Source organism: Cellulosimicrobium sp. XJ-DQ-B-000 (genome assembly GCF_031119065.1).
GTDB lineage: Bacteria > Actinomycetota > Actinomycetes > Actinomycetales > Cellulomonadaceae > Cellulosimicrobium > Cellulosimicrobium funkei.
In genome coordinates, this window is the sequence record NZ_JAVHYN010000006.1 from 114,261 (window position 1) to 167,392 (window position 53,132).

Annotated in this window: 45 protein-coding genes (1 of these 45 only partly in view); 26 read left to right on the forward strand and 19 right to left on the reverse strand. The window is 75.0% G+C overall.

Features of this window, described 5'->3' with window-relative positions:
• Positions 1-927, reverse strand: the 5' end (the start) of a protein-coding gene (locus RDI86_RS11365; protein ID WP_076405922.1) for a SpoIID/LytB domain-containing protein. 1,101 nt of this gene lie to the left of the window's left edge; 927 of the gene's 2,028 nt are visible here — the first part of the coding sequence; its start codon is at positions 925-927; its stop codon lies off the left edge, out of view.
• 87 nt (positions 928-1,014) lie between these two features.
• Here RDI86_RS11365 and RDI86_RS11370 point away from each other — a divergent pair, with 87 nt between their 5' ends.
• Genes RDI86_RS11370 through RDI86_RS11380 form a run of 3 tightly spaced genes read left to right on the forward strand, consistent with a single transcriptional unit; the run spans position 1,015 to position 3,577 of the window.
• Positions 1,015-2,157 carry a DegT/DnrJ/EryC1/StrS aminotransferase family protein gene (locus RDI86_RS11370; protein WP_061267492.1) on the forward strand — a complete coding sequence of 381 codons (1,143 nt, stop codon included), beginning with the start codon at positions 1,015-1,017 and terminating at the stop codon, positions 2,155-2,157.
• 44 nt (positions 2,158-2,201) lie between these two features.
• A complete protein-coding gene (locus tag RDI86_RS11375; RefSeq protein ID WP_061267493.1) occupies positions 2,202-3,134 on the forward strand; it encodes an NAD-dependent epimerase/dehydratase family protein in 933 nt (310 codons plus the stop codon).
• 2 nt (positions 3,135-3,136) lie between these two features.
• The gene (locus RDI86_RS11380; protein WP_308821427.1) at positions 3,137-3,577 is read left to right on the forward strand and encodes an acyltransferase; all 441 of its coding nucleotides are present in this window, start codon (positions 3,137-3,139) and stop codon (positions 3,575-3,577) included.
• 80 nt (positions 3,578-3,657) lie between these two features.
• On the opposite strand, the gene RDI86_RS11385 is transcribed toward RDI86_RS11380, so the two are convergent.
• Both RDI86_RS11385 and RDI86_RS11390 read right to left on the reverse strand, forming a co-directional pair.
• A complete protein-coding gene (locus tag RDI86_RS11385) occupies positions 3,658-4,644 on the reverse strand; it encodes a Gfo/Idh/MocA family protein (RefSeq protein WP_061267495.1) in 987 nt (328 codons plus the stop codon).
• On the reverse strand, positions 4,644-5,744 hold the full coding sequence (locus RDI86_RS11390; RefSeq protein WP_061267496.1) for a DegT/DnrJ/EryC1/StrS aminotransferase family protein: 1,101 nt from the start codon (positions 5,742-5,744) through the stop codon (positions 4,644-4,646). Before RDI86_RS11390 ends, RDI86_RS11385 begins: the two co-directional genes overlap by 1 nt.
• A 250-nt stretch (positions 5,745-5,994) precedes the next feature.
• On the opposite strand from RDI86_RS11390, the gene RDI86_RS11395 reads away from it, so the two are divergent.
• The 4 genes from RDI86_RS11395 to lhgO all read left to right on the forward strand — a co-directional run bounded on the left by RDI86_RS11395 (position 5,995) and on the right by lhgO (position 11,739).
• Positions 5,995-6,762 carry a DapH/DapD/GlmU-related protein gene (locus RDI86_RS11395; RefSeq protein WP_308821428.1) on the forward strand — a complete coding sequence of 256 codons (768 nt, stop codon included), beginning with the start codon at positions 5,995-5,997 and terminating at the stop codon, positions 6,760-6,762.
• Positions 6,762-7,826, forward strand: coding sequence for a lysylphosphatidylglycerol synthase transmembrane domain-containing protein (locus tag RDI86_RS11400; protein ID WP_082774385.1), 1,065 nt, complete (start codon positions 6,762-6,764; stop codon positions 7,824-7,826). The genes RDI86_RS11395 and RDI86_RS11400 overlap by 1 nt, the downstream gene beginning before the upstream one ends.
• 91 nt (positions 7,827-7,917) lie before the next feature.
• Entirely contained in the window at positions 7,918-10,497 is a 2,580-nt protein-coding gene (locus tag RDI86_RS11405) for an N-acetylmuramoyl-L-alanine amidase (protein WP_308821429.1), read from the forward strand.
• 54 nt (positions 10,498-10,551) lie between these two features.
• Complete coding sequence (gene lhgO, locus RDI86_RS11410; RefSeq protein ID WP_061267499.1) at positions 10,552-11,739, forward strand: L-2-hydroxyglutarate oxidase; 1,188 nt, start codon at positions 10,552-10,554, stop codon at positions 11,737-11,739.
• Here lhgO and RDI86_RS11415 read toward each other — a convergent pair.
• Both RDI86_RS11415 and RDI86_RS11420 read right to left on the reverse strand, forming a co-directional pair.
• Positions 11,703-13,949, reverse strand: a complete 2,247-nt coding sequence (locus tag RDI86_RS11415; RefSeq protein WP_168945119.1) for a hypothetical protein — start codon at positions 13,947-13,949, stop codon at positions 11,703-11,705. The genes lhgO and RDI86_RS11415 overlap by 37 nt on opposite strands.
• Positions 13,950-13,963: 14 nt before the next feature.
• Positions 13,964-14,794, reverse strand: coding sequence for a TIGR03089 family protein (locus RDI86_RS11420; RefSeq protein ID WP_308821430.1), 831 nt, complete (start codon positions 14,792-14,794; stop codon positions 13,964-13,966).
• Positions 14,795-14,972: 178 nt separating this feature from the next.
• Here RDI86_RS11420 and RDI86_RS11425 point away from each other — a divergent pair, with 178 nt between their 5' ends.
• From RDI86_RS11425 to RDI86_RS11435, 3 genes are all read left to right on the forward strand, one after another.
• Positions 14,973-15,302 (forward strand): WhiB family transcriptional regulator, encoded by a 330-nt coding sequence (locus tag RDI86_RS11425; RefSeq protein ID WP_021482334.1) that lies wholly within the window; start codon positions 14,973-14,975, stop codon positions 15,300-15,302.
• 132 nt (positions 15,303-15,434) lie between these two features.
• The gene (locus RDI86_RS11430) at positions 15,435-18,800 is read left to right on the forward strand and encodes a glycosyltransferase (protein ID WP_308821431.1); all 3,366 of its coding nucleotides are present in this window, start codon (positions 15,435-15,437) and stop codon (positions 18,798-18,800) included.
• A 5-nt stretch (positions 18,801-18,805) separates the two neighbouring features.
• Complete coding sequence (locus RDI86_RS11435; RefSeq protein ID WP_168945121.1) at positions 18,806-20,551, forward strand: DUF5719 family protein; 1,746 nt, start codon at positions 18,806-18,808, stop codon at positions 20,549-20,551.
• 7 nt (positions 20,552-20,558) lie between these two features.
• Here the strand turns inward: RDI86_RS11435 and RDI86_RS11440 are convergent, their stop codons facing one another.
• Entirely contained in the window at positions 20,559-21,137 is a 579-nt protein-coding gene (locus RDI86_RS11440) for a metallopeptidase family protein (RefSeq protein ID WP_083711936.1), read from the reverse strand.
• Positions 21,138-21,219: 82 nt separating this feature from the next.
• Between RDI86_RS11440 and RDI86_RS11445 the strand changes: the two genes are divergently transcribed.
• Positions 21,220-21,573, forward strand: a complete 354-nt coding sequence (locus tag RDI86_RS11445; RefSeq protein ID WP_009863301.1) for a DUF3499 domain-containing protein — start codon at positions 21,220-21,222, stop codon at positions 21,571-21,573.
• A gap of 1 nt (position 21,574) precedes the next feature.
• On the opposite strand, the gene RDI86_RS11450 is transcribed toward RDI86_RS11445, so the two are convergent.
• The gene (locus RDI86_RS11450) at positions 21,575-22,192 is read right to left on the reverse strand and encodes a dTDP-4-dehydrorhamnose 3,5-epimerase family protein (RefSeq protein ID WP_076405935.1); all 618 of its coding nucleotides are present in this window, start codon (positions 22,190-22,192) and stop codon (positions 21,575-21,577) included.
• 38 nt (positions 22,193-22,230) lie between these two features.
• On the opposite strand from RDI86_RS11450, the gene rfbD reads away from it, so the two are divergent.
• A complete protein-coding gene (gene rfbD, locus RDI86_RS11455) occupies positions 22,231-23,130 on the forward strand; it encodes a dTDP-4-dehydrorhamnose reductase (RefSeq protein WP_308821445.1) in 900 nt (299 codons plus the stop codon).
• Here rfbD and rfbA read toward each other — a convergent pair.
• Positions 23,103-23,966: a glucose-1-phosphate thymidylyltransferase RfbA gene (rfbA, locus tag RDI86_RS11460; protein WP_061267504.1), complete on the reverse strand. Its 864-nt coding sequence runs from the start codon at positions 23,964-23,966 to the stop codon at positions 23,103-23,105. The genes rfbD and rfbA overlap by 28 nt on opposite strands.
• Positions 23,967-24,087: 121 nt before the next feature.
• On the opposite strand from rfbA, the gene rfbB reads away from it, so the two are divergent.
• From rfbB to RDI86_RS11475, 3 genes are read left to right on the forward strand one after another with little or no spacing between them, the layout of a single operon-like run.
• The gene (gene rfbB / locus RDI86_RS11465) at positions 24,088-25,083 is read left to right on the forward strand and encodes a dTDP-glucose 4,6-dehydratase (RefSeq protein ID WP_061267505.1); all 996 of its coding nucleotides are present in this window, start codon (positions 24,088-24,090) and stop codon (positions 25,081-25,083) included.
• Between the two features lie 56 nt (positions 25,084-25,139).
• The gene (locus RDI86_RS11470) at positions 25,140-26,597 is read left to right on the forward strand and encodes a phosphomannomutase/phosphoglucomutase (RefSeq protein ID WP_061267531.1); all 1,458 of its coding nucleotides are present in this window, start codon (positions 25,140-25,142) and stop codon (positions 26,595-26,597) included.
• Positions 26,594-26,782 (forward strand): Trm112 family protein, encoded by a 189-nt coding sequence (locus RDI86_RS11475; protein ID WP_021479800.1) that lies wholly within the window; start codon positions 26,594-26,596, stop codon positions 26,780-26,782. The genes RDI86_RS11470 and RDI86_RS11475 overlap by 4 nt, the downstream gene beginning before the upstream one ends.
• A gap of 173 nt (positions 26,783-26,955) precedes the next feature.
• Here the strand turns inward: RDI86_RS11475 and RDI86_RS11480 are convergent, their stop codons facing one another.
• The 3 genes from RDI86_RS11480 to RDI86_RS11490 form a co-directional block, all read right to left on the reverse strand.
• Entirely contained in the window at positions 26,956-27,891 is a 936-nt protein-coding gene (locus RDI86_RS11480; protein ID WP_061267507.1) for a glycine betaine ABC transporter substrate-binding protein, read from the reverse strand.
• Positions 27,892-27,988: 97 nt separating this feature from the next.
• Positions 27,989-28,858 carry a proline/glycine betaine ABC transporter permease gene (locus RDI86_RS11485; RefSeq protein ID WP_061267508.1) on the reverse strand — a complete coding sequence of 290 codons (870 nt, stop codon included), beginning with the start codon at positions 28,856-28,858 and terminating at the stop codon, positions 27,989-27,991.
• Complete coding sequence (locus RDI86_RS11490) at positions 28,855-30,216, reverse strand: glycine betaine/L-proline ABC transporter ATP-binding protein (RefSeq protein ID WP_308821432.1); 1,362 nt, start codon at positions 30,214-30,216, stop codon at positions 28,855-28,857. Before RDI86_RS11490 ends, RDI86_RS11485 begins: the two co-directional genes overlap by 4 nt.
• Positions 30,217-30,802: 586 nt before the next feature.
• Here RDI86_RS11490 and ahcY point away from each other — a divergent pair.
• From ahcY to RDI86_RS11515, 5 genes are all read left to right on the forward strand, one after another.
• Positions 30,803-32,356 carry an adenosylhomocysteinase gene (ahcY, locus tag RDI86_RS11495; RefSeq protein WP_083711938.1) on the forward strand — a complete coding sequence of 518 codons (1,554 nt, stop codon included), beginning with the start codon at positions 30,803-30,805 and terminating at the stop codon, positions 32,354-32,356.
• 40 nt (positions 32,357-32,396) lie between these two features.
• Entirely contained in the window at positions 32,397-33,005 is a 609-nt protein-coding gene (locus RDI86_RS11500) for a hypothetical protein (RefSeq protein WP_308821433.1), read from the forward strand.
• A gap of 82 nt (positions 33,006-33,087) precedes the next feature.
• The gene (locus tag RDI86_RS11505) at positions 33,088-34,623 is read left to right on the forward strand and encodes a sensor domain-containing protein (protein ID WP_308821434.1); all 1,536 of its coding nucleotides are present in this window, start codon (positions 33,088-33,090) and stop codon (positions 34,621-34,623) included.
• Positions 34,624-34,738: 115 nt separating this feature from the next.
• Positions 34,739-35,398 (forward strand): response regulator transcription factor, encoded by a 660-nt coding sequence (locus RDI86_RS11510; protein WP_034651737.1) that lies wholly within the window; start codon positions 34,739-34,741, stop codon positions 35,396-35,398.
• Positions 35,399-35,580: 182 nt separating this feature from the next.
• A complete protein-coding gene (locus RDI86_RS11515; RefSeq protein ID WP_308821435.1) occupies positions 35,581-36,933 on the forward strand; it encodes an acyltransferase in 1,353 nt (450 codons plus the stop codon).
• Here RDI86_RS11515 and RDI86_RS11520 read toward each other — a convergent pair.
• A complete protein-coding gene (locus RDI86_RS11520) occupies positions 36,906-37,724 on the reverse strand; it encodes an RDD family protein (protein ID WP_034654446.1) in 819 nt (272 codons plus the stop codon). The two genes, RDI86_RS11515 and RDI86_RS11520, sit on opposite strands and share 28 nt — an antisense overlap.
• A gap of 86 nt (positions 37,725-37,810) precedes the next feature.
• Between RDI86_RS11520 and RDI86_RS11525 the strand changes: the two genes are divergently transcribed.
• Complete coding sequence (locus tag RDI86_RS11525) at positions 37,811-38,800, forward strand: stage II sporulation protein M (protein WP_168945123.1); 990 nt, start codon at positions 37,811-37,813, stop codon at positions 38,798-38,800.
• An 11-nt stretch (positions 38,801-38,811) separates the two neighbouring features.
• On the opposite strand, the gene RDI86_RS11530 is transcribed toward RDI86_RS11525, so the two are convergent.
• The 7 genes from RDI86_RS11530 to RDI86_RS11560 all read right to left on the reverse strand — a co-directional run bounded on the left by RDI86_RS11530 (position 38,812) and on the right by RDI86_RS11560 (position 46,508).
• Positions 38,812-40,122, reverse strand: a complete 1,311-nt coding sequence (locus RDI86_RS11530; protein ID WP_308821436.1) for a winged helix DNA-binding domain-containing protein — start codon at positions 40,120-40,122, stop codon at positions 38,812-38,814.
• Between the two features lie 7 nt (positions 40,123-40,129).
• Positions 40,130-40,252: a hypothetical protein gene (locus tag RDI86_RS11535; protein ID WP_255179365.1), complete on the reverse strand. Its 123-nt coding sequence runs from the start codon at positions 40,250-40,252 to the stop codon at positions 40,130-40,132.
• Between the two features lie 483 nt (positions 40,253-40,735).
• Complete coding sequence (locus RDI86_RS11540; RefSeq protein ID WP_308821437.1) at positions 40,736-42,028, reverse strand: DUF58 domain-containing protein; 1,293 nt, start codon at positions 42,026-42,028, stop codon at positions 40,736-40,738.
• 10 nt (positions 42,029-42,038) lie between these two features.
• Positions 42,039-43,013: a MoxR family ATPase gene (locus tag RDI86_RS11545; RefSeq protein WP_034656053.1), complete on the reverse strand. Its 975-nt coding sequence runs from the start codon at positions 43,011-43,013 to the stop codon at positions 42,039-42,041.
• Positions 43,014-43,210: 197 nt separating this feature from the next.
• A complete protein-coding gene (locus RDI86_RS11550; RefSeq protein WP_244550488.1) occupies positions 43,211-44,467 on the reverse strand; it encodes a DUF4350 domain-containing protein in 1,257 nt (418 codons plus the stop codon).
• Positions 44,464-45,126: a DUF4129 domain-containing protein gene (locus tag RDI86_RS11555; RefSeq protein ID WP_308821438.1), complete on the reverse strand. Its 663-nt coding sequence runs from the start codon at positions 45,124-45,126 to the stop codon at positions 44,464-44,466. Before RDI86_RS11555 ends, RDI86_RS11550 begins: the two co-directional genes overlap by 4 nt.
• On the reverse strand, positions 45,123-46,508 hold the full coding sequence (locus tag RDI86_RS11560; protein WP_308821439.1) for a hypothetical protein: 1,386 nt from the start codon (positions 46,506-46,508) through the stop codon (positions 45,123-45,125). The genes RDI86_RS11555 and RDI86_RS11560 overlap by 4 nt, the downstream gene beginning before the upstream one ends.
• 204 nt (positions 46,509-46,712) lie before the next feature.
• Between RDI86_RS11560 and mtrA the strand changes: the two genes are divergently transcribed.
• The 5 genes from mtrA to hpf all read left to right on the forward strand — a co-directional run bounded on the left by mtrA (position 46,713) and on the right by hpf (position 52,957).
• Positions 46,713-47,396 (forward strand): MtrAB system response regulator MtrA, encoded by a 684-nt coding sequence (gene mtrA, locus RDI86_RS11565; protein ID WP_308821440.1) that lies wholly within the window; start codon positions 46,713-46,715, stop codon positions 47,394-47,396.
• Positions 47,393-49,234: an MtrAB system histidine kinase MtrB gene (gene mtrB, locus RDI86_RS11570; protein ID WP_308821441.1), complete on the forward strand. Its 1,842-nt coding sequence runs from the start codon at positions 47,393-47,395 to the stop codon at positions 49,232-49,234. The genes mtrA and mtrB overlap by 4 nt, the downstream gene beginning before the upstream one ends.
• Complete coding sequence (locus tag RDI86_RS11575) at positions 49,231-50,991, forward strand: LpqB family beta-propeller domain-containing protein (RefSeq protein WP_308821442.1); 1,761 nt, start codon at positions 49,231-49,233, stop codon at positions 50,989-50,991. The genes mtrB and RDI86_RS11575 overlap by 4 nt, the downstream gene beginning before the upstream one ends.
• 145 nt (positions 50,992-51,136) lie before the next feature.
• Positions 51,137-52,033, forward strand: coding sequence for a ComF family protein (locus RDI86_RS11580; RefSeq protein WP_308821443.1), 897 nt, complete (start codon positions 51,137-51,139; stop codon positions 52,031-52,033).
• Between the two features lie 270 nt (positions 52,034-52,303).
• A complete protein-coding gene (gene hpf / locus RDI86_RS11585; RefSeq protein WP_076405955.1) occupies positions 52,304-52,957 on the forward strand; it encodes a ribosome hibernation-promoting factor, HPF/YfiA family in 654 nt (217 codons plus the stop codon).
• Positions 52,958-53,132 lie beyond the last annotated feature (175 nt).

Consider the following 53,132-nt stretch of genomic DNA (forward strand, 5'->3'; position numbering starts at 1 on the left):
GAACTGCGTGAAGGCGTAGCTGCGAGGACCCCCGGTGATGAGCACGTTGCCCGACGTCGCCGCGATGGCGGCGGTCGTCGCGGCGGCCTCGTGCGTCGTCGTCAAGGTGCCGTTCATCGTGTACGACGCCCTGCCGGAGTAGACCTGGCACGCCGTGGTGTCGCACGTGTCGATCTGGCCCCCGGCGTTCTGACGCTGGTGGCTCGCGTAGGTCCTGGCGGCCACCGCCTGCGCCCCGAGCGCCGCGGCCGGCCAGCTCGACGGCATCTCGGCAGGGACGACCGACAGGAGGTAGCTCTCCAGGGGGACGATGTTGACGGTGACGAGCGCCCCCTTGTCGACGGTGGCACCGACCCCGCCGCGGTACTCGCGCCGGTCGTACGACGGCCGGACGAGCCGCACGGCGCCGTCCGCCGCGTAGAAGGTGCCCCAAACGCCCGGGACCAGGCTGTACCGCTCCCACGTCGCGCGGGATGCGTCGACGTAGTCGAGCACGAGGTCCGAGGAGCCCTGGCGGACCAGGCGCCAGCTGAGCACGGCGCTGCCCCGGGGAGACACCGTCGGGAGCGGGAGGTCGCCTCCGCCCCAGCGCAGCACCAGCCCTGGTTCGCCGTCGACGACGACCTCCCCGGACCTGCCGGTCGACAGCCGGACCACGATCGGCTCGTCCGGCTGCCCCGTGAGAATCGTCCCCGGGTAGTAGAACCCGAGGATCTGCGCCGACGACTGCCCGAGCGAGGCGGCGCCGCGCGCGCCCCACTGGGACAGCCCTCGGCCGTGGCCGTAACCGTGCCCCCACAGCTCGAAGTTCCCACCGGCGTCGGGCACCGCGGTCTCGTCCGCCGCGGCCGGTCCGGAGAGGGGGAGGAGCAACGCGATGCTGGCGACGAGCACGACGAGCGCCCTCGTCAGACGACCCACGACCATGAGCAACCTTCCTTGACACGCCCTGGCGCCGTCGCGGGCCGCTGCGCGGCGTGGGCGTTGGTAGACTTCGACGGACCTAGGAGGAACATGACACGGAACGTCGCACTCGGCCAGCCCACCGTCGGAGAGGAGGAGCTTGCCGCGGTCGCAGGCGTCTTCGAGTCCGGATGGCTCTCAGGAGCCGGGCCCGCCTGCCTCGGGCTCGAGGCGGACTTCGCCCAGGTCGCCGGGGTGCCCCACGTCCTCGCGACGTCGAACTGCGGGTCGGCCCTCCACCTCGCGCTCCTCGCCCTCGGGGCCGGGCCGGGTGACGAGGTCATCGTCGGCGACTACACCTTCCCCGCGACCGGGCACTCGGTCATGTGGACCGGCGCCAAGCCGGTCTTCGCGGACGTTCGTCCGGACATCTGGTCGATGGACCCCGCAGCCGTCGAGGCGGCGATCACGCCGCGCACGGTCGGGATCGTCGCGGTCGACGTCTTCGGGCAGCCGGCCGACTACGACGAGCTCCGTGCGATCGCCGACAAGCACGGCCTGTGGCTCGTCGAGGACGCGGCGTGCGCCGCGGGCGCGACGTACAAGGGCCGCCCGGCCGGGAGCCTCGCCGACGTCGCCGCCTTCAGCTTCCACGGCCGCAAGGGCATCACGGCGGGGGAGGGCGGCGCGCTCGTGAGCGCCCGCGCCGACCTCGTCGACCACGCGCGCAAGCTCCACACCTACGGGATCGCGCCGGCGATCGTGCGCGACGCCTCGACCGAGCTCCCGGTGCCGTCCTTCGACGAGCTCGGCTACAACTACCGCCTGTCCGACATCAGCGCGGCCATCATGCGCGTGCAGGTCCGACGCCTGCCCCAGCTGCTCGAGAACCGGACGAAGGCGGCCGCGGGCTACGCCACGCTGCTCGGTGACCTGGAGCAGGTGACCCTGCCGGTGGAGCTCGAGGACCGGACCCACCCGTGGCAGTCGTACGTGCTCACGCTCGACCCGGGGCTGGACCGGGGTGCCGTCGCGCTCGCGCTGCGCTCGCGTGGTGTGGGCTGCAACTTCGGCACCTATGCGAGCCACGTCCAGCCGCTCTACGGCGCCACGGAGGCGTGCCCTGTGTCGGCCGACCTGTTCGCCCGGCACATCGCCATCCCGATGCACGCCAACCTCACGGACGACGACGTCGAGTACGTCGCGCAGGTCGTCCGCGAGGTCGTCTCGACGGCCGCGACGACTCGTCGCTGACCAGAAGCCCACCGAACCACCGCCACTGAGGGAGCTCTTCATCCATGTCTGAAAACCGCACGGCCTTCGTCACCGGCGGTGCCGGGTTCATCGGCCTGCACGTCGTCTCGCAGCTTCTCGACAAGGGCTACGACGTGCGCATCTTCGACAACATGTTCCGCGGCGACCGCGACGCGGTCGCGCGTCTCGCCGAGCGGGGCAACGTCGAGCTCATCGACCAGGACATCCGCTACGGCGGGGCGGTCCACGCGGCGATGAAGGGTGCGAGCCACGTGGTGCACCTCGCCGCCGTCTCGATCAACAAGAGCCAGGCCGACCCGTACGAGTCGATGGAGATCAACACCATCGGCGAGCACAACGTCTTCGCCGCGGCGGCCGACCACGGCGTGAAGCGGCTCGTCTTCGCGTCGAGCGCGTCGGTCTACGGCGACCCCGAGAAGCTCCCCATGCACGAGGACGACACGCTCTCGCCGCTCACGCCCTACTGCATCTCGAAGCGCACCGGTGAGGACCTGCTCGGGTACTACCAGCGCCGCGCGGGGCTGTCGTGGATCGCGCTCCGGTTCTTCAACGTCTACGGACCGGGCCAGAAGACCACCGCCTACTACACGTCGGTGATCAACCACTTCGTCAACCGCATCCGCAACGGCGAGCCGCCCGTCATCGACGGCAAGGGCGAGCAGTCGATGGACTTCATCCACGTCCACGACATCGCGCGGTCCGTGGTGCTCGCCATGGAGGCGGAGAAGGACAACGTGCCGGTGAACGTCGGGACGGGCATCGACACGTCCATCGCGGACCTCGCCCGCATCCTGATCGACGCTGTCGGCGCCGACGTGGAGCCGATCTTCAACCCGCGCGACGTCCTCGTGAGCCGCCGTGCCGCAGACACCACGCGCGCGAAGGACGTGCTCGGCTTCGAGCCGACCATCAACGTCAAGGACGGCATGACCGAGCTCATCCGCATCGGGGGCTGACCTTGGCCGAGGACCGGGGCGGCCTGCCCGCCAACCCGTACAACCCGCTCGCGTGGATCGTCGGGGAGCCGACCATCGGCCAGGGCACGTGGATCGGCGCGTTCACGGTGATCGACGGCTCCGGTGGGCTCACCATCGGGGAGGGCTGCGACATCTCGTCGGGCGTCCAGATCTACACCCACTCGTCGGCACGGCGCTGCGTCAGCGGACGTCGCCACCCGACCGTGGACCGGGCGCCCGTGACGATCGGGGACCGCGTCTTCGTCGGCGCGGGGGCGGTCATCAACATGGGAGTCACGATCGGGGACGAGGCGGTGATCGGCGCGGGAGCGGTGGTCACCAAGGACGTCCCTGCCCGGACCGTGGTCGCGGGCGTCCCGGCGCGTCGCGTCGCCTCGGTCGCGTTCGGCCCTGACGGCGTCCCGGAGTTCACGCAGGGCTGACGCGACACGGGCCTGCGTACACGAGAGGGGCGCACTCACACCGCGTGTGAGTGCGCCCCTCTCGCGCGTCAGGAGACCGGTCAGGCCTGAAGTGCCGCCTCGGTGGCGGCGTCCGCCTTCGCCTGCAGCGCCCGGGAGACGATCCGGTGCGAGGGCAGGATCGAGCGGCGCTCCTCCTCGGCGTCGGCCGTGCCCTCGACGAGGTCGAGGAAACGGTTGAGCTGGGTGACCAGGGGCTCGGCACCGACGATCTCCGGCACCTCCATCTCCGTCGCCTGACGGAACCCGGGGCCGCCGTCCCGCGCCTCCTCGATCGTGGTGTGGCGGTACGCGGTGACTCCGCGCCGCAGCAGGTCGACCTCGATCATGCGGTCGAGCTCCTGGATGACGAGCGTCCGGACCTTGCGCTGGCCGATCCGGCTCGCGGAGACCGTCGCGATCCCGCCGCCGTCGAACCGCATGGACGTCTCGATCACGTCCTCCGCACCCGGCGCCGACTGCGGGCTGAAGTGGCCCACCTCGACCGAGAGGGACCGAGGATCGGCGTTCCCGAAGAACCGCGACACCAGGTCGACGTCGTGCACGAGGAGGTCCCACGCCACACCGGTCTTGATCCGGGGCGCGTACGGCGAGTGCCGCTCGGCGCGGATCAGGTGCGGCTGCTCGACCATCGACAGCGCGACCATCACGGCGGCGTTGTACCGCTCGAGGAGGCCGCACATCAGGGGGACGTCGGCCGCGAGGGAGGCCGCGAGGATCTCCTCGGTCTGCTCCAGCGAGGGGCAGACGGGCTTCTCCACGAGGAGCGGGCGGCCCGCCTCGATGACGTTCTTGGCGATGTCGTAGTGGTACTCCGTCGAGGCGGCGACCACCACCGCGTCCACGCCGGCGAGGCCGTCGGTGTCCGGCGCCCAGCGGGCCCCGAAGCGCTCCGCGACGGCGCGGCCCGTCTGCTCGTGCGGGTCGACCACCAGCGCGAGCTCGGCACGCGGAGAGGCGGCGATCACGCGGGCGTGGTTCTGCCCCATCGAGCCCGCGCCCACGAGGGCGAGCTTCGGCGCCGCCATCAGGCGAGGACCTTCCGGAGCGAGTCGGCGATCGTCTCGACGTCCTCCGAGGAGAGGTACGCGTGCACCGGGATCGAGAGACAACGACGGACGACGGCGTCCGCCACGGGGGCGTCACCGATGACGACGTCCTCGCGGTCGCGGTAGCAGTCGTAGTCGTAGACCGTCTTCGGGTAGTACACGCCGCTGCCCACGCCGTGCTCGTCGCGCAGGCGCTCGATGATGCTCTCGCGGTGCTCCGCGCGCTCCTCGGGGAGCAGGACGGTGTACTGGTGCCACACGTGCTCGCGCCCCGGGAGCTGCTGGGGCAGGACGAGCCCGTCGACGTCGCCGAGCAGCTCGGTGAGCCGTGCCGCGTTCGCCCGCCGCTTGGTGAGGTTGTCGCCGTAGGAGTCGAGCTGCGGCAGGACGAGCGCCGCCTGCAGGTCGGTCATGCGGTAGTTGTGGCCGGCGACCTCGTACTGGTAGCGCTGGCGCATCCCCTGGTTGCGCAGGACCCGCAGCCGGTCGGCGAGGTCCGCGTCGTTCGTCGTGATCATCCCGCCCTCACCGGTGGTGAGGTTCTTGGTGGCGTAGAACGAGAAGCTGCCCAGGCCGAACGTCCCGGCCCCGCGGCCCTCGAACGTCGCGCCGTGCGCCTGCGCCGCGTCCTCCACGATGCGCAGCCCGCGCTCCTCGGCGAGCGCGCCCAGACCGGTCATGTCCGCCGTCTGGCCGTACAGGTGCACCGGCATGAGGACCTTGGTGCGGTCCGTCACCGCGGCGCGCGCCGACTCGGGGGTCAGGTTGAAGTCGTCCGTGGAGATGTCGCCGAACCGCGCCGTCGCCCCGGCCTCGAGGATCGCGTTGAGCGTCGCGACGAAGGTGAACGGGCTCGTGACGACCTCGTCCCCCGGCTGCAGGTCGAGGACCTGCAGCGAGGCCACGAGCGAGGTCGTCCCGTTGTTCACGGCGACGGCGTGCTCAGCCCCGACGAGCTCGGCGAAGCGCCGCTCGAACTCGGCGACCTTGGGGCCCTGGGCGATCGTGCCCGAGCGGATGACGTCGACGGCGAGCTCCTCTGCCTGGGGGCTGAGCCGCACGACGGAAATCGGAATCATCGATCATGCCTACTTTCCACGGTCCTCTACGGGCGTCGACGCTCAGACGTCACCGGGTGCGCGATGCGTGAGGCGCCTACGTCGGTGCCCCCCGGCTCCTGGGTAGAATCACCCGGGTCAGTTGCCGTCCGCCCCATCCTAGTCACCCGTACGACGCTGCTGGGGACGGACCAACGGCCCCTCGACGCAGTGCACGAGTCCTGAGGCGCCAGGGGGATTCTCGTCGGCGACCTCGTTCTGAAGGAGTACCGTGACCACCCACCAGGGACATCCCCGCATCCATCCGACGGCGTACGTCGGACCAGGCGTGGAGCTCGGCGCCGACGTGGCGCTCGGCCCGTACGTCACGCTGTTCGGCCCGCTGCGCGTGGGCGACAGGGTGTGGATCGGGGCGGGGGCGAGCGTGGGTGCGCCGCCGGAGATCGCGTCCCTGCGACAGAACACCGCCTGGACGGGCGACCTCGAGCACCAGGGTGTCGAGATCGGTGCGGACTCGGTCCTGCGCGAGCGCGTCGTGATCCACCAGGGCAGCGCGCGGCGCACGGTCGTCGGCGCCCGGTGCTGGCTCCTCAACGGCGCGTACCTCGCCCACGACGTCCAGCTCGGCGACGACGTGACCGTCTCCGCGGGCGTGAGCGTGGGTGGTCACTGCACGATCGGGTCCCGCGCGACCCTGGGGATGAACGCGGTCGTGCACCAGCGCCGCGTGATCGGCCCCGGTGCGATGGTCGGCATGGGCACGGCGCTGACGGGGGACGTCCCCCCGTGGACGAAGGTGTTCGGCGTGCCGCCGCGCCTGCACGGGGTGAACGCCGTCGGCCTGAGCAGGGCTGGAGCCGCGCCCGAGGTGGCGGACCTCCTCGCGTCGCGCTACGCGGACGGCGACCTCCTGCTGGACGACGCGGCAGGCCTCGACGCGATCGCCGCGGACCGCGCGGCATGGCGCGCGGCGGCGCCGACCCGGCCGGTGCGGTCGTCGCTCGAGCGGGCGGCCCACGAGATTCGGGAGGCGGTCTGATGGAGGACGCCCTGGACCGCGAGCACGTGTCCGAGCTCGCGCCGGAGAACCCGTCGACGGAGCCGGCCCCGCCGGCCGCACCCGCGCAGGACGGCGCGCCCGCCGCCGAGCCGCGGGCGCGCGACAAGATCCTCAACGTCGCGCGGTACGTGCTCCTGGCGACGGTGGTCGGGGCGGCCGTCTTCTACCTGTGGACCAACTGGGACGAGGTGCTGCCGTACCTGCGCGACATCTCTCCCTGGTCCATCGTCCTCTCGCTGGTCGCTGTCGTCGCGTCGATCGGGTGCGCGACGATGAGCTGGCAGGTCCTCGTCGACGACCTGGGCAAGCCGATCGGACCCGGGCGCGGCGCTCAGGTCTTCCTCGTGGGGCAGCTCGGCAAGTACCTGCCGGGATCCGTCTGGGCCTACGTGCTCCAGCTCGAGCTGGGCCGCAAGGCCGGGCTGGCGCGGGCGCGCGTCTTCGCGGGGACGCTCTTCTCGATCGCCGTGACGATCGTGGCGGCCCTGCTCGCGGGAGCCCTCGCCGTCCCGGAGATCGTGCGCGAGAACGGCGACCTCTCCTGGCTCTACTGGCTGTACCTCATGCTGCCGGTCGCGCTGATCTGCCTGCACCCGCGCATCCTCACGGCCGCCGCGCGCTTCGGGTTCAAGATCCTGCGCCGCCCGCGCCCCGACCACCCGGTCTCCTACCGCACCGTGCTGGCCTCCCTGGCCTGGGCTCTCGGCTCGTACCTGTGCAGCGGTGCCCACCTCTGGCTCCTGGCGCGCTCGAGCGCCGAGGTGGGTCCGTCGGTGTGGTTGCTGTGCGCCGGCGTGATGGCGCTCGCGATGCTCGCCGGCCTGTTCGCGTTCATCCTGCCCTCCGGTGCCGGCGTCAGGGAGCTGGTCATCGTGGCCGCGCTGGCACCCCTCGTCGGGACGCCCGCCGCGGTGGCCTACGCGACGGTCTCCCGGCTGCTCTTCACCGTGGCCGACCTGATGACCGCCGGGGGTGCGGCCGGCCTCGCGGTCGTCGCCAAGCGTCGTCTCGGCCACTACCACGGGGATCCGGGCATCGACTGACCGGCACCGCTCCCGACCTGCGGAGACGCGGGGCGCTGCCTAGACTGCCGAGGGGCAGGACACGGCGTCCGCCGAAGGGGCAGGTAACGGAATGCTGGCAGCAAGGACGGCAGGGGCGGTGCTGTGCGCCGCGTTGTGCGTACCCACGACGGCTGGCGCCGCGTCGGCGGCGCCGACGGCGCAGGGCCCGGCACCGAACGTCACCGTGGCCGTCCCGGGTGACGTGACGCACCCCGCGGTCGACGCGCAGCAGGACGCGAGCACCGACGTCGCGGCGTTCGACCTCGGCGACGCGCCGGTCGTGCCGGCCGACGAGCCTGCCGCACCGGACGCGCAGGTCTCGGCCGAGGTGGCCGCGGCACAGGACGCACCGGTGCTCGGAGCGGTCCCCGCACGGGCGGTCGACGTCGACGGCGCGACCATCGTCGGGGTGACGTGGAAGGGCACCGTGTCGCCGGACCGGGTCGAGGTCCGGGCCCAGGGTGCGGACGACGAGTGGTCGGAGTGGACGGCGCTGGAGCCGGAGCAGGACCCCGACGGCGACGGCGGCGGCACCGACCCGTGGTTCACCGGCGGGGCCGCTCGCGTCGAGGTGCGCGCTTGGGGGCCTGACGGCCCGATGGCGGAAGGCCTCGACGTCGCGGCGATCTCGACCGACGTCACCGACGTCGACGAGCAGCTCGGTGCCCAGGCTCCCGGCGTGCAGCTGGTCGGGTCCCGGGGGAGCAGCGCAGGCCGCTCGGCCGCCCTGGCAGGCCCGCTGCGGACGGGGACCGCGCCTGCGCCCCCGACCGTGATCTCGCGGGCCCAGTGGGGCGCCGACCCGGCACTCATGACGTGGACCCCCCAGTACGCGCAGACGACGGTGGCCGCCGTCCTGCACCACACCGCCGGGTCCAACAGCTACACCCCTGCCCAGTCGCCGGGGATCGTGCGCGGGATCTACGCCTACCACGCCCAGTCGCGAGGCTGGGGCGACATCGGCTACAACGTGCTCGTCGACCAGTACGGGCAGATCTTCGAGGGCCGCTTCGGCGGACTGACGATGGCGACGGTCGCCGCGCACGCGGGCGGGTTCAACTCCGGCACGTTCGGCGTCTCGATGATGGGCGACTACTCCTCCGTCGCGCCGTCGGCTGCGCTGCGCGAGTCGGTCGCCCGGATCATCGCGTGGCGGCTGGGCGGGTCCTACCTGTTCGACCCGTGGGAGGTCTCGACCTACGTGACCCCGGGGCACTCCACCTCCCGCTTCTCACCGGGTACGGGGGTGCGGATCTACCGGATCCTGGCGCACCGGGACGTCGCGTACACGTCCTGCCCGGGCAACGCCGGGTACTCGATCCTCCCGTGGCTCCGGAATCGGGTCGGCGAGCTGACCGGCGCGGCCAAGACGCAGATCTGGAGCAACTGGCAGGCGCTCGGCCGCACGTGGGGCGACGTGGGCCAGCTCGAGTCCGACGTCGGTACGGGGTCGGCCGCGTACTTCACGAACGGGTTCAGCGCGACGTACGAGCCCGGCGTGGGGGTGCACTCGATCTCGCCGCGCATCCGACCGGGCTGGCTCGCCGGGTCGGGGTTCACCGGCATGGGGTTCCCGCGGAGCTTCGAGTTCGACGTCGGCGACCGGCGCGGGCGCGCGCAGGAGTTCAGCGCCGACGCGAGCGTCGTCTGGAGCCCGCAGACCGGGAGCCAGGCCATCGGCGGTGACCTCCGCCGGGGCTGGTGGCGCGAGGGCGGCGCGACGGGCTGGCTCGGCTACCCCACGACCTCCCAGCGGTTCGTCGGGGACGGCCGCGGAGTCTTCATCGAGTTCGAGAGCACCGGCTCGCTCCTGTCGACGCCGACCACGGGCACCGCCGCGATCTCGGGGGCGCTCCGCTCGGAGTGGTGGCGGACGGGCGGTGCGACGGGAACCCTCGGGTACCCGAACCGGACGCAGTCCCCGGTCGGGGACGGCAGAGGTCTCTTCGTGGAGTTCGAGAAGGGGGGCTCCGTCCTGTGGACCCCGACCACCGGGGCCAGGACGCTGACCGGCGGTGTCCGCGCCGCGTGGTGGCGCAGCGGGGGAGCCACGGGTCTCCTCGGCTACCCCACGCGGTCCGAGGGACCGGTGGGGGACGGCGTCGGGACGTTCGCCGAGTTCGAGGGCGGCGGCACCATCCTCGCCACGGCGTCGACCGGTGCGCACGTGATCCACGGCCCGGTACGGCACTACTGGTACGGGCGCGGCGGCGTGAACGGCCTCGGCTACCCCACCACGGACCAGAAGCGGACCGCGGACGGCAGCGGGTGGGAGATCGACCTGGCCGCCGGCGTGACGACGGTCTCCGCCCCGTCGGGCGCGACCTACACCGTGTGGGGGGCGATCCGTGACCGGTGGCGTGCTGCCGGAGGGACCCGCGGGCCGGGCTACCCGGTCTCCGAGCCGGTCAACTACGCCGGGCGCGCCGGTGGGTACAGCTCGTTCTCGTCAGGTGCGCAGGTCGCGTGGACGCCGACGACGGGCGCTCTCCTCGTGCCGGCGGCGGTCGCTCGCGGCTGGTCGGACCGGGGAGGCTACGCGGGTCGTCTCGGAGTTCCGGTCGCCGAGGCCGTGACGACCGGCGGGACGACGACCCAGCGGTTCGAAGGGGGTACCCTGACCGTGCGCGACGGAGTTGTCACGGGCTGACGGAACTCCGTCCCGCCCCCGTCGCCGCGTCAGTCACGTCGGTGAAGGGTCGTCATGTCGCGAGTCGTAGTGGTAGGTGCGGGAATCGTCGGTCTTGCCGTCGCCGAGAGGCTCTCGCGGCGTGGGGACGAGGTCGTCGTCCTCGAGAAGGAGGAGCGGCCCGCGGCGCACCAGACCGGGCGCAACTCCGGCGTGATCCACTCCGGTCTCTACTACACGCCGGGCTCGCACAAGGCGCGGATGTCGGTGGCGGGCGCGAAGTCCATGACGGCCTTCGCGCGCGAGCACGGGGTGACGGTCGACATCTGCGGCAAGCTCGTCGTCGCGACCTCGGACGACCAGGTCGCCCAGCTCGATCGTCTGGCCGCGCGGGCGGTGGAGAACGGCGTCCCCGCTCGCGTGGTCTCGGCCGAGGAGGCACGCGAGTACGAGCCGTACGTCCGCGCGGTGCGCGCCCTCCGGGTCGAGAGCACCGGGATCGTGGACTACGTCGGCGTGTGCCGGGCGATGCTCGACCTCGTCCTCGAGCGGGGCGGCGAGATCCGCTACGGCGCGGAGTTCGTCTCCGCGCGGACGGAGCCGAACGGCGTCGTGGTCGAGACGACCCGGGGCGAGGTCCGCGCAGACTCGCTCGTCGCGTGCGCGGGCCTCTACAGCGACCGTGTCGCGGCGGCCTCCGGGCTCGAGCCCGAGGCGCGCATCGTCCCGTTCCGAGGCGAGTACTTCGAGCTCGTCCCCGAGCGTCGCTACCTCGTCAACGGACTCATCTACCCGGTGCCCGACCCGGCGTTCCCGTTCCTCGGCGTGCACCTGACGAAGATGGTCGACGGGTCCGTGCACGCGGGCCCGAACGCGGTCTTCGCGCTCGCGCGCGAGGGATACCGCTGGCGTGACGTGGACGTCAAGGAGCTTGCCGGGTCCCTCGCGTGGCCGGGACTGTGGAGGCTCGCGGCGCGCAACGTCGCCGCCGGCGTGAAGGAGGGTCTGCGGTCCGTCTCGGGGCGCGCCTTCGCGCGCAGCCTCTCCGAGCTCGTCCCTGGCATCGGTGTCGACGACCTGAGCCCGGCGGAGGCCGGGGTCCGCGCGCAGGCGCTGCGCCGGGACGGCACGATGGTCGACGACTTCCTCGTCCAGGGCACGTCGCGCCAGGTGCACGTGCTGAACGCCCCGTCACCCGCCGCGACGTGCGCCCTCGAGATCGCCGGTCACATCGTCGACGAGCTGGACTCGGTCACCGCCTGAGGGGGCACGACCCGGTCGTCCTCGGGCGGGAAGGGGCGGGCCCGGCGTCGGCCGCCCAGCACGTGGACGACGGCCAGCACGAGAGCCGCCAGGAGCCCGCCGGCGGCGATCGCCGCTCCGGTCGTCAGCCCGGGACTGCGGAACGACAGGGTGACGTCCGTGGTCCCGGCGGGGACGCTCACCTCGAGGAGTCCGTACGGCCCCTCGCGGACGGCGAGCGCACGACCCTCGCCGTCCTGAGCGCCGTACCCCGGCCACGCGAGCCGGTCGAGGAGCACCGTCCCGTCTCTGTCGGCGACGACGCGCACGTGCACGGAGCCGTCCTCCGCCGTCGTCGCCTCGGCCGAGACGACTTCCTCCGACGGGGTGGCCGTGACGTCGGGTGCGGGCGTGGGACGGACGAAGGCGACACGGTCGGCGTCGTCCACGACCTCGCGCCAGCCGCTGGGCCGCACGATCTCCTCCGGCTCGAACGAGGCCTTGCTGTAGACGAGCGTGTCCACGCCGAGCGCATCGAGCAGCGTGGCATCGTAGCCGCCCTCGACCGGGTCCTGCAGGCGCTCCGCGAGGCTCGCGCAGCCCGTGCCGCCGCGGTAGTCCATGCACAGCGGCGACGTGAAGGACGGGAAGTCGATGCCGGTGTAGCGGCCGAGCGTCTCCAGTCCCGCCGCCGCGCCCTGATGACCGAACACGAGGTGGCCCTCCCGCACGGCGCTGGAACCGGGCTCCAGCGCCTCGATCGAGCCGAGCTGCAGCACCGCTCCTCGGTAGGGCGCGGTCGCGGCACGCAGCTCGGTGAGGTCGTGCGCCGCCCCGCGGTCGGCGGCGACGCCGAGCTGCTGGTGGCTCCACCCGAACAGCGACGCCTGCGCCGGCGCCACGACGAGGCACCCTGCGACGAGGGGCACCACGACCCAGCGCGCCCCGAAGCGGCGTGCGACCAGCACGGCAGCCGCGACGAGCGCGAGCACCGTGCCGGCGAACGCGAGGTGCACGGTCCAGTCCTGCGGCGTGACGGCCCAGGCGTTGAAGAAACCGAAGGCGACCACGGTCGCGCTGAGCGCGGCGCGGAGACCCCGGTGGGAGCGCGCGAGACCGAGGGAGAGCAGCGCTGCGAAGAGCACGCAGACCCCGACGTACGTGTACTCGACCAACCGGATGGGCCACCGGAAGAGCCAGATCTGGGCGGGTCCGACGGTGAGGAGGAGCATGAGCGAGGTGAAGACGAGCGGTCCTACGAGACGCTTGCCGAGTGCTCGCGCCGCTCCCCAGCGGAGCCAGGGGAGGAGCGGGAGGACGAACCACGCGAGGTACGTCGAGGGCACGTAGTCCGAGCGGGAGTACCACGCCAGCATGGACGGCAGGTAGGAGGGGCTGCTCATGCCCGCGAGGTCCTGGAGGTCGGGGACCATGTACCCGTCGTTGGAGACGGCCTCGGGAGCCTGACGCACGGTCACCCCGAGCGTCCCCACCAGGGGCAGGTACACGACGGCGGCAAGCGCCCCGACGCTCGCTCCGAGGACCACCAGACGCCCGAGCGTCGACCACCGCCGCCGCACGACGAGGTCCGCCGCCAGGGCCGCCAGGACCACGAGGATGCCGAGGATCGCGTAGGGGTTGCCGACCGTCACGGCCAGCCCGCCGAACGCGAACGCGACGAGCGGGTTCAGGGTGCCGCGGGAGTACCGGTGCGCGGCCCACCAGAACCACACCACCCAGGTCGTGGCCATGAGGCCGGACGCCCAGTTGCCGGCACCGTAGAACAGCGTGAAGCCGGCGAGCGGCATGGCCAGACCGACGCTCACCGCCGGGCCCCGCGCCGCACCGTAGGACCGCGCGAGCAGGTAGGTGGCGACGCCCAGGAGCGCGAGGAACTCCGTCATGACGACGAAGATCCCTCGAGCGAGGTCGTCGAAGCCGGACAGCAGGACGAAGTTGGCGAGGCTCACGGGGTTGAGCACGCCGTAGGCCGCCTCGGCGACGTAGTTGCCCCCGGCCCAGCCGGCGGGGTCCATCGGCAGCCAGCGGCCGGCGCGGAGCTCCGTCCCGAGGTGGTGCCACAGGGGGGCGAACGACTCTGCGTTGTCCCCCCAGAACCCGAACATCCGGTCGAACGCCTTGACGAGGACGGCGGCGACGACGACGCCGACGGCGACACCGAGACTGGTGAGGAGTTCGGCAGCCCGAGGGCCGATCCGACGGACGGGCATGATGCTCCCCTGCTTCAGGTCGAGGTCGTCGGGGACCGGGGTCGGTCCGGCTGGGGGGCGTCCCTGTCGACGTGCGCTTCGGCGTCGATCCGTTCGCCCGTGGCGAGGCGCCGCGCCGCGTCCTCGTCCGTGCAGAGCCGTCGCGCGTACCTCGGGGAGACCAGGACGACCGACCCGTCGTCGGCCAGGACCGCGAGGCACGCCCCCAGGGTAGCGGAGCCCGCGCCCGGAGCGACCAGCGTCCGCGCCCCGGGCGCGGTCCCGGTGCGCGGCACGAGCTCCTCGTGCGCCGCGCTGCCGGCGCCGGAGACCCACGCCGGTGCTGCGGGCTCGACCTGCGGGACCCACCCGACCTGGTCGCCGTACGTCATCACCGCCGACGCAGCGTCGATCGCACCGGCCGGGAGCGTGCCGTCGAACGCACGGGCGAGGGCAGGAAGCGCGACGGCGACGAGCTCCGCGCCGGACGCCGTCCACCGGTCCGGGCGGTCGGTGACGACCACGTCGGCGTGCGGGGTGCTCGCACCGGTGGCATTCTCGTCCGTCAGGACCACGGTCGCTCCCACGCGCCATGCAGCGAACGCCCAGACGACGGTCCGCCAATGCACGGGAAGATCGAGAACGACCTGCGTTCGAGGACCGGCGTCGAATTCCTCGACGAGCAGGTTCGTCGTCTTGTTCACCCAGTTCTCGAGCACTGCGCCGGAGAGCTCGACGCGCTCGCCGTCGTCCCCGTACCACGTGAGCCGGGGCCGACCAGGGTCGCGCGTGACGAGTCGGAGCAGGTCAGCGACGTGGGTGGGGCGGTCGCCGCGAGGGGCGGGGGCGTGGGGAGCGGACACCATGGACACCACCCTAGGGTGCCGATATCGACACCCGAGATGTGATGGTTTCACCCGCCGCCTCCGCGGGGCTATCACATTTCGGCTTGACGCCCGCGGATGACACGCGTGTAATTTCTTCAATGCAGTTTCCTGCCTGGTTCTCGCTCGAGGCCCGGCGAACGGCATGAAGGGGCGAGCAATGTGGAACATGCTGGACGGGACGGGCGGGGTCTTCCCCTCCGACGCTGAGCGAGAGGTGGAGCGCGTGGCACCGGTGCTGCCGCTCTTCGGTGAGCCGGTCGACGACTCGCTCATGGGGTGGCAGGAGCGCGCGCTGTGCGCCCAGACGGACCCCGAGGCCTTCTTCCCGGAGAAGGGCGGGTCCACGCGCGAGGCAAAGAAGGTCTGCACGGGCTGCGAGGTCCGGGCCGAGTGCCTGGAGTACGCGCTCGAGCACGACGAGCGCTTCGGCATCTGGGGCGGGCTCTCCGAGCGGGAGCGCCGCAAGCTCAAGCGCCGCGTCGTCTGACGACCGGGCCCCGGCCCGGAGGGTTCGTCGGCGTCGCCGACGAGCAGCGTCGTGACGGGTGGCCGACACCCGCCACACCGGGGCGCGCAAATGCCGCGCCTGGAGCCGTGTCCGTCGCATGATCGACGGGACATGACTTCCTCCGACCTCACCACGTCCGCGCGCAGCGCCCGTCCCGGCGACGTCACGCCGGGGGCCGCCGCGCGCGCCGCCGCCGTGCCGGGCGTCGTCGCGGCACCCGGGATCGTCGCCGCCGTGACCGGCGCGCTCCCCGTCGTGACCACGGTCACGGCGGTCGTCGTGACGCGCGGCCGCACCCCGTTCCTCGCCCACACGCTGGAGGCGCTGCGCGCCCAGACGACGAGCCCGCACGAGGTCGTCGTCGTCGACGCCGCGATCGGCGACGCCAGCAGCGAGCACCAGGGCCTGCAGCTCGGGGACGCACGTTTCGTCGCGGCCCCGCGCGCCCGCTCGTTCGGCGACGCGGTCGACGCGGCGCTCGCGAACGTCGAGCCGGGCACGTGGCTCTGGCTCCTGCACGACGACTCCGCGCCCGCGCCCGACGCGCTCGCCGAGCTGCTGCGGGCCGTCGAGCACTCGAGCGCTGTCGCGGTGGCCGGCCCCAAGCAGGAGCGCTGGGTGCCCGGCACCGACGCGCAGGTGGCGGCGCCGTTCGAGCCGGGTACGGTCAGCCGCCTCGTCGAGGTGGGCGTGACCACGACGCCGCTCGGGCGCCGCCTGACCGGCATCGACGAGGACGAGGTCGACCAGGGGCAGCACGACGTGCGCGAGGACGTGCTCGCCGTCGGGCTCGCCGGGGCGCTCGTGCGGCGGGCCGTGTGGCAGGAGCTCGGCGGCACGGACCCCGAGCTCGGCCCGTTCGGCGACGGCCTGGACCTGTGCCGGCGGGCGCGCCTCGCGGGGCACCGGGTCGTCGTCGTCCCGTCGGCCGTGGTGCGGCACGCGCAGGCGTCCCTGCTCGGCCTGCGCGAGCGTCGGCGCGGGACGACGGCGCTCCCCGCCCCGGACCCCGACGCGTCCTCGGCGGCCCGCCGTCACTCCCAGCTCCACGCGCGGCTCGTCGGCGTCGCGGCGCCGTGGCTCCCGTTCGTCGCGCTCGCGATGGTCGTCGGCGCACCCTTCCACGCCGCGTTCCGGCTGCTCGTCAAGCAGCCGGGGCAGGCCCGGGACGAGCTGCTCGCGCCGCTGTGGGCACTCGTGCGGGTCGGGCCCGTCGTGCGGGCGCGCCGCGTGGCGCGCCGGACCCGGACGCTCCCGCGCCGGGCGCTGCGCCCGCTGCGCGGCACGTGGCGCGAGGTGCTCGTCGAGCGGCGCGACCGCCGCCTCGCGCGTGCCGAGCAGCGGCGCACCGCGTGGGCGCCGACCGACATCGAGCGGCGCGAGCTGCGCGCCCTCGCGGTGCGGCGTCGGGCCGGGCTCGCCGGAGCCGCCGTGGGGCTGGCGGGGTTCACCGCCGTCGTGTTCGGGCCGCTGGCAGGGGCTCTCCTCGCGGGCGGTCGGCTCGTGGGGGGCTCGCTGCTCCCGGCCACCGGGACGCTCGGGGACGTGTGGCGCGCGGCGACGACCGGCTGGGTCACCACGGGGCTCGGCGCACCCGCGCCGGCGGACCCGTTCGTGTCCGCGCTGGTCCCGGCGTCCCTGCTCGCCGGCGGCGCCACGCAGACCGCCGTGAACCTGCTCGTCCCCGCGTGCTTCCTCGCGGCCGGCCTGGGCGCGTGGTTCGCCGCGGGCGCGGTCACGCGCTCCGTGCCGCTCCGCGCCTGGGCGACGCTCGTCTGGGTCGCCGCTCCCGCGCTCCTCACCGCCGTGGGTGCCGGCCGGGTCGGCGCCGTCCTCGTGCACGCGACGCTCCCGTGGCTCGCGCTCGCGGTCGTCCGCGCGCTCGGTCTCCAGCGGCTCGACGTCGTCGCGCCCCCGACGAAGGACGTCGTCCGTCGGGCTGCGCGCCGCGAGCCGGGGTCGCTCGCGGCCGCCGCCACCGCGGGCCTGCTGTTCGCGGTCGCCGTCGCCGGGGCGCCCGTGCTCCTGCCCGTCGGCGTGGTCGTGCTCGTCGTCGTGGCGCTCGGGGTCCGGGCGCACCGCCGCTACCTCGCCCTCGTCCCCGTGCCGGCCCTCGTGCTCTTCGCCCCGTTCCTCGTGCACGTGGCCCGCACCGCGGGCGACGGCGGGTGGCGGCTGCTGCTCGCCGACCCGGGCGTGCCGGTCGCGGCCACGCCCGCCGCGCCGTGGCAGCAGCTCCTGGGGCTGCCGACCGCGCCCGAGGCGTGGTTCGGGCTCGACGGGAGCGGCGCGGGCGAGCTCCTCGCGCGCTGGGCTCCGTTCGCCGCCGGCGCGGTCGTCGTGGTGCTCGCCGTGCTCGCCGTGCTGCGCGGCCGGCGTCTGGCCGTGGGGGCGTGGTTCGTCGCGGCGCTCGGGCTGGCCGCCGCCGTCCTCGCCGGGTCGACCGTCGTGGCCGCCGGGGTGTCGCCCGACGCCCCGGTCACGGGGTGGCCCGGCGCCGGGCTGTCGCTCGCGCTGCTCGCCCTGCTTGGCGCCGCCCTCGTCGGCGTCCCGCGATGGCCCGGTGCCGGCGCCCCGGCCTGGCGCTCGGGCGCCGTCGTCGCGCTCGCCCTGGTCGTCACCCTGCTGCCCCTGGGGGCCGCCGCGTCGTGGACCGTGGGCGTGCTCGACCGGGACGACGCCCGGGTCGGCTCGGTCGTGGCCACGACCGAGCCGGTCGTGCCGCCGGTCGGCCGCCAGATGCAGTCCTCGCCGCGCCAGGCGCGCGTGCTCACCCTGGAGCACGGGCCGGGTGGCGTCGTCGAGTACGCGGCGCTGCGCTCGGACGGTCCGCAGGCGGTCGACTCGTCGGCCGTCGTGCACGCGTGGCAGGCGGCCGACCCCGCGGTGACCGAGGGAGAGCTGCCCCGGCTCGTCGCGGAGCTCGTCTCCGGGACCTCGGCGGACGTCGCCGGCGGCCTGGGCCGTCTGGGCGTCGGGGCGGTGCTCCTGCCGGCGTCCGCGCCGGAGGACCAGGCGCGGGCCGAGCTCGTCGCCCGGCTCGACATGGTGCCCGGGCTCGAGCGCATGACGGAGGGCCGGGCAGCGCTGCTCTGGCGCGTCGTGCCCGAGGGCGGCGAGCCGTCGTGGGCGCGCGTCGAGTCCGCTGCGGGGGTCGAGCCGCTGGCCGCGGACCGCGAGGCGCTGCGCCCGGTCGTCGCGACCGTCCCGGAGGGGGCCGAGGACCGGCAGGTCGTGCTCGCGGAGGACGCGTCGTCCGGGTGGCGCGCCACGCTCGACGGCCGCCCGCTGGAGGCGGTCGACCCGGCGACGACCGGCGGGCTGCAGGCTTTCGCCCTCGGGGCCGACGCCGGGCGGCTCGAGGTGTACCACGCCGCGGACCACCGGTCGGGCTGGATGGCGGCTGCGGGCGTGACCCTGGTCGTGTACGTGCTGCTCGCGGTGCCGGTCCGGCGCCGTCGCGCGGGAACGAGGTAGGAACGGTGACGACGACGAACGGGACGAGCCCCGACGAGGCTCCGGAGACGGACGCGCGCCCCGGGCGCGCCCGGGCGGTGGTGCGCCGCGTCACGACGACGGGCGCCGGGCTGGTCGGCATCCTGGCGGTGGGTGCGGTCGTCGTGCTCGGGGGCACGGGCGCGGCGCTCCTGCCCGCGGCCCCGGCCCCGGCGGACGCGGTCGAGGAGGTCACGGTCGAGCCCGCCCGAGAGGTCTCGGTCTGCCCGGGACCGGCGCGGCTCACCGACCCGGAGACGGTGGGTGACGCGCAGTTCGGTCCCGCCCCGGTCGGCACGTCCAGCCGGCTGCGCGCGGTGGTCGAGGGCGAGGGGGCCGCCGGGCTCGGCGTTCTCGACGGCGGCGACCTCGAGGAGCAGGAGCTCGCGCCCGGGTCGGGCGCCGACGTCACCGTGGGCGATGTCCAGGACCCCGCGCACGGCACCGTCCTGACCGTGCGCCCCGCCCAGGACTCGTCGCCGCGCGTGGCCGCGTCCGTCGGCTCCGTGACGACCGACGGCGACCTGCGCGGGCTCGCCGCGGCGAGCTGCGCGCGGCCGGGCATCAGCCAGTGGCTCGTCGGCGGGAGCACCGAGATCGGCAGCAGCTCCCAGCTCGTGCTCCAGAACCCCGGCCTCACGCCCGCGGTCGTCCAGGTGCAGGTCTGGGGGCAGGGGGGCGAGGTCGCGCTCTCCGGGGGCGGGCAGCAGCTGGTCGGTCCGGGGCAGGAGGTCGTGACCCTGGTCGAGGCAGCGGCTCCCGAGCAGCGCCGCCTCGTCGTCCACGTGGCCGCGTCGGGCGGACTCGTGTCGGCGTACCTGCAGCACTCGACGCTCGACGGCCTGGTGCCGCTCGGCGTCGACCACGTCGTCCCGGGCGGGGAGCCGACGACGGACCTCGCGCTGGCCGGCGTCACGAGCGTCGGGGAGGCGGTCGACGACCCGCACGCGCCGCAGCTGCGCCTGCTCGCCCCCGGCGAGCAGGCCGGGACCGCGCGCGTCACGGTGTACGGGGAGGACGGCGCCGTGCCCCTGCGCGGGGCCGAGGAGGTCGCGCTCGCGCCCGGCGTCGTCACGGACGTGTCGCTCGGCGGCCTGCCCGCGGGCGCGTACGCCGTCTCCGTGCACGCCGACGTCCCCGTCGTCGGCGGTGCGTCCGTCGACCGCCGCGGTGAGCCGGATCCCGACCTGCTCCACGAGGAGCGGCAGTACGACCGCGCCTGGGTCGCGGCGCGACCGCTGCCGTCCCTGACGGACGCGGAGGGCGCCGACGAGAGCGCCGGGTCCACCGACGACACGTCTCCCGCCGGTCAGGTGGCGCTCGTCCCGGGCACGTCCTCCGCGCTCACGCTCGCCGCCGTCCCTGCGGCGCGTGCCGACGAGGACGAGCCGACGGGCTCGCTCGAGCTCCTCGTGCGCGTCTACGACGAGAGCGGCGCGGAGGCGGGCACGACGACCCTGACCCTCCGCGCGGGCACGACGCAGACGCTCGACCCGGCGACGGTGCGGGCGGAGGGGTCCGAGGCCGTCCCCGCGGCGGTGACGGTCGACGTCGTCGGGGAGGACGACGGCCTGCTCCCCGTCTGGTCGCTCACGGCGAGCGCCGGCCCGACGAGCGGCGACGAGGGCGACGGCCTGCCGAGCCTCGTGTCGGTGCTCCTGCCGGTCACGGACGCGCCCGCCGCGCACGAGGTCGCGGTCCGCGCGTCGGACACGGCCGGGCTGGGACGCTAGGCGACGGTCAGCGGTCGCCCGTGTAGCGCGGGTCGATCTCCTCGGGGGTGCGGGCCAGCAGGTGCGCGACCTGCTCGACGAGCACGTCGCGGACGAGGTCCTCGAGGTCCTCGGCGTCGAACGCGCGCGCCTCGACGGGCCGCCGGTAGACCACGATGCGGGCGGGCTGGCCCGACTCGGCCGGGAAGCACCGGCCGAGCGGCACGCCGCCGTCCTCCCAGGGCGCCGGGTCCGACGGCGGGACGTCCTCCACCGCGAACTCCGTCCCGCGCAGCTGCTTCGCCCACGAGCGCTGCACGCGCTCCACGACGTCGAGCACGACGTCGTCGAACTTCTCCGCGCGGGTGCGGCTCGCGGGCGCGGTCGGCGGGAGGAGAGGACCTCGGATGCCGCGTCCCCGGCGGTCGCGCCGTCGTGGCACCGGTCCGTGGCCGCCCGGCCCAGGGGCGCGCGGCGGGATGAGGAGCTCGTCGAACGAGACCGGGGGAGGGGTGACGGCGCTGCGACGCGACCAGCGGTCGCGGGCCCGGCGCCCGGCGCCGGCCGGGTCGGGGCGCGAGCCGGGGGACGAAGAGTTGCCACGCACACCCCGACTCTAGTCGGCCTCCGCCGAAGGCGGGCGGCGTGTGCCGTCCCCAGGACCCCTCCGGAAGGCGTAAGGTCAGGCCGTGAGATCCGTCAGGCAGTGCTCGCGCACGGCGTGCGTCCGTGCCGCCGTCGCGACCCTCACCTACGTCTACGCCGACTCCACGGCGGTCCTGGGCCCGCTCGCGCACCTCGCCGAGCCGCACAGCTACGACCTGTGCGCCGAGCACGCGGAGCGGCTCACCGCCCCGCGCGGCTGGGAGGTCGTGCGCCTGTCGCCGCAGTTCGTCGAGACCGGTCCCAGCGACGACGACCTCTCGGCGCTCGCCGACGCCGTCCGGGAGGCGGGCAAGGTCCGCACCGAGCCGGAGCCGCCGGACGTCACCGAGGTCGGGCGCCGCGGGCACCTGCGGGTCCTGCGCGCCGAGGCCGACTGACCTACGCCTGCAGCGTCCGGACGAACGCGTCGACCTCGTCCGCACGGGGGAGGGCTCCCGCCGCGAGCGCCTCCCGTAGGGACGGCGCCGCCGCGTCCTTGGCGGAGAACGACGGCACGAGGGCGCGCCCGTCCGGGCCGGTGGCCGGCCACTCGATGGCGAGCTCGGGGTCGGTCGGGTCGACGCCGTGCTCCCGCTCGGGGGCGTACCCGCTCGAGCACAGGTAGACGACGGTCGCACCGTCCTCGAGCGCCATGAACGCGTGCCCGACGCCCTCGGGGAGGAACACGGCGCGGCGCTCGTGGGCGTCCAGCAGGACCGCGTCCCAGCGCCCGAAGGCGGGCGACCCGACGCGGAGGTCGACCACGACGTCGAGGACGGACCCCGCGACGCACGTCACGTACTTCGCCTGCCCGGGCGGGACGTCGGCGTAGTGGATCCCGCGCACGACGCCCGCCCTCGAGACCGAGGCGTTCGCCTGGGCGAGGTCGAGGTCGCGCCCTGTCGCCTCGCGCAGGGCTGCGGCCGTGAACCACTCGAGGAAGACCCCTCGGTCGTCGGCGTGCTGACGCGGCAGCAGCTCCCACGCGCCGGGGACGGTGAGCTCACGGACGTTCATGGTGCTCCTCGGTAGGGTGCCGTGCGGAGGTGGTCGTGGTGCGGTGGGCGGTGACAGGGGCCGGCGGGATGCTCGGGACCGAGGTGGTGGCGCTGCTGCGCGCCGGCGGGGAGCCCGTGCGCGCGCTCGACCGCGCGGCGCTCGACGTCACGGACGGGGACGCCGTCACGCGCGCGCTCGCCGGCGCGGACGTCGTGGTGAGCTGCGCGGCGTACACGGCCGTCGACGCCGCCGAGGCGGACGAGGCGACGGCCTTCGCCGTCAACGCCGTCGGGGCCCAGCACGTCGCCCGCGCGGCGGCTCGCCACGAGGCCCGGCTCGTGCACGTGTCGACGGACTACGTCTTCGACGGCGGGCCCGCCGCCGTCGGGGTCCCGTACGCCGAGGACGCGCCGCTGGCGCCCCGGTCCGCCTACGGCCGGACGAAGGCCGCCGGGGAGTGGGCCGTGCGGACCGAGCACCCGGACGCCCTCGTGGTCCGCACGGCGTGGCTCTACGGCGCGCACGGCGCGTGCTTCCCGCGGACGATCGCCCGGGTGGCGCGCGAGCGCGGAGCGCTCGAGGTCGTCGACGACCAGGTGGGGCAGCCGACGTGGGCCCGCGACCTCGCCGACCTCGTCGTGCGGCTCGTGCGGTCCTCCGCCCCGGGCGGCGTCTACCACGGCACGGCGCAGGGCCGGGCGTCCTGGTGGGACCTCGCCCGCGAGGTCGTCGCCGCGGCCGGGCTCGACCCGGCGATCGTCCGGCCCGTCCCCAGCGCCGCGTCCGCGCGCCCCGCGCCGCGGCCGGCGTGGTCCGTGCTCGGTCACGAGGCGCTGCGCCGGGCCGGCGTCGAGCCCGTCGGCGACTGGCGCGAGCGCTGGGTCGTCGCAGCGGCCGGCGTGCTCGCCGGAGCCTCGTCCCCGGGCGCTCACGCGTCGAGCAGCGACAGCAGGTAGGTGCCGTAGCGCGACCGGCCCAGCGCGGCCGCACGCTCGCGCAGGCCGTCGTCGTCGAGGAACCCGCGGCGCCACGCGACCTCCTCGGGGGCCCCGATCTTCAGGCCCTGCCGGTTCTCGATCGTGCGGACGAAGTCGCTCGCGTCGAGGAGCGAGTCGACCGTCCCGGTGTCGAGCCAGGCGGTCCCGCGCGGCAGGACCTCGACCTGGAGCCGGCCCTCGCGCAGGTAGTGCAGGTTCACGTCCGTGATCTCGTACTCGCCACGCGCCGAGGGCCGCAGCGAGCGGGCGACGTCGACGACGTCCGCCGAGTAGAAGTACAGGCCCGGCACCGCGTAGCTGCTCCGCGGGTGCGCGGGCTTCTCCTCGATGCTCAGGGCGCGTCCCGATCCGTCGAACTCGACCACGCCGTACGCCGTCGGGTCCGAGACGCGGTAGGCGAAGACGGCGCCGCCGTCGATCGCGGCGAACCGCTGGAGCCGGTCGCCGAGGCCGGGCCCGTAGAAGATGTTGTCGCCGAGGACGAGCGCGGCGGAGTCCCCGTCGAGGAAGTCCGCGCCGAGCACGAACGCCTGGGCGAGCCCGTTCGGCTCCGCCTGCACCGCGTAGGAGATGGAGATGCCGAACTGCGAGCCGTCGCCGAGCAGGCGCGTGAACGCGGCGGCGTCGTGCGGCGTCGTGATGACGAGCACGTCCCGCACCCCGGCCAGCAGCAGCGTGGAGAGCGGGTAGTACACCATCGGCTTGTCGTAGACGGGCAGGAGCTGCTTGCTCACCCCGAGCGTGATCGGGTGCAGGCGCGTGCCCGCTCCTCCTGCCAGGACGATCCCCTTCATCCCGGCAGGCTCTCACGACAGCCCCGTGCCGCGGCGGGTGAAATGCCGCCGCGGACCCCGGGGCCGGGGCCCGCCGTCGATAGACTCGCCGCGCCAGGAGGACGGATCGAGGAGGTCGGCTGTGCGGGTGCTCGTGACCGGCGGCGCCGGCTTCATCGGGGCGAACTTCGTGCATCGCACGGTCGAGACGCGGCCCGACGCCGCGGTGGTCGTGCTCGACGCCCTGACGTACGCGGGGGACGCGCGGTCCCTCGACCCGGTGCGCGACCGCGTCGAGCTCGTCGAGGGCGACGTCGCGGACGCCGACCTGGTGGACCGGCTCGTGGGCGAGGCCGACCTCGTGGTCCACTTCGCCGCGGAGTCGCACAACGACAACTCCCTGCGGGACCCGTCCCCGTTCGTCCGGACCAACGTGCTCGGCACGTTCACCCTGCTCGAGGCGGTGCGCCGCCACGACGTGCGGCTGCACCACGTCTCGACGGACGAGGTGTACGGCGACCTCGAGCTCGACGACGGCGCGCGCTTCACCGAGACGACCCCGTACAACCCGTCGTCGCCCTACTCCTCGACGAAGGCGTCGAGCGACCTCCTGGTGCGGGCGTGGGTGCGCTCGTTCGGCGTGCGCGCGACGATCTCGAACTGCTCCAACAACTACGGGCCGTACCAGCACGTCGAGAAGTTCATCCCGCGGCAGATCACCAACCTGCTCGACGGTGGGCGTCCCAAGGTCTACGGGGCGGGTGCGAACGTGCGGGACTGGATCCACGTCGACGACCACAACGACGCGGTGTGGGCGATCGTCGAGCGGGGTGCCGTGGGCGAGACCTACCTCGTCGGGGCGGACGGCGAGCGGTCCAACCTGCAGGTCGTCCAGGACCTGCTCGAGATCTTCGGCCGCGACCGCGACGACTACGAGCTCGTCGCCGACCGTGCGGGGCACGACCTGCGCTACGCGATCGACGCCACGCGACTGCGGACCGAGCTGGGGTGGGAGCCCGCCTTCACCTCGTTCGGCGACGGTCTCTCCCGGACGGTGGACTGGTACCGCGAGCACGAGGAGTGGTGGCGCCCGGCGAAGGCGCGGACCGAGGAGCGGTACGCGGCGGCCGGGCAGTAGCCCGCGCAGCAGCCGTCGCCGTCGCACGCGGTGCACCCGCGGATAGGGTGGGTCGCGTGAGCACCGACCTCTCCCACCTCATCAAGGCGTACGACGTCCGCGGTACCGTCCCGGACCAGCTGAACCCGGAGGTGGCCCGGGCCGTCGGCGCGGCGTTCGCGCGGGCCGTGGTGCTGCCGGAGGCCCCGGCGGGCACGCGGGCCAGCGCCGTGCTGGGGCACGACATGCGCGACTCGGGCCCGGAGCTCGTCGACGCGTTCGCCGCGGGGCTCACGGCCGCGGGGGTCGACGTGACGCGCATCGGGCTGTGCTCGACGGACGGTCTCTACCACGCGTCCGGGGTGCTGGGCGTCCCCGGGGCCATGTTCACCGCGAGCCACAACCCCGCCGTCTACAACGGCATCAAGCTGTGCCGCGCGGGCGCGCGCCCGGTCGGCCAGGACTCGGGCCTGATCGACGTACGGACCCTCGCGGAGGGGTACCTGGACGACGGCCTCCCGCCCGCCGCCGAGGAGCCCGGCACCGTCACGGACCGCGACATGCTCGCGGAGTACGCGGCGTTCCTGCGCGGTCTCGTCGACCTGTCGGGGATCCGGCCGCTCAAGGTCGTCGTCGACGCCGGCAACGGGATGGGCGGGCACACCGTGCCGGCCGTGCTGGGCACGGGGGCGGGACTGCCCGCCCTGCCGCTCGACGTCGTCCCGCTCTACTTCGAGCTCGACGGCACGTTCCCGAACCACGAGGCGAACCCGCTGGACCCGAAGAACCTCGTGGACCTGCAGGCGGCCGTGGTCGAGCACGGGGCCGACCTCGGGCTCGCGTTCGACGGCGACGCCGACCGCTGCTTCGTCGTGGACGAGCGCGGCGAGCCGGTCTCCCCGTCCGCCGTCACGGCGCTGGTCGGCCTGCGGGAGGTCGCGAAGGAGCTCGAGGCCGGGCGCACCCCCACCGTGATCCACAACCTCATCACCTCGCGCGCCGTCCCCGACTTCCTCGGGGCGGCCGGCGCGCGCACGGTCCGCACGCGCGTGGGCCACTCGTTCATCAAGGCGCAGATGGCGGAGCACGACGCCGTGTTCGGGGGCGAGCACAGCGCCCACTACTACTTCCGCGACTTCTTCTTCGCGGACACCGGGATGCTGGCGGCGATGCACGTCCTGGCCGCCCTCGGGTCGCAGCCGCACGCGCTGTCCGACCTCGCGGAGATGTACGAGCCCTACGTCGCCTCGGGGGAGATCAACTCGACCGTGGCCGACGTCCCGGCGGCGCGTGCGCGCGTCGTCGAGGCGTACGTGACGCAGCAGGGGGCCGGCCCCGTCGAGGTCGACGAGCTCGACGGCCTGACGGTCTCGCACTGGGGCTCCCACCCGCAGTGGTGGTTCAACCTGCGGGCGTCCAACACGGAGCCGCTCCTGCGGCTCAACGTCGAGGCCGCTGACGAGGACATCATGGAGAAGGTGCGCGACGACGTCCTGTCGCTCGTGCGCACGGACGACGACGAGGAGCGAGCATGAGCCTGCAGATCGACCCCTGGGTGCGCGAGGCGCTGCGGTGCCCGGTGACGGGCGCCCGCCTCGTGGACGGGACGAGCCCCTCCGGCGAGCCGGAGCTGCACTCGACCGACCCGGGGCGTCCGCTCGCGTACCCCGTGCGCGACGGCATCCCGGTGCTGCTGGAGGACGACGCGCGCGAGCTCTGAGGGCGCCGCGTCCCGCTGCACGACCGAAGGCCGGCCCCCGCGAGGGAGCCGGCCTTCGGCGTCGGGCACCGAGGGTGCCCGCACGGCTGCGGCGAACCGGGACCGCAGCCCGTCCGGGACGGGCCCTGCAGATCCCGTCGGCAGGGCCCGTCGGAGCGCGGGTGGTCGAGGCGTCAGACGCCCGCGGCCTCCTTGAGGTCGTCGACGAACGTCGGGTTCTCCTCGAGCCACGCCTCGACGGCGGCCTGCTCGTCGGCGTACTCGTCGGAGTTGAACATCATGTTCTCGAGCGAGAACAGCTGCTCGTCGTCGAGGGAGAACGCGCCGAGCAGCTTCGTCAGCGTCGGGTAGCGCTCCTCGAAGTCGGCCGAGCCCCACATGTGGATCTTCTCCGCCTCGCCGAGAGCGCCCTCGGGGTCCTCGAGGTCGCGGACGGGGAACTCGTCGTAGGCCCAGTGCGGGCGCCACAGCGTGACCGCGATGTTCTCGCCGGCGTCGGTCGCGCCCTTGAGCTCGGCGAGCATCGCGGGGGTGGAGGAGATGGAGTAGTCCATGTCCTCGAGGCCGTAGGTGGGGATGACCTGGTCCTGGGTGATCTCGGTCAGGCCGGCGCCCGCCTCGATGCCGACGAGCTTGTTGCCGTACTCGTCGGACATGGCCGCGAGGTCCTCGAGGGACTGCGCGGGCGAGTCCTCGTTCACCGCGATGGTGAGCTTGGCGTCGTCGTACCAGTAGCCGAGGTCGGTGATCTCGCCGCCGTACTTCTTCTCGTACGACGCGTGCGTGTAGGGCAGCCAGACGTCGAGCGTGAGGTCGAAGTCCCCGCCGACGAGGCCGGTGTACACGACGCCGACGTCGGCGGTCTGCGTCGACACGTCGTAGCCCTCGTCCTCGAGGATGGTGGTCCACAGGTGGGAGACGGCGATGCCCTCGTCCCAGCCGGACGGGATGCCGATGGAGACCGACGTCTCGTCCTCGCCGGTGGAGGAGGCGCCGTCGCCGGAGCCGCCCGAGCCGGAGTCGGACGCGCAGCCGGTGAGCGCGAGGCCGAGGACGGCGGTCGCGGCGACGGCGGCGGTGCGGGTGGTGCGCTTGCGTGCGGGGGTCATGCGTTCCTTCCGTGGGCCGTGAGGCCCGGTCGGGGTGCCCCACGACGGTGCGTGGGAGGGGGTCCCGGCATGCGGCCGGGGACGGTGGGTGGCGCGGTCAGACGCGCGCCGCGGCGAGGGCGCGCGCCACGGGGGCGCGGTCGCCGAGCGCGGAGGTCACGCGGTCGAGGAACATCGCGAGGATGACGACGGCGAGGCCTGCCTCGAACCCGAGCGCCACGTCGACGCGCTGGAGCGCGGCGACGACGTCCTCGCCCAGGCCGCCGGCGCCGACCATGCCGGCGATGACGACCATGGAGAGCGAGAGCATGATGACCTGGTTGACGCCCGCCATGATCGTGGGCAGGGCGAGCGGGAGCTGGATCTGGCGCAGGATGCGGCCGGGGGTCGAGCCGAACGCCTGGCCGGCCTCGACCACCTCCTTGTCGACCTGCCGGATGCCCAGCTCGGTGAACCGGACGCCGGGCGCCATGGCGAAGACGATCGTCGCGATGATCCCGGGCACGGGCCCGGTGAGGAAGATGACGACGGTCGGGATGAGGTAGACGAACGCCGGCATGGTCTGCATGAAGTCGAGCACGGGCCGCACGACGGCGGAGACGCGGTCGTTGCGCGCGGCCCAGATGCCGAGCGGGATCGCGATCGCGATCGCGAGGACGGCGGACAGCAGGACGAGCGCGAGGGTGTCCATCGCGTTGTCCCACTGGTTCACGCCCGCGATGAGGACGAAGCCGACGAGCGTGCCGACCGCGAGCCGCCAGCCCTTGACGAAGAACGCCAGCGCGGCGAGGGCGATCGCGACGACCCAGAACGGCGGGCCGGACAGCACGGCGTCGAGCCCGTCGTAGACGCCCACGAGGACGTCCTTGATGAACCGGAAGAGCGGGCGGAACGTGGTGGTGACCCAGCCGACGAAGGCGTCGACCCACTCGCCGAGCGGGATGCGGGGGACGAGGGTGTCGTTCACGCGGCACTGCCTTCCGTCGGGGCGGCCGCGAGCGGGGCGGAGCCCTCCGCCGCCGCGTCCTGGACGACGGGCGTCTGCCCGAGGTCGATCTCGCCGGTCTTCGGCTGGTCGCCGGGGACCATGGCCTCGAGGAGCGTGACGCGGGGGACGACGCCGACGAGGCGGCCCTGCTCGTCCGTGACCGCGACGGGCAGCGGCGACTCCGCGGCGGGGGCGAAGACCTCCGCGAGCGGGGTGTCGGGGGAGACGGGCGCGACGCCCTGGCGCACGAGGCCGTCGAGGCTGTCCTGGCCCTTCTTGAGCGCGGCGACCGCGTCCTCGTCGCGCACGACGCCCTGGAGGTGGCGCTGGCGGTCGACGACGTACGCGGCCGAGACCTGCGCCTCGCGCATCGTGCGGCTCGCCTGGCGGGGACCGCCGGAGAGCGGGACGACGACGGCGGGGCGCACCATGACGGACGAGGCCGTGAGGACGCGCGTGCGGTCCACGTCGGCGACGAACTGGGCGACGTAGTCGTTCGCGGGGTCGGACAGGATCTGCTCGGCGGTGCCGATCTGCACGATCCGGCCGTCGCGCATGACGGCGATCCGGTCCCCGAGGTGCATCGCCTCGTTGAGGTCGTGCGTGATGAAGACGATCGTCTTGCCGAGCGTCTGCTGGAGCTCGAGGAGCTGCTCCTGCATCTCGCGCCGGATGAGCGGGTCGAGCGCGGAGAACGCCTCGTCCATGAGCAGGACGTCGGTGTCGGCGGCGAGCGCGCGGGCGAGCCCGACGCGCTGGCGCATGCCGCCGGAGAGCTGCGAGGGCAGGGAGTCCTCCCAGCCGCCGAGCCCGACGAGGCCGAGCGCGGTGCGGGCCTTCTCGCGGCGCTCCGCCTTGCCGACGCCCTGGATCTCCAGGGGGTAGGCGGCGTTGTCGAGCACGGTGCGGTGGGGCAGGAGCGCGAAGTGCTGGAAGACCATCGACACGTGCTTGCGGCGCAGCGCGCGCATCTGCTTGGCGTCGGCCTGGGCGAGGTCGGTGCCGCCGAGCAGCACGTGCCCGGACGTCGGCTTCCACAGCCCGTTGAGCATGCGGATGAGCGTCGACTTGCCGGAGCCCGAGAGGCCCATGACGACGAAGATCTCGCCCTGCTTCACGTCGAACGACGCGTCGATGACCGCGGCGGTGCCGAGCGGCTTGACGTCGTCGCGGCTCGCGCCCTGCTCGAGGCGGCGGATCGCCTCGACGGGGCGGCGCCCGAAGACCTTGTAGACGTCGCGGACCGAGAGCGCGGTCGCGCGCTCGTCGGTGCCGACGGTCGCGGCGCCGGCGTGCGCGGCCGGGTCGGTCGGCACGGGTGTGCTGAGAGCTGTCATGCGGTGGGTGTCGCCACCTTCCGGTCGTGGACCAGCGTCACGCCCCTCCGGAGCACCCCGGGTGCGGGCGCTCGACGAGAGGGCACGGCAGGAGGCCCCGGGTGCGAGGACGTCCTCCCTGGGGTGGCGCGTCCGGCCGGTTGCCCCCGCAGGGGCCGGCGCACACAGGGCCTCACGCTGATCCGATGTCAATCGGTTCGCGCCCACCCTGCCTGATTCGAGGTTCAACTTCTACCCAGGACCCCCGCACCAGGGGCGATTCCAGGACGATTCTTGACCGAGCATCGTTGGAATGGCGCGGATGACGGCGGAACCGGGATCGTTATCCCTTCGTGATCTTGAGATGGTCAAGCGTTCGTGTTACGCGCGCGCCCGGGCGCGCGCGCCGGACGAACGGTGGTGCTGCGGGCGCGGGTGGTCCGCGCCCCGGCCGGACGGCGTCGTCCTCGGTAGGCTGGTGCCGGGCGGGCCGCGGTCCCGTCCCGCGCGGACGGGAGCCCCCAGCGCAGCAACCGACCAGTCATCGGGAGCCACCGCGGAGCCGGTACCACCGGCTCCGCCGGCACCGAGAACGCACAGGAGAACCATGTCCACCACAGCGCAGGCCCCGACCTCCGGCGCCACCCCCGGCTTCGACGAGATCCCCGGCCGGTACAAGGTCCGCGACCTGTCCCTGGCCGAGGCGGGCCGCCACCAGCTCCGCCTCGCCGAGCACGAGATGCCCGGCCTCATGGCGCTGCGCGCCGAGTACGGGGACTCGCAGCCGCTCGCGGGCGCCCGCATCGCCGGCTCCCTGCACATGACCGTGCAGACGGCCGTCCTCATCGAGACGCTCGTCGCGCTCGGCGCGCAGGTGCGCTGGGCGAGCTGCAACATCTTCTCGACGCAGGACGAGGCGGCGGCCGCCGTCGTCGTCGGGCCGCACGGGACGCCCGAGGACCCGCAGGGCGTCCCGGTGTTCGCGTGGAAGGGCGAGAGCCTCGAGGAGTACTGGGACTGCACCGAGCAGATCCTCGTGTGGCCGGGGGACGAGTCGCCCAACCTCATCCTCGACGACGGCGGCGACGCCACGATGCTCGTCCACCTGGGCCTGCAGTACGAGCGCGCGGGCGTCGTCCCGCCGGACACGCTCCCGGGCGAGCCCGACCACACCCACGAGATGAACGTCGTGCGCGGGGTGCTGCGCCGCGCGCTCGAGGCCGACCCGCTGCGCTGGACGACGATCGCGCAGGAGATCCAGGGCGTCACCGAGGAGACGACGACGGGCGTGCACCGCCTCTACCAGCTCGCCGAGTCGGGCGAGCTGCTCTTCCCGGCGATCAACGTCAACGACTCGGTCACCAAGTCGAAGTTCGACAACAAGTACGGCATCCGCCACTCTCTGCCCGACGGCATCAACCGCGCGACCGACGTCCTCATGGGCGGCAAGGTCGCGTTCGTCGCGGGCTACGGCGACGTCGGCAAGGGCGCGGCCGAGGCGTTCCGCGGCCAGGGCGCGCGCGTCATCGTGTCCGAGGTCGACCCGATCTGCGCGCTCCAGGCCGCGATGGACGGCTACCAGGTCGCCCGGATCGAGGACGTGCTCGGCGAGGCCGACTTCTTCATCACGACCACGGGCAACAAGGACGTCATCCGCGCCGAGCACCTCGTCGCGATGAAGGACAAGGCCGTCGTCGGCAACATCGGCCACTTCGACAACGAGATCGACATGGCCGGCCTCGCCGAGGTGCCCGGGGTGTCGCGCACCGAGATCAAGCCCCAGGTCCACGAGTGGACGTTCGCGGAGCCGGGCCCCGACGGCCAGCCCGCGGGCCGCTCGGTCGTCGTGCTCTCCGAGGGCCGCCTGCTCAACCTGGGGAACGCGACGGGCCACCCGTCGTTCGTCATGAGCAACTCGTTCTCGAACCAGGTGATCGGCCAGATCGAGCTCTACCAGGACGCGACGGCCGCCGCGCGCGAGGGGCGCGAGCGCGCCTACGCGCGCCAGGTCTACCGGCTGCCCAAGGTGCTCGACGAGAAGGTCGCGCGCCTGCACCTCGACGCGCTCGGCGTCCGGCTCACCGAGCTCTCGCCGTCTCAGGCGGACTACCTGGGCGTCCCCGTCGAGGGGCCGTACAAGCCGGAGCACTACCGCTACTGAGCACCGACCCGAGTCGTCCGGCACGCGCCGAGGAGGTCGTATGGACCCGTCGTCCGACGAGCGCACGCCGGTCGTGCCCTCGCCCCCCGCGGGCGAGGGCACGTCGGGGCCGGCCGACGAGGTGCGCGACGAGCCGCCGCCCGGCCGGGTGCGGCCGCTGTGGCACCGCGTGGGCGACCGCTGGGAGCGCGAGCCCCCGCACGACCTCCTGTACGGCGCGATCGTCGCGGGGTTCGTCATGGCGGTCTCCAGCGTGCACGCGCCGACGGGCGACCGCGTCGTGCTCGCGACGACCCTCGTGGCGGTGGGCTACTGGCTCGCGCACTGCTACGTGGACGCGGTGAGCGGACGCTTCCACGACACGGGGCACTCGCTGTGGGGCCGCACGGTCGTCGCGCTGCGGTCCAACGTCGGGGTGCTCCTCGGCGCGCTCCCCGGGATCGTCGTGTACCTCGTGGCGCTCGCGGCCGGGCTCGACGCCGAGAGCGCCGCCCTCGTCGCGGTGTGGTTCACCGTCGTCCTGCTCGGTGTGGTGGGGTTCCTCGCCGCGTACCGCGCGGGGGCGCGCGGAGGCCTGCTGGTGGGAGAGACGCTGCTCGCCGCGGCGTTCGGCGGCGTGGTCATCGCGGTCAAGTACCTGCTGCACTGACGGCAGGTACGGGGGTTGTCCCCACCCGGGTGCGGCGGACGCCACCCTGTCGTCGCCGCACGCGCGCGCCCAGACTGGCACCATGACTGCCGTGACCCCTGACCAGCCGAGCGTCGTGCCCGAGGGCGAGCCCTCGCCGGGCGCGCCCGACGCGGTCGTGCCGACGCCGCACCCCTCCGCGGTGCCGTCGACGCCCGCCACGTCGTCGGACCCCTCGGCGTCCGCCGTGGCCGCCGCGCCCGGGGTCCCGGGCGCGTTCGCGGGCTCGCAGCCCGACCCGCGGTACGTGGACCACCGCGAGCGGGTCGGCTTCGCGCGCGCGCCGTTCGCGGGGCGCACGTGGCGCGAGTACGGGTACCTCTCGCTCGCGCTCCTGCTGGCGCCCTTCGCGTTCTCCTACGGGCTGTTCTCCGTGGTCTTCCTCGTCGCGATGATCGTGCCCGTCCTGGGCCTCGTCGTCGCGGGGTGGGTCGTGGTCGGCGGGCGCGGCTGGGGCTCGATGTACCGGTCGCTCGCGCGGTCCCTGCTCGGGGTCGACGTCGCCGCCCCCGCCCCGTACACGCGCCGCCGCGGCTTCTGGAGCACGCTGTGGAGCGGGATCGGCGACGGCACGGGGTGGCGGGCCGTGCTCTTCCTCCTCGTGACGTTCCCGCTCGCCATCCTGTCCTTCGTCGTGAGCACGGTCTTCCTCGCCGTCGGGCTGGGCGGCACGACGCACTGGATCTGGTCGCGCTGGCTCCCGCTGCAGCAGGCCGCCGACGGGACGTGGCACCGCGGGGTGCAGATCGGCGTCGACTGGTACGTCGACACCCCGGCGCGCCAGCTCGGCCTCGTGCTCGTCGGGGCGATCTTCCTCTGGGTCTGGCCCCACGTCACGCGCGCGTTCGCCCACCTCTTCCGCGTGCTCACGGTGGCGCTGCTCGGCCCCACGCTGTCCAGCCTGCGCGTCGCCGACCTCGAGGAGTCGCGCGGCCGCACGGTCGAGGACGCCGACGCGAAGCTGCGCCGCATCGAGCGCGACCTGCACGACGGCACCCAGGCGCGCCTCGTCGCCGTCGCGATGCAGCTCGGCGAGGCCAAGGAGCAGCTCGCGGCGGGCGGCGACGCGGGCGACGCGCTCGAGCTCGTCGACCTCGCGCACTCGTCGACCAAGGAGGCGCTGGTCGAGCTGCGCGAGCTCGCGCGCGGCATCCACCCACCGGCGCTCGACAACGGTCTCGCGGTCGCGCTCGAGACCCTCGCGGCGCGCTCGCCGCTGCCGGTGACGGTCGACGTCGACCCGGCCGTCGAGGCGTCCGGCCGGCTCGCCCCGGCGGTCGAGTCGATCGCCTACTTCTGCGTCGCGGAGCTCGTGACGAACGCGGTCAAGCACGCGCGCGCGTCGGGCGTGTACGTGCTCGTGGAGCGCCAGGGCAGCGGGCGCGGGGCGCGCCTGCGCCTGCGGGTGCGCGACGACGGCCAGGGCGGCGCGCGCGTCGTGCAGCCGGGCTCGGACGGTCACCGCTCGGGGCTCGCGGGCCTGGCGGAGCGCGTGCGCTCCGTGGACGGCTCGCTCGAGCTCACGAGCCCCGTCGGCGGGCCCACGGTCGTCACGGTCCTCCTGCCGGTCCGGGTCTGACGTGCTGCGCACGGACGGGACGGTCCTGCCCGGGTGGCGGGACGGCGTCGGGCAGGATGTCCCCGGGGCACCGCGCCCGCCCGGGCCGCCCGGCCCGCCCGACCGGAAGGACACCATGCGGCTCGTCATCGCCGAGGACTCCGCCATCCTGCGCGACGGTCTCGTCGCGCTCGTCACCCGCCGCGGCCACGAGGTCGCGGCGGCGGTCGCGGACGGCGACGAGCTCGTCGCGCAGGTCGCGCGGCTCGCGGCGCAGGACGCGCTGCCGGACGTCGCCGTCGTCGACATCCGGATGCCCCCGACGTTCACGGACGAGGGGCTGCGCGCCGCCCTCGCGCTGCGCGCGGCGCACCCCGACCTCGGGGTGCTGCTCTTCTCCCAGTACGTCGAGACGCGGTTCGCGAGCGAGCTGCTCACGGGCGGGGCGCGCGGCGTCGGCTACCTCCTCAAGGACCGGGTCGCGGACGTCGGCGAGTTCGTCGACGCGCTCACGCGCATCGCCGCGGGCCAGACCGTCCTCGACCCGGAGGTCGTGAGCCAGCTCATGGGCGCATCGCGATCCGACGACGGTCTCGCGCGCCTCACGCCGCGCGAGACCGAGGTGCTCGAGCTCATGGCGCAGGGCCGGTCGAACTCCGCCATCGCGGAGGCCCTGTTCCTCTCCTACGGCGCGGTCGAGAAGAACGTCACCTCGATCTTCGGCAAGCTCGGGCTGCCGCAGGACGCCGGCGACCACCGCCGCGTCCTCGCGGTGCTGCGCTACCTCAAGGTCTGAGCGGCTCTCAGCGCCTCCAGGTCTCAGCGGCTGCAGGTCCGAGCGGCGGGGGACAACCCCCCGGAACCTGGGTGGACGACCGCGACGCGGTCGGGGGACCGTCCCGTACCGGGACGAACGGGATGTTTCGAGACTGGTGAGCACCGGGAGACCTCCCGGGCCCGCCGACCGAGGAGCATCCCGTGGCCGTCCTGTCGCCACCCCCCGCCCGACCCCGCGCGTCGTCGCACGTCCTCCCGGCCTCGCGCCGGACCCGCGACGGCGGCCCGCCGGCCCCGCGCCCGGACCGGCCCGGCGCGGCGGCCGCGGCGGGCGAGGGACCGCGTCGCCCGTCGCGCGACGTGTTCGTCGACGCCGTGCGCGCCGTCGCGACCCTGAGCGTCCTCACGGTGCACTGGCTCATGGCGGACGCGACGTGGGACGGCGAGCAGCTCCGGATCGGGAACGCCCTCGCGCACGGCGCCGGGTGGGCCGTGACGTGGGTGCTCCAGGTGCTCGCCCTGCTGTTCTTCGCGGCGGGCGCCTCGGCGGCGTACGGGCTGCGGCGTGCCGGCAGCACCGGCGGGACCGCCGCCCGGGGCCGGGTCGCGACCCGCCCGAGCGTCGCCGCCGACCTGGCCGACGGCGTCCGCCTCGCGGGCGCCCGGCTGCCGCGCCTGCTGCGGCCGGTGGCCGTCTTCGTCGGGGCGTGGGTGGTCGCCGTCGGCGTCCTGCTGGCCGTCGGGCTCCCGGCCGACGCCGTCCGCTCGCTCGCGACGCTGGCGCCGCAGCTCCTGTGGTTCCTCGCGGTCTACCTCGGTCTCGTCGTCCTCACGCCGCTCCTGCGTCGCGCGCTGCACGCCGCCGGAACGTGGGCCGTCGCCGGGCTCGCCGCGGCCCCGCTCGCGGTCGAGGCCCTGCGGTTCGGCGCCGGGCTCGAGCGGCTCGCGCTCGTCAACGTGGTGCTCGTGTGGGCCGTGCCCTACGCGGTCGGGCTCCTCTATGCCGACGCCCGCTCGGGCCTGCGGGTCGTGCGCCGGGGCCGCATCGTCCCCGTCGCCGTCGTGCCGCGGCCCCGCGTGCTCGTGGCCGTCGGCCTCGCCGCGGCGGCCCTCGCCGCCCTGCTCGTCGCCGTCGGGCCCTACCCGGTCTCGCTCATCGGCATGCCGGGCGACGCGATGTCCAACCTCGGGCCGCCGACCGCGCCCGTCGTGCTGCACGCCGTCGCGCTCGTCGCGCTCGCGCTCGCCGCGCGGGGACCGCTCGTGCGCTGGGCCGACGGCCGGGGGCGGTCCGTCGTCCGCGGTCTCGCGCGACGCTCGATGACCGTGTACCTGTGGCACCTCACCGCGATGGTGGTCGTGGTCGGGGTCGTCCTCGTGGTGCTCGGGCAGGAGCTCCCGGCCGTGGGCGGCGCCGACTGGTGGGCGAGCCGGCCCGTGTGGTTCGGCGCGTTCGCCCTCGTGCTCGTCGGGATCGCGCGCGCCGTCGGGCGGTTCGAGGACGCCCCGACGGGGCGCCGCGCGCGTCAGCGCGTCGGGTCGGGCACCGAGTAGGGGAGCCGGTGGAGCAGCTCGGCCTGCTCGCGCGCGGCGGCCTGCGCGCGGTGGGCCGTCGCGCGGTCCCGGTCGCGGCGTTCGGTGAGCACGGCGAGCAGAAACGTCTCGGGGTGGGTGCCGGGCGGCGGGCCCGGAGCGACGTACCGCTCCACCTGCCCCGCGAGCTCCTGGCCGAGCCGCGCGCGCGACGCCGGGTGCAGGCGGTCGGCGCGCCCGAGGAACTGCCGGGCGGCCAGCGCGAGGCCGTCCGGCAGCCGCCGCATGTCGGCGTGCGCGGCCCACGCGGCGAGGTAGGGCGGCATCGCGAGCGGGGCGAGCGTCGGTCGCCCGCCCCGCACCCGGATCGCGTACGTACCCGCCGCCATGTCGCCGAGCCGCTTGCCCTTGTCGTTCGTCAGCGACGCGACGAGCGCGACCGAGCCGAACGTCAGCCAGATCTCGCCGACCCCGACGAGCGCCCGCAGGAACGCGTGCCGGAACCGGACCGGGCCGCCGTCGTCGCGCACGACCCGGATGCCGAGCGCGAGCTTGCCGAGCGAGCGGCCGCGCGAGAGCGTCTCGACCGTCGTCGGGATGACGACCATGACGAGGACCGAGAACGCGATGAGGATCGCGGTGACCAGGTCGAGCTCGAGCGAGCCCAGCGAGGCGCCGAGCACGAAGAGCGTCGCGACGAAGAACACGAGCACGACGAGCAGGTCGAGCGCGAGCGCCAGCCCGCGCGTCACGAACGACGCCGGTCGCGCGTCCAGGACCACGCCCTCGCCGATCACGATGCCCTCGCGCACGCCCGCTCCCGTCCTCGCCGTCGCGGGTCCTGCCCGCCGGTCGGTCGGCGCACCGGCGGCACGCCCCGTGTGGCAGGGTATCGGTCGTGGACCTCGACGCCTTCACCGACGTGCACGGCGCGGAGTGGGACCGCCTCGACGCGCTCGTCCGCCGCCGCACGCTCGACGGCGCGGAGGCCGACGAGCTCGTCCGGCTCTACCAGTCCGTCGCGACGCACCTGTCGACCGTGCGCTCCGTCGCGCCGGACCCGGTGCTCATCTCGCGCCTGTCCGTGCTCCTCGGGCGCGCCCGCACGCGCATCGCGGGGGCGCACGAACCCGCGTGGCGCGACGTCGTGCGGTTCCTCACGGTGTCCCTCCCGGCCGCGCTCTACCGGATCCGGTGGTGGTCGGTCGGCGTGACCGCCGCGTGCCTCCTCGTCGCGCTCGTCGCGGGCGTCTGGGTCGCGACCACGCCCGAGGGCCTCGCCTCCATGGGCCCGCCCAGCGTCCAGGAGGAGTACGTGAACGGCGCGTTCGCGTCCTACTACGACCCGGGCGTCGACTTCGCCGCCGTCGTGTGGACGAACAACGCGCGGATCGCGGCCTTCTGCGTGGGCCTCGGGATCACGGGGGTGTTCCCCGTGTGGGTCCTGTTCCAGAACGCGGTCGGCATCGGCTCGATCGGCGGCATGATGGCCGCGCACGGCGAGCTCGCGCTCTTCCTCCAGCTCATCGCGCCGCACGGGCTGCTCGAGCTCATGTCGATCTTCGTCGCCGGCGCCGCCGGGCTGCGGATCTTCTGGGCGTGGATCGACCCCGGGCCCCTGCCGCGCTCGCGCGCCCTCGCGCAGGAGGGCCGGGCGCTCGTCACCGTCGCGATCGGCCTCGCGATCGCGCTCGCGGTCTCCGGCGTCATCGAGGGGTTCGTCACCGGGTCGGAGCTGCCGTGGTGGCTCAAGATCGTGATCGGGGCGGTCGCGCTCGCGGCGTTCTGGGTCTACACGATCGTGCTCGGTCGCCGCGCGGTCCGGGCCGGGGAGACGGGCGACCTCACGGCCGACCACGCGGGCGACACCGCGCCCGTCGCGGCCTGACCCCCGACGCCTCAGCCGTCGACGACGACGCGCGCCCGCGCGTCCGGCCACCCGCACCGCACCCAGTCCTCGGCGCGCGCGACGACCTCGTCGCGCACCGCGGGGTCGCGCAGTCGGTCGGCGAGGCTCGGTGCCTCGCCGCCGGACGCGCCGGGGCCGCTCCGTGCGCGCAGGGGTCGCACCTCGACGTGCACGACGACGTCCGTCCCGTCGGCCGGGCGCGCCCCGTCGGCCGGTTCCGTCGCTCGGGCGCTAGGGGTGTTCGCGGTCGCTGCTCGGGCGCTGCGCGCCGCCGGTGCCGCCGGGCGGGCCGTCCAGGCGCCCGCGACGCGGCCGTCGACGAGGACCGCCGCCGCGACCTGACCGTTGACGCTCACGACGCTCGTGACCGGCAGGTCCCCGAGGACGCGCGTGCGGTCGTCGTGGGACAGGAGCAGGTTGTCGAAGTCGCCCGCGAGGACCACGGGCACGGGCTCGTCGCCCGGCGGGCGCGGCGCGTCGGGCAGGTCGAGGAGCTCGGTGCCGGCCGGGCCGGTGAACGTCACGAGCTCCGGTCGCAGCACGTCGACCGCGGCGCGCAGCCGGGTCAGGCCCGCCCAGCGCTGCGCGTCGGCCACCGACGCCGGGCCGAACGCCGCGAGGTACCGCCGCACGAGCCGCACGCGCGCCGCGAGCGTCGCGTCCGGGTCCGTGCCGTGCGCGACGGCGTCGAGGGCGTCGTCGGACCGCCCGAGCCAGGCCTGCGCCGTCGTCCAGGTGGTCGTCGTGCCCGTGCCGCTCGCGCCCCACAGGCCGCGGGGCGGGACCTGCACGAGCGGGAGCAGGCAGCGCGCCGCGTACGCGAGGTGCTTCGGGTCGACGTCGGGCCAGCGCTCCGCGAGGCGCCGCCCCAGCTCGACCGACGTCAGCGGGTCCGCGAGCAGGTCGCGCGCCGCGCGCTCGAGGTCGTCGAGGTCGACATGGGCGAGCGCCGTCCCGTGCTGGTTCCGCGACCGCAGGTAGGTCGCCAGACCGGGGCGGGCGAGCGCCGTCAGCTCGAGCGCGTCGTCGGCCGCGACGAGGTGCACCGTGCCGCGCAGCGTCGCGACGCGCACCACCTGGCGGTCGAGCAGGCGGTCGCCCAGGTCGTCCGGCGCGAAGCCCGCCAGGCGCGACCAGAGCGCCGGGTACGGCGACGACGGGACCTGCGACTGCAGGCCGACGAGGTGGCGCACCTCGTCCAGCACGGTCGCGTCGCGCGGGGCCGCGAGGTGCTGGCGCGCGAGCAGCGCCCGGTTGAGGTCGTCGTGGCTCAGCCGCGGCCCGAACCGCTCGTCGGCCATCGGCCCGTCAGGACAGGACGATCGCGAGCGCCGGGACGAGGAACGTCGCGAGCAGCGCCACCACGACGATGATCGCGACGCGACGGTTGCGCCGGACGCGCTGCCGGGGGTCGGTCGGCTGCCAGGCCACGGGAGTCTCCTGAGGTCGGGATGGACGTGCTGGACGACCCTACCTCCCGCCCCTGACGGTCGAGGGAGAGGGCCCCGGAACCACCTCCCGCGAGGTAGAGGCCTGGTCTCCCGAGGTAGAGCCGTAGTTCCGCGACGTAGAGGCGTGGTTGCGTGAGGTAGAGCGGTGGTTTGCGCGAGGTAGAGGCGTGGTCGCCCGGGGTGGCCTGCCCACGCTCGTGGGCACGACGACGTCGGCCCACCCCGGACGGGTTGCGCGCCGACCGGATGGTCGTGGCGCCCGACCGGGCGCTCCAGGTGGCCCGGCGCCGCAGACGGAGCCGGGATCCCTGCTCGGCGAACCCGGGGAACCTCAACTCGTGAGACCAGGCCTCTACCTCGCGCGGCCTCGGCTCTACCTCGTGGGACCGGGCCTCTACCTCGTGCGACCGCGGCTCTACCTCGCGCGACCACCGGCTCCGGCTCGGTGGCCTCCGGCGGGGGCTCAGAGGCGGCCGGCCGCCTTGAGCGCGAGATAGGTGTCGGCGAGCCGGGGGGCGAGGTCGTCGGGGAGGGCGTCGACGACCTCGACGCCGCGCTGGCGCAGGACCGTCGTCACGGCGGCGCGCTCGATCTCGCCGCGCGCGGCGGCCGCGGCGTCGTACACCTCGGCGGTCCCTGTGCGGTCGCCGCGCAGGGCGGCGACCTCCGGGTCGCCCGCCGCGGCGAGCACGACCTGGTGCTTGGCCGTGAGCTGCCCGACGACGGGCAGCAGGCCGGACTCGACGGCGGCGGCGTCGAGCGTCGACAGGAGCACGACGAGCGCGCGCTGCGACAGGCGCTCGTGGACGGTGCCGACGAGGCCGGGCCAGTCGGTCTCGAGGAGCGCGGGCTCGAGCGGCGCGAGGGCGTCCGCCATGGCGGGCATGAGGCGCGGCCCGGCGGCCCCTGCGACGCGCGAGCGCACGGTGCGGTCGTACGCGACGAGCTCGACGCGGTCCCCGGCGCGCCCCGCAAGAGCGGCGAGCAGCAGCGCCGCCTCGATGCTCGCGTCGAGGCGCGGCGCGTCCCCGACGCGCGCCGCCGACGTGCGGGACGTGTCGACGACGATGAGCACGCGGCGGTCGCGCTCGGGCCGCCACGTGCGCACGACCACGTCCCGGCCGCGCGCCGACGCGCGCCAGTCGATCGAGCGGACGTCGTCGCCGAGCACGTACTCGCGCAGCGAGTCGAACTCGGTGCCCTCGCCGCGCACCTGCACCGCGGCGCGCCCGTCCATCTCGCGCAGGCGCGCGAGGCGGCTCGGGAGGTGGCGTCGCGACGCGAACTCGGGGAGCACGCGCAGCCGCCCGGGCACGGGGATCGACGCCTGGCGCGCGGCGAGCCGCAGCGGGCCGAACGAGCGGATCGTCACGCGGTCCGCGACGCGCTCGCCGCGGCGCGTCGGGACGAGCACGGTCGTCACGCGCGTCGCCTCGCCGGGCGGCAGGTCGACGGCGTGCCGGTTGACCTGCGTCCCCGCGGACGGCGGCCACGCGTCGCGCACGAGCGCGCGCAACCGCCGCGGGGCGAGGTTCGTCAGCGTGAGCCGGGACGCCGTCGCGTCGGTGAGCCGCACGGAGCCCGCGACGCGCCGCTCGATCGCGACGCGCCGCGGGGACGCCGCGAGGGCCGCGTCGAGCGCGCACAGCGCGACGACGAGCAGCGTCCACACGAGCACCGTCCCCGGCACGGGGACGAGCAGCACGGGGACGATCCCGAGCGCCGCCAGCACGACGGCGCGCCACGTCAGGGCCACGAGCGACGCCTCAGCGGGGGACGGGGACGGACGCGAGCACGGTGTCCAGCACGCTCTCGGCCGTCACGCCCTCCAGCTCGGCCTCGGGCCGCAGCTGCACGCGGTGGCGCAGCGTGGGGTGCGCGAGCGCCTTGACGTCGTCCGGCGTCACGTAGGAGCGGCCCGAGAGCCACGCCCACGCGCGCGACGTGGCGAGCAGCGCCGTCGCACCGCGCGGGGACACGCCGAGGGACAGCGAGGGGGAGTGGCGCGTCGCGCGGCACACGTCGACGGCGTAGCCGAGCACCTCGCGCGCGACCTGGACGCGCGCGACCTCCGCGCGGGCGCGGTCGAGCACGTCGCGCCCGGCGACGGCGCGCACCCCGGCGCCCGCGAGGTCGCGCGGGTTGAAGCCGGCGGCGTGCCGTGCGAGCACCTCGACCTCCTGCTCGCGCTCCGGCAGCGGCAGCACGACCTTGAGCAGGAAGCGGTCGAGCTGCGCCTCGGGCAGCGGGTACGTGCCCTCGTACTCGACGGGGTTCTGCGTCGCGATGACGAGGAAGGGGTCGGGCAGCGGGCGCGGCGTCCCGTCGACCGAGACCTGCCGCTCCTCCATGGCCTCCAGGAGCGACGCCTGGGTCTTGGGGGGTGTGCGGTTGATCTCGTCGGCGAGCAGCAGGTTCGTGAAGACCGGCCCCTCGCGGAACGAGAACTCGGCGGTCCGCGCGTCGTACACGAGCGAGCCCGTGACGTCGCCGGGCATGAGGTCGGGCGTGAACTGCACGCGCTTCGTGCCGAGGTCGAGCGACGCGGCGAGCGTGCGCACGAGCAGCGTCTTGGCGACGCCGGGCACGCCCTCGAGCAGCACGTGGCCCTTGCAGAGCAGCGCGATGAGCAGGCTCGTCACGGCGCCGTCCTGCCCGACGACGGCCTTGCCGACCTCGCTGCGGACGGCGGCGAGCGCCTGCCGCAGCTCGGGCGACGGCGCGGGCGGGGCGTCATGCACCGGTGCGGGGGTCGCGGTCGGGGTCGGCGCGGCGGGCGCGTGGCCCTGGCCGTACGGCGTCTGCGGGGCGGGTGCCTGCGGTCCGGGCCGGTGCGCGGGCTGGCCGGCGGCCGCGCTCACGCGGTCGGCGACGCCCGGGTCCTGGGCGGGCGGCGCGTAGCGGTCGGGCTGCGGCACGGAGCCGTCGGGGTGGTGCGTCACGAGTGGTAGACCTCGCTCTCGATCCGGTCAAGGTGACGCGCGAGCTCGAGCAGCGCCGCGTCGTCGGCGGGTGGTGGTCCGTACAGGAGCTGGGCGACCTGGTCGCCCGGCCGACCCGTCGCGCGGGCGACGGCGTCGACGACGGTGGGGGCGTCGGCCGAGCGGGGCAGGCCGAGGCGGTGCGCGAGACGGTCGGCGGCGCTCGCGCGCAGCCCTGCGGCGGCGTGGCCGCGCGCCCCGGCGCGTCGGTAGAGGCGGCCGCGGCCGCGCGTCGTCTCGGCGGCGCGCACGATCACCGGCAGGTCCTCCGTGACGAGGGGGCCCAGCCGGCGGCCGCGCCACAGCACGACCACGAGCAGCACGACGAGCGCCTGCAGGGCGACGACGCCGAACCACGGCGGCAGGGACAGCCCGGGGGTCGTGCTCCCGTCGTCGGCGAGCGACGTGTCGAACGGGTCGGGCACGAGCCACACGAGACGGTCGTGCGCGCCGAGCGTCCAGAGCGCGAGCGCGGCGTTGCCGTCCTCGGTGACCGAGTCGTTGCGCAGGACTGCGGGCGTGTCCACCGCGCGCACCGTGCGCCCGTCGGCCTCGTGCACGAGGTAGGCGCCCAGGGACGGGTCGTCGGGGGAGGGGAAGCAGAGGACGGTCGCGTCGTCGAGCGCGACGAAGCCGACGCCGTCGGAGCGGATCGAGCCCGCGGCCTGCGCGGCCGGGTCCGCGCAGCGCGCCGGTCGTGCCGATCCGCCGGAGCCCCAGTCGTACGCGAGCTCCGTGCCGCCGTCGGTCGCGGCGGCGAGCAGGTGGTCGGGCGGCGCGACGAGCACGAGGTCCGCGGGGGTCCCGACGAGCGCTTCCACCTGCTCGTCGAGCAGGTAGTCGCCCTGCGCGACGAGGAGCGTGCCGCCCTCCTCGGCGGCGCGCACCGCGTCGGCGACCGTGCGCACGTAGGTGACCTGCACGCCCTGGTCGCCCAGCACCTGCGCGACCGCGCGCGCCCCGGCGGGGCCCGGGTTGTCGGGTGCGAGCGGCGTGGCCGACGTCGCGGGCCGCGCGAGCGCCGTCAGCCCGGCGAGCAGCAGCAGCGCGCCGACGACGGCGACGGGCCAGCGCGCCCGGCGCCAGCGGCTGCGGGCCCGCGAGCGGGCGGTCGTGCCGTCGCCGACGACGGGCACGTAGGCCGTCGTCACGGCTCGCGGGTCGCCCGACGCGCCCGCGGAGGGCGGTGCGGAGGACGTCGTCGGGGCGCTCATGCGCCGTCACCGGGCGCGGACGCGGCGAGCTCCGCACGGAGCGCGGGGCGCGTCGCGAGCGTCCGCTCGTCGAGCGCGCGCAGGAAGGCGTCCGCCTCCGGGCCGACGGTCACGGCGCCGTACGCGACGTCGTCGAACAGGTGCGCGCCGCGCTCGAGCCCGTCCGCGACGTCGGGCAGGCGCTCGCCCGCCGTCCGTGCGGCCTCCCACGCGGTCCGTCCGGGACGCGGGTCGAGGACCGCGCGCTCCTCCAGCGAGCGCACGACGCCGCGGAAGCGTTCGAGCGCGGCGGTCGCCCAGTCGGCGCGCGCCGCGGCGGCGTCGGCCGCGGCCCGCATCTCGGCCGCGGTGCGCGCGTCGTCGTCGAGCACGACCACCGAGGCGTTCGCCCGGCGCGACAGGCGCACCGGACCGGCGACCCAGTAGGCCACCGCCGCGACCACGGCGACCGCCACGACGACGACCACCGCCGTCAGCGGGCCGCCGAGGTCGAGCGTGGGCGCGCCGTCGAACAGTCCCTGGAGCCACTCGAGGAACCGCTGCAGGAGCGACGGGTCCGTGCGGTACTCCGGCCTGGCGAGCTCGCCGACGAGCCACCGCCGGGCCTCGTCGGCGCCGGGCTGCACGGGCACGTCGGCCGCGAGCGACCGGACGGTCATGCGGGCGGCTGCTCGCTCGCCGCCGCGGCGAGCTCGACGTCCAGGCCCTCGCGGCGCATGCGCACGTCGATGTAGAGCAGGGCGACGATGCAGCCCAGGAAGACCGAGGTGAGGATCATCGAGAGCGCGACGCCGATCGCCTGCACGAGGTGGTACAGGAAGGTCTGGCCCGCCATGAGCAGGAACGACGCGGCGAGGCTCGCGGGGTACGCGACGATGCCGGAGACGAAGCTCATCGCCACGAGGGCGAGCAGGTAGATGCCGAACAGCCGCCAGAAGCTGCCGCGGGTGAGCAGCCACGCCCGCTTGACGGTCCGCCAGAACGGCTGCCCCTCCAGCGCCAGGGCGGGAGGCACGAGGCCGGTCCGCGTCCCGACCCAGACGAGGAGGACGGGCCAGGCGAGCAGGGCGACGACGATGAGGAACGCGCCGAGCCCCTCGGAGACCGCGAAGCCCGCGACGACGAGGAGCGTGGCCAGGCCGAGCGCCACGGACGCGGCCAGGCCGGTCAGCAGGGGGAAGGCGATGAGGAACCACGTGCGCCGTCCGACCTGGGACCAGACCTCGCCGACGCCGGCCTTGCGCCCGATCGCGGACTGGCCGACGGAGACCGTGAGGAGACCCGCGATGATCGGCGCGGCGAAGAACGTGGTCACCTGGATGCCGAGGGAGCTCGCGAGCGTCGTGGCGAAGCTCTCGTCGAAGCCGGGGAAGGTGGCCTCGTCCAGCACGACGTCGAAGTACTGGGCGACGTAGCCGGAGAACGCCCAGCCGAGGAAGGTGCCGAGCAGCGTCGCCACCACGACGACGAGCGCGCTCATGCCGAGCACGACCCGGGGGTTGTGGCGGATCGCGCCGAACGCGCCGTCGAAGATCTCGCCGAGCGACAGCGGGCGCAGCGGGATGATGCCGGGCTTCGCCGCGGCCGGCGCGTAGGGCGCGCCCGCGAGGCCGGGCGGCGGGCCGTAGCCCGGTGCGCCGTACTGCTGCTGCCCGTACTGGCCCTGCCCGAACTGCTGCTGGCCGTAACCGGGCTGCTGGCCGTAACCCGGCTGCTGGCCGTATCCGGGCTGCTGACCGTAGCCGGGCTGGCCGTACCCCGGCTGTCCCGGAGCGGCGCCGGGCGCACCCCACGCGCCGGGTGCGGGCGGCTGGTCCGTCGGCGGGTGCTGACCGGGCTCCTGGCCGGGCGCGTACTGGCCGTACCGCGGCTGGGGCGCCGGCGAGCCGGGCGCACCGTAGCCGGGGGCGCCGTACGAGGGCGCACCCCAGCCGCTCGCGTCGCCGCCCGGACCGGGCGCGGCGGGCGGCGTGGGGCCGGTGGTCGCCGTCGGGTCGGGCGTGGCACCGTCCGGCGTGCCGGAGGTGTCGGGTGTGCTCATGTGCTCGTGGTCCCCCGCGGTCGGCTCGGGCGTCGGTCCAGGCCGCCGGGCGAGGATCGGCAACGGCGGCGAGGCCACCCTAGTACGCGGCCCTGCGCGGCGGCCGACCGGGCTCGCGCCGCCGGGTGCGCCCGTCCGCGGGTTCACCCTCGCCGCGGGGCCCGGCCGCCCCGACGTCGGGCCCGTCGATGGCAAGATGTCCGCATGAAGGTTCGTGTGCTCGTGGTGGACGACGACACCGCCCTGGCCGAGATGATCGGCATCGTCCTGCGCTCCGAGGGCTTCGAACCGGTGTTCTGCGCGGACGGCGACCTCGCGCTCGAGACGTTCCGCACCACGCAGCCGGACCTGGTCCTGCTCGACCTCATGCTCCCGGGCAAGGACGGCACGGAGGTGTGCCGCCTCATCCGGGCGGAGTCGGGCGTCCCGATCATCATGCTCACCGCGAAAAGCGACACGGTCGACGTCGTGCTCGGCCTCGAGTCGGGTGCCGACGACTACATCTCCAAGCCGTTCAAGCCCAAGGAGCTCGTCGCCCGCATCCGGGCGCGCCTGCGCCGCACCGAGGAGCCCGCACCCGAGCACCTGTCCATCGGCGACGTCGAGATCGACGTCACGGGGCACCGCGTCTCGCGCGGCGGCGAGCAGGTGTCCCTGACCCCGCTCGAGTTCGACCTCCTCGTCGCGCTCGCGCGCAAGCCGTGGCAGGTCTTCACGCGCGAGGTGCTCCTCGAGAAGGTCTGGGGCTACCGGCACGCGGCGGACACGCGGCTCGTCAACGTCCACGTGCAGCGCCTGCGCTCGAAGATCGAGCACGACCCGGAGAACCCGGAGATCGTCCTCACGGTGCGCGGCGTCGGCTACAAGGCGGGCGCGTCCCGCACGTGAGCACGACGGCCGGCTCCGCCGACGGGTGCGGGCGAGGGCTCTGGCGCCGCGTCCGGCGCCGGGCGCGCGCGACCGTCCGCCGGGTGGTGTGGCGCTGGCGCTCGTCGATGCAGCTGCGCGTCGTCACGTCGGCGCTCGTCGTCGGCGTGCTGACCGTCGGGGCGCTCGGCGCCTACCTCACCGACGCCATGCGCGACGGCCTCTACGAGCGGCGCGCCGCCGAGCTCGACCAGGAGAGCGCCCAGTCCACGCAGCAGGCGCGCCGCACGCTCGACGCGTCGCCCGCGTCGACGCCGACCGAGGCCCAGTCGCTCCTCTTCGACCTCTTCTCCATGCTCCAGACCACCGGGTCGTCGCGCGACGTCTTCCTCTGGCAGTCCGGCGGGTCAGGCACGGTCGGCTTCCTCGACCAGTCGACCGACCAGCAGCTCGACGGCCTCGTGTCGCCCGAGATGCGCGCGGCGACCGTGGCGGCGGACGGCGAGCAGTACCTCCAGTCGGTGGCGATCCCGGTCGACCCGGCGCACCCGGAGTCGTCGGGGGTGGTGCCCGGCATCGTCGTGGGCTCGACCGTCGAGGTGCCGGTCGCGGGCACGTACGAGCTCTACTACCTCTACGACCTCGAGGCCGACCAGGAGACGCTGCGCTTCCTCCAGTCGGTCCTGCTCGTCGGGGCGCTCGTGCTGCTCGCCCTGCTCGTCGGCATCACGGCGCTCGTCACGCGCCAGGCGGTGCTCCCGGTGCGCCAGGCCGCGAGCGTCGCGGAGCGGCTCGCGGACGGCCGGCTCGACGAGCGGCTCCCGGTCAAGGGGCACGACGAGATGGCGTCCCTCGCGCACTCGTTCAACGAGATGGCGCAGAGCCTCCAGGAGCAGATCGGGCGCATGGAGGAGCTGTCGATGCTCCAGCGCCGGTTCGTCTCGGACGTGTCCCACGAGCTGCGCACGCCGCTCACCACGATCCGCATGGCCTCCGAGGTGCTGCACGCGTCGCGCGAGGACTTCGACCCGGTCTCGCGGCGCTCGACCGAGCTCCTGCAGGCACAGCTCGACCGGTTCGAGGACCTGCTCGCCGACCTGCTCGAGATCAGCCGGTTCGACGCCGGCGCCGCGGTCCTCGACGCCGAGCGGCGCGACCTGCGCGACGTGGTGAACGCCGCCGTCGACCACGCCGCCCCGCTCGCCGAGCGCAAGGGCGTGTGGCTGTCGGTCCACCTCGGCGACGAGCCCGTCACGGCCGACATCGACCCGCGGCGCGTCGAGCGCATCGTGCGCAACCTCGTCGTCAACGCGATCGAGCACGCCGAGGAGCGGCCGGTCGAGATCACGGTCGACGGCGACGGGCACGCCGTCGCGGTGACGGTCCGCGACCACGGGGTCGGGATGACGACCGACGAGGTCCAGCACGTGTTCGACCGCTTCTGGCGTGCGGACCCGGCTCGCGCCCGCACGACCGGCGGCACGGGCCTCGGGCTCGCGATCTCCCTGGAGGACGCGCACCTGCACGGCGGGTGGCTCGAGGCGTGGGGCCGCCCCGGCCGGGGCGCGAGCTTCCGGCTCACGCTCCCGCGGCGCGCCGGGATCCGTCTCCAGTCGTCCCCCCTGCCGCTCGTCTCCGAGGCGGCCACCGGCCGCGGGCTGCCCGCCGAGTGGAGCGTGCGGACGCCGGTCGTCGAGGACGTCGAGGGCACGGCGGGCCCCGCCGACCTGCCGTCCGTCACGGGCGGCATCCCCGTCGTCATCCCGCGCGACCACGCGCCCCAGCCCGGCCGGGCGACGGTGCCCGGCTCCGGCGGCGGTCCGACCGCCGGCCCCGACGACGTCCAGGAGGGGCGATGACCACGACGGGGACCGTGCGGCGTCCGACCGCGGGGCAGGCGGACCTGCGGCGCCGGGTCGGGCGCGCGCTCGCCGCCGGGCTCGCGGCCGTGGGGGTCGCCGCCCTCGCGGCGTGCGCCTCGATCCCCACGTCCGGGCCCGTCGTCGAGGGCGAGGCCACGCCGGAGGACCCGGGCCAGCCGTTCGTCAGCGCCGCCTCGCCCCGCCGCGACGCCTCGCCGGACCAGATCGTCCGCGGCTTCCTGGCCGCCCAGGCCCAGGGCGCGCGCGGCTCGTTCGACGTCGCGTCCGAGTTCCTCACGCGCGACGCGCAGGACGACTGGTCGCCCGTCTCCCAGGTCGCGATCCTCGAGGACGTGCCGCAGCTCGAGGTCGACGAGGCCGCGATCGAGGGCGGCACGACGACGGTCCGCGCCACCGCCGACGTCGTGGGCACCGTCGACGAGCGCGGCGTCTACACGGAGCAGGCGCCCGGCCGCACCACCGAGGTCTCCTACGGCCTCGTCCGCGACGCCGACGACCAGTGGCGCATCGACGTGGTCGACGACGGGCTGACGATCACGGCCACCAACTTCGCGCGCACCTTCAAGCAGGCCAACCTCTACTTCCCGACCCTCGACCGGGCCTACCTCGTGCCCGACGCCCGCTGGTTCCCGAGCCGGAACTGGCAGGCGCTCGCGGTCCGCGAGACGCTGCGCGGACCGGCGGACTGGCTCGCAGGGTCCGTCGCGACGGTCGCGCCCGAGGGCACCTCGCTGAGCATCGACTCCGTGCCGCCGGTGGAGGGCAGGGTCGCGGTGCCCCTCACCGACCCGGTGACCGCGGCGTCGCCGGCCGACCGCGCGATGCTCATCGCGCAGCTCCAGGCCTCGCTCGGCGTGCCCGTCGACATCACGGTGGGCGTCGGCGGCTCGGAGCTCTCGGCCGACGACGTCCCGACCATCGGCGTCGCCACCACGCCCGACGAGCCGGTCGTGCTCTCGGGCGACCAGATCATGAGCCTGGAGGGGCGCACGACGCGCGCGGTGACGTCGACCGCCCCGCTCGCCGGGCTCCAGCCCACCGCGCTCGCGTTCCGCGGCCGGGCCGACGACGCCACGTACGTCGTGCGGGACGGTGCCGGGCGGCTCGTCACGGCGCCGACGGCCGAGGCCGGGCCCGTCACGCTCCTCACCGGGACGAGCCTCGTCGCGCCGTCGATCGACCGGTTCCAGTACGTGTGGAGCGGCCCGCAGGTGCAGGCAGGGTCGTTGCAGGTCGTGGACCTGCGGGAGGCCGGCAGCGACGCCGCGGTCTCCGAGGTGGCCGCGCCGTGGCTCGACGGGCGCACCGTGATGTCGCTGCGGGTCGCGCCCGACGGCGCCCGGGTGGCCGTCGTCAGCGACTCGGGCTCCGGGGCGCAGGTCCACGTCGCGGGCATCGTCCGTGACGAGGCCGGCCGGCCGACCCAGCTCTCCGCACCGGTCCGGGTCGGGCAGCCGATCGCCGCCGCGACGCAGGTGACGTGGGCCGACCGCACGCTTCTCGGGGTCCTCGGCCGGGCGTCCGGGGAGTCCGAGGTCGTCGTCCAGCGGGTGCCCGTCGGGGGACCGACGGTCGCCGCCTCGCCCGTCGAGGGCGCCGTCTCGCTCGCGTCGGCCACGGGCGTCGGCACCACGCTCGTCGGGACGAGCGACAGCAGCCTGTACGCCGCGGGCACGTCGAGCCTCTGGACCAAGATCGCCACCGAGGTCCGGCTGCCCACGTATCCCGGCTGAGGCGCCGCGCGCCCGGCGGCGCGCGGCGCGCCGGGCGACCACAGGCCCCCGGACGGCGCGGGTCGGGAGCCAGCGGCGCGTGCGTCGTCCACAGGTGGCCGGTTCGCCGGTGCCGGACGCCCGCGCCACCGGGCACGCTGGCCCGGTGCTCCTCGCCGCCCTCGACGACGTCGCCCGCCTCGTCCTGCCCGTCGCGTGCCCCGGCTGCGACGCGCCCGACGTCCGGTGGTGCGAACCCTGCCTCGCGCCGCTGCGCGCCCCGCTCCGGCGGCGCGAACGTGGGGCGCCCCGCCTCGACCGGCTCGACGGCGTCGCGCCCCTGCCGGTGTGGGCGCCGGCGGCGTACACGGGGCCCGTGCGCGGCGTCGTCGTCGCCTGGAAGGACCGCGGCCGGGCGGACCTCGACCGGCCGCTCGCGGACGCCGCGTGGCGCGCGGGCACCGCGCTGGGGCCGGTGCTCGGAGCCGTGCTCGGGCCGGGGCGCGGCCCCGCGCTCGGTCCCACGCTCGGGTCCGGGTTCGGGGCGGTGCGGGGGGAGGGGTCCCGGGGTGGCCCGGTGCTCGTCGTCCCGGCACCGACGACGCGGGCCGCGCGTCGCGCCCGCGGGCGCGACCCCGTCGCTCTGCTCGCGCGTGCGGTCGCCGCCGGCCTCGACACCTCGGGGACCCCCGCCCGGAGCGCCGCGCTCCTCGTGCACCGCGGGCGCGCCCGGGACCAGGTCGGGCTCGGCTCGCGGGCGCGCGGGGCCCGTCTCGGCACGGTCGCCGTCGCCCCCGGGAAACTTCTCGGGGCCGGTGCCGGAAGGCTCGTCGGACCGTCCGCCGGAGCGCGTCGAGGACCGCCCGGGCGGCGCCCGTCGACCGGCGCGCCGGCACCGGTCGTGGCGTGCCTCCTCGTCGACGACGTCGTCACCACGGGAGCGACCCTCGCCGCGTGCGAGAGGGCGCTGACCAGCGCCGGCGCTCTCGTGCTGGGCGCCGTCGCGCTCGCCGCGACCCCGTCGCCGGGCGAACGACGGCGGTCCGCCGGGCAGCCTCCGTGAGGTGCGCGCCGCGGGGGCCGAAGGTCCCCTCGTTCACCTCCCGTTGGTGCTGCCGACACCCCGGACCGGGGGTTAGGCTGAGGGCCAGTCGCCGCGGACGACGGACGTGCAGGACACGTGCGCCGCCGCGCGAGCGTACCGAGCGCGCGGCCCTGCGCCGCAAGGAGGTGGTAGCCCACCGCACCCGGCAGCGGGTGCTCCTACCGAATCCGAACGAGGCGCCCGGACGCACCGGGCCGGGCGTCGCACTAGATCCTCGCGGAGGCTCACATGGAGATCGTCGTCGTCGGCAGGCACACGGAAGTGGCAGACCGCTTCCGCCGGCACGTGGAGGACAAGCTCGCCAAGGTCCAGCAGCTCGCGCCCACGGCGCAGCGCGTGGACGTCGAGGTCACCCACGAGAACAACCCGAGGCTCTCGGGGGTCCGCGAACGCGTCGAGCTCACCGTGCGGGCCAAGGGACCCGTCGTCCGCGCCGAGGCCGCGGCCGACGACCGGTTCGGCGCCCTCGACCTCGCGATGGACAAGCTCGCGGAACGGCTGCGCCGCGCCCGCGACCGTCGCAAGGACCACCGCAACCACACCGTCGTGCCGCCCGTCGACGTGCGTCCCTACGACCCGGCCACGCACGAGGCACCCCCGCCGCCGGCGCCGACCGCGCCGACCACGCCCGGGGAGGCCGTCGAGACGACGCTCGGCGACTCGCCCGTCGTCATCCGGCAGAAGCTGCACACGGCGGAGCCCATGACGGTGGACGACGCGCTGTACGAGATGGAGATGGTCGGCCACGACTTCTTCCTCTTCGTCGACATCGAGACGTCGCGCCCGTCCGTCGCCTACCGCCGCCGCGGCTGGACGTACGGCGTCGTCGCGCTCGACACGTCCTGCGACTGCGCCGACGCCACGGTCGAGAAGAGCGCCTGACCGCACCCGACGCGCCCGGACCCTCGAGGGTCCGGGCGCGTCGTGCTGTCCGGACCCGTCGCCCGCTGACCGACCCCGCCGCCCGCCGCGCGCCGCCCGCCGCCCGCTGCCCGCTGCCCGCCGCCCGCCGTCCGCCGCCGACCAGGCGATCCCGGTCGGCCGAGCAGGTGGTCGT

What these genes read in the sequence shown, in the direction of transcription:
- RDI86_RS11370 (WP_061267492.1), top strand. Translation starts at nt 1,015, where the DNA reads ATGACACGGAACGTCGCACTCGGCCAGCCCACCGTCGGAGAGGAGGAG.
- RDI86_RS11375 (WP_061267493.1), top strand. Translation starts at nt 2,202, where the DNA reads ATGTCTGAAAACCGCACGGCCTTCGTCACCGGCGGTGCCGGGTTCATC.
- RDI86_RS11385 (WP_061267495.1), bottom strand. Translation starts at nt 4,644, where the DNA reads ATGGCGGCGCCGAAGCTCGCCCTCGTGGGCGCGGGCTCGATGGGGCAG.
- RDI86_RS11390 (WP_061267496.1), bottom strand. Translation starts at nt 5,744, where the DNA reads ATGATTCCGATTTCCGTCGTGCGGCTCAGCCCCCAGGCAGAGGAGCTC.
- RDI86_RS11400 (WP_082774385.1), top strand. Translation starts at nt 6,762, where the DNA reads ATGGAGGACGCCCTGGACCGCGAGCACGTGTCCGAGCTCGCGCCGGAG.
- RDI86_RS11405 (WP_308821429.1), top strand. Translation starts at nt 7,918, where the DNA reads ATGCTGGCAGCAAGGACGGCAGGGGCGGTGCTGTGCGCCGCGTTGTGC.
- lhgO (WP_061267499.1), top strand. Translation starts at nt 10,552, where the DNA reads ATGTCGCGAGTCGTAGTGGTAGGTGCGGGAATCGTCGGTCTTGCCGTC.
- RDI86_RS11415 (WP_168945119.1), bottom strand. Translation starts at nt 13,949, where the DNA reads ATGCCCGTCCGTCGGATCGGCCCTCGGGCTGCCGAACTCCTCACCAGT.
- RDI86_RS11420 (WP_308821430.1), bottom strand. Translation starts at nt 14,794, where the DNA reads ATGGTGTCCGCTCCCCACGCCCCCGCCCCTCGCGGCGACCGCCCCACC.
- RDI86_RS11425 (WP_021482334.1), top strand. Translation starts at nt 14,973, where the DNA reads ATGTGGAACATGCTGGACGGGACGGGCGGGGTCTTCCCCTCCGACGCT.
- RDI86_RS11430 (WP_308821431.1), top strand. Translation starts at nt 15,435, where the DNA reads ATGACTTCCTCCGACCTCACCACGTCCGCGCGCAGCGCCCGTCCCGGC.
- RDI86_RS11450 (WP_076405935.1), bottom strand. Translation starts at nt 22,192, where the DNA reads ATGAACGTCCGTGAGCTCACCGTCCCCGGCGCGTGGGAGCTGCTGCCG.
- rfbA (WP_061267504.1), bottom strand. Translation starts at nt 23,966, where the DNA reads ATGAAGGGGATCGTCCTGGCAGGAGGAGCGGGCACGCGCCTGCACCCG.
- RDI86_RS11475 (WP_021479800.1), top strand. Translation starts at nt 26,594, where the DNA reads ATGAGCCTGCAGATCGACCCCTGGGTGCGCGAGGCGCTGCGGTGCCCG.
- RDI86_RS11480 (WP_061267507.1), bottom strand. Translation starts at nt 27,891, where the DNA reads ATGACCCCCGCACGCAAGCGCACCACCCGCACCGCCGCCGTCGCCGCG.
- RDI86_RS11490 (WP_308821432.1), bottom strand. Translation starts at nt 30,216, where the DNA reads ATGACAGCTCTCAGCACACCCGTGCCGACCGACCCGGCCGCGCACGCC.
- ahcY (WP_083711938.1), top strand. Translation starts at nt 30,803, where the DNA reads ATGTCCACCACAGCGCAGGCCCCGACCTCCGGCGCCACCCCCGGCTTC.
- RDI86_RS11500 (WP_308821433.1), top strand. Translation starts at nt 32,397, where the DNA reads ATGGACCCGTCGTCCGACGAGCGCACGCCGGTCGTGCCCTCGCCCCCC.
- RDI86_RS11505 (WP_308821434.1), top strand. Translation starts at nt 33,088, where the DNA reads ATGACTGCCGTGACCCCTGACCAGCCGAGCGTCGTGCCCGAGGGCGAG.
- RDI86_RS11510 (WP_034651737.1), top strand. Translation starts at nt 34,739, where the DNA reads ATGCGGCTCGTCATCGCCGAGGACTCCGCCATCCTGCGCGACGGTCTC.
- RDI86_RS11530 (WP_308821436.1), bottom strand. Translation starts at nt 40,122, where the DNA reads ATGGCCGACGAGCGGTTCGGGCCGCGGCTGAGCCACGACGACCTCAAC.
- RDI86_RS11550 (WP_244550488.1), bottom strand. Translation starts at nt 44,467, where the DNA reads ATGAGCGCCCCGACGACGTCCTCCGCACCGCCCTCCGCGGGCGCGTCG.
- RDI86_RS11555 (WP_308821438.1), bottom strand. Translation starts at nt 45,126, where the DNA reads ATGACCGTCCGGTCGCTCGCGGCCGACGTGCCCGTGCAGCCCGGCGCC.
- RDI86_RS11560 (WP_308821439.1), bottom strand. Translation starts at nt 46,508, where the DNA reads ATGAGCACACCCGACACCTCCGGCACGCCGGACGGTGCCACGCCCGAC.
- mtrA (WP_308821440.1), top strand. Translation starts at nt 46,713, where the DNA reads ATGAAGGTTCGTGTGCTCGTGGTGGACGACGACACCGCCCTGGCCGAG.
- RDI86_RS11575 (WP_308821442.1), top strand. Translation starts at nt 49,231, where the DNA reads ATGACCACGACGGGGACCGTGCGGCGTCCGACCGCGGGGCAGGCGGAC.
- hpf (WP_076405955.1), top strand. Translation starts at nt 52,304, where the DNA reads ATGGAGATCGTCGTCGTCGGCAGGCACACGGAAGTGGCAGACCGCTTC.